Annotated in this window: 52 protein-coding genes and 1 pseudogene (1 of these 53 running past the window's edge); 23 read left to right on the top strand and 30 right to left on the bottom strand. The window is 57.7% G+C overall.

From position 1 onward, the window contains the following. Positions 1-805, top strand: partial view of a long-chain-fatty-acid--CoA ligase FadD gene (gene fadD / locus EV102420_RS09435; RefSeq protein WP_131406009.1) — the end only. Its footprint begins 881 nt before the window's first position; the window shows 805 of its 1686 coding nt (coding positions 882-1686); its start codon lies off the left edge, out of view; it ends in the stop codon at positions 803-805. 70 nt (positions 806-875) lie between these two features. Next, positions 876-2003, top strand: coding sequence for a ribonuclease D (gene rnd / locus EV102420_RS09430; RefSeq protein ID WP_106403919.1), 1128 nt, complete (start codon positions 876-878; stop codon positions 2001-2003). Positions 2004-2101: 98 nt separating this feature from the next. On the opposite strand, the gene minE is transcribed toward rnd, so the two are convergent. The 3 genes from minE to minC are packed head-to-tail and all read right to left on the bottom strand — an operon-like array spanning position 2102 to position 3938. Next, the gene (gene minE / locus EV102420_RS09425; RefSeq protein WP_042391279.1) at positions 2102-2368 is read right to left on the bottom strand and encodes a cell division topological specificity factor MinE; all 267 of its coding nucleotides are present in this window, start codon (positions 2366-2368) and stop codon (positions 2102-2104) included. 3 nt (positions 2369-2371) lie between these two features. Further along, positions 2372-3184 carry a septum site-determining protein MinD gene (gene minD, locus EV102420_RS09420; protein ID WP_042391277.1) on the bottom strand — a complete coding sequence of 271 codons (813 nt, stop codon included), beginning with the start codon at positions 3182-3184 and terminating at the stop codon, positions 2372-2374. Positions 3185-3206: 22 nt separating this feature from the next. Further along, positions 3207-3938, bottom strand: a complete 732-nt coding sequence (minC, locus tag EV102420_RS09415; RefSeq protein ID WP_042391275.1) for a septum site-determining protein MinC — start codon at positions 3936-3938, stop codon at positions 3207-3209. Between the two features lie 122 nt (positions 3939-4060). On the opposite strand from minC, the gene EV102420_RS09410 reads away from it, so the two are divergent. From EV102420_RS09410 to ycgN, 3 genes are all read left to right on the top strand, one after another. Further along, positions 4061-4345: a YcgL domain-containing protein gene (locus tag EV102420_RS09410; protein WP_042391274.1), complete on the top strand. Its 285-nt coding sequence runs from the start codon at positions 4061-4063 to the stop codon at positions 4343-4345. Between the two features lie 55 nt (positions 4346-4400). Beyond that, positions 4401-5060, top strand: coding sequence for a fumarylacetoacetate hydrolase family protein (locus tag EV102420_RS09405; protein WP_042391273.1), 660 nt, complete (start codon positions 4401-4403; stop codon positions 5058-5060). 101 nt (positions 5061-5161) lie between these two features. After that, entirely contained in the window at positions 5162-5602 is a 441-nt protein-coding gene (gene ycgN, locus EV102420_RS09400; RefSeq protein WP_042391270.1) for a cysteine cluster protein YcgN, read from the top strand. Here ycgN and dsbB read toward each other — a convergent pair. Next, a complete protein-coding gene (gene dsbB / locus EV102420_RS09395; protein WP_042391268.1) occupies positions 5599-6129 on the bottom strand; it encodes a disulfide bond formation protein DsbB in 531 nt (176 codons plus the stop codon). The two genes, ycgN and dsbB, sit on opposite strands and share 4 nt — an antisense overlap. A 287-nt stretch (positions 6130-6416) precedes the next feature. On the opposite strand from dsbB, the gene fadR reads away from it, so the two are divergent. Further along, positions 6417-7136, top strand: coding sequence for a fatty acid metabolism transcriptional regulator FadR (gene fadR / locus EV102420_RS09390; protein WP_042391266.1), 720 nt, complete (start codon positions 6417-6419; stop codon positions 7134-7136). Between the two features lie 49 nt (positions 7137-7185). On the opposite strand, the gene EV102420_RS09385 is transcribed toward fadR, so the two are convergent. Further along, the gene (locus EV102420_RS09385) at positions 7186-8718 is read right to left on the bottom strand and encodes a SpoVR family protein (RefSeq protein WP_042391264.1); all 1533 of its coding nucleotides are present in this window, start codon (positions 8716-8718) and stop codon (positions 7186-7188) included. A gap of 350 nt (positions 8719-9068) precedes the next feature. Between EV102420_RS09385 and EV102420_RS09380 the strand changes: the two genes are divergently transcribed. Beyond that, positions 9069-10370, top strand: a complete 1302-nt coding sequence (locus EV102420_RS09380) for a D-amino acid dehydrogenase (protein ID WP_042391263.1) — start codon at positions 9069-9071, stop codon at positions 10368-10370. 9 nt (positions 10371-10379) lie between these two features. Continuing rightward, positions 10380-11450, top strand: coding sequence for a catabolic alanine racemase DadX (gene dadX, locus EV102420_RS09375; RefSeq protein WP_042391262.1), 1071 nt, complete (start codon positions 10380-10382; stop codon positions 11448-11450). Positions 11451-11504: 54 nt separating this feature from the next. Here the strand turns inward: dadX and EV102420_RS09370 are convergent, their stop codons facing one another. Then, positions 11505-13238 carry a potassium/proton antiporter gene (locus tag EV102420_RS09370; protein WP_042391261.1) on the bottom strand — a complete coding sequence of 578 codons (1734 nt, stop codon included), beginning with the start codon at positions 13236-13238 and terminating at the stop codon, positions 11505-11507. A 142-nt stretch (positions 13239-13380) separates the two neighbouring features. Next, entirely contained in the window at positions 13381-14295 is a 915-nt protein-coding gene (gene ldcA / locus EV102420_RS09365) for a muramoyltetrapeptide carboxypeptidase (RefSeq protein ID WP_042391258.1), read from the bottom strand. A 92-nt stretch (positions 14296-14387) separates the two neighbouring features. On the opposite strand from ldcA, the gene emtA reads away from it, so the two are divergent. Then, positions 14388-14999: a membrane-bound lytic murein transglycosylase EmtA gene (emtA, locus tag EV102420_RS09360; RefSeq protein ID WP_042391256.1), complete on the top strand. Its 612-nt coding sequence runs from the start codon at positions 14388-14390 to the stop codon at positions 14997-14999. A 1-nt stretch (position 15000) separates the two neighbouring features. On the opposite strand, the gene ycgR is transcribed toward emtA, so the two are convergent. Beyond that, entirely contained in the window at positions 15001-15732 is a 732-nt protein-coding gene (gene ycgR / locus EV102420_RS09355) for a flagellar brake protein YcgR (RefSeq protein ID WP_042391254.1), read from the bottom strand. Positions 15733-15943: 211 nt separating this feature from the next. Between ycgR and EV102420_RS09350 the strand changes: the two genes are divergently transcribed. After that, the gene (locus EV102420_RS09350) at positions 15944-16198 is read left to right on the top strand and encodes a GlsB/YeaQ/YmgE family stress response membrane protein (protein WP_042391252.1); all 255 of its coding nucleotides are present in this window, start codon (positions 15944-15946) and stop codon (positions 16196-16198) included. Between the two features lie 54 nt (positions 16199-16252). Here EV102420_RS09350 and EV102420_RS09345 read toward each other — a convergent pair whose 3' ends face one another. The 12 genes from EV102420_RS09345 to cmoA all read right to left on the bottom strand — a co-directional run bounded on the left by EV102420_RS09345 (position 16253) and on the right by cmoA (position 30448). Then, a complete protein-coding gene (locus EV102420_RS09345) occupies positions 16253-18367 on the bottom strand; it encodes a TonB-dependent siderophore receptor (RefSeq protein WP_042391250.1) in 2115 nt (704 codons plus the stop codon). A gap of 122 nt (positions 18368-18489) precedes the next feature. Further along, positions 18490-20262 carry an alpha,alpha-trehalase gene (locus tag EV102420_RS09340; protein ID WP_072015226.1) on the bottom strand — a complete coding sequence of 591 codons (1773 nt, stop codon included), beginning with the start codon at positions 20260-20262 and terminating at the stop codon, positions 18490-18492. 159 nt (positions 20263-20421) lie between these two features. Further along, a complete protein-coding gene (locus tag EV102420_RS09335; protein ID WP_042391248.1) occupies positions 20422-21789 on the bottom strand; it encodes a protein kinase domain-containing protein in 1368 nt (455 codons plus the stop codon). 54 nt (positions 21790-21843) lie between these two features. Beyond that, positions 21844-22803, bottom strand: coding sequence for a hypothetical protein (locus tag EV102420_RS09330; RefSeq protein WP_042391246.1), 960 nt, complete (start codon positions 22801-22803; stop codon positions 21844-21846). A gap of 24 nt (positions 22804-22827) precedes the next feature. Further along, positions 22828-23322 (bottom strand): SH3 domain-containing protein, encoded by a 495-nt coding sequence (locus EV102420_RS09325; RefSeq protein ID WP_042391244.1) that lies wholly within the window; start codon positions 23320-23322, stop codon positions 22828-22830. Between the two features lie 185 nt (positions 23323-23507). Then, the gene (locus tag EV102420_RS09320) at positions 23508-24104 is read right to left on the bottom strand and encodes a nucleotidyltransferase family protein (RefSeq protein ID WP_042391243.1); all 597 of its coding nucleotides are present in this window, start codon (positions 24102-24104) and stop codon (positions 23508-23510) included. Then, entirely contained in the window at positions 24104-25027 is a 924-nt protein-coding gene (locus EV102420_RS09315) for an XdhC family protein (protein ID WP_042391459.1), read from the bottom strand. The genes EV102420_RS09320 and EV102420_RS09315 overlap by 1 nt, the downstream gene beginning before the upstream one ends. A gap of 45 nt (positions 25028-25072) precedes the next feature. Next, positions 25073-27271: an aldehyde oxidoreductase molybdenum-binding subunit PaoC gene (paoC, locus tag EV102420_RS09310; protein ID WP_042391240.1), complete on the bottom strand. Its 2199-nt coding sequence runs from the start codon at positions 27269-27271 to the stop codon at positions 25073-25075. A gap of 4 nt (positions 27272-27275) precedes the next feature. Beyond that, complete coding sequence (locus tag EV102420_RS09305; RefSeq protein ID WP_042391237.1) at positions 27276-28226, bottom strand: FAD binding domain-containing protein; 951 nt, start codon at positions 28224-28226, stop codon at positions 27276-27278. Continuing rightward, positions 28223-28894, bottom strand: a complete 672-nt coding sequence (gene paoA, locus EV102420_RS09300) for an aldehyde dehydrogenase iron-sulfur subunit PaoA (protein WP_042391235.1) — start codon at positions 28892-28894, stop codon at positions 28223-28225. Before paoA ends, EV102420_RS09305 begins: the two co-directional genes overlap by 4 nt. Before the next feature lie 130 nt (positions 28895-29024). Continuing rightward, on the bottom strand, positions 29025-29729 hold the full coding sequence (locus tag EV102420_RS09295; protein ID WP_042391232.1) for a methyltransferase family protein: 705 nt from the start codon (positions 29727-29729) through the stop codon (positions 29025-29027). After that, complete coding sequence (gene cmoA, locus EV102420_RS09290) at positions 29726-30448, bottom strand: carboxy-S-adenosyl-L-methionine synthase CmoA (protein ID WP_077776516.1); 723 nt, start codon at positions 30446-30448, stop codon at positions 29726-29728. Before cmoA ends, EV102420_RS09295 begins: the two co-directional genes overlap by 4 nt. A 262-nt stretch (positions 30449-30710) precedes the next feature. Between cmoA and EV102420_RS09285 the strand changes: the two genes are divergently transcribed. Together EV102420_RS09285 and EV102420_RS09280 are read left to right on the top strand one after the other, a co-directional pair. Further along, a complete protein-coding gene (locus EV102420_RS09285; RefSeq protein ID WP_042391229.1) occupies positions 30711-31478 on the top strand; it encodes a DUF3750 domain-containing protein in 768 nt (255 codons plus the stop codon). Between the two features lie 157 nt (positions 31479-31635). After that, a complete protein-coding gene (locus EV102420_RS09280; RefSeq protein ID WP_052512346.1) occupies positions 31636-34530 on the top strand; it encodes an RHS repeat domain-containing protein in 2895 nt (964 codons plus the stop codon). Positions 34531-34584: 54 nt separating this feature from the next. On the opposite strand, the gene proP is transcribed toward EV102420_RS09280, so the two are convergent. After that, positions 34585-36054 carry a glycine betaine/L-proline transporter ProP gene (proP, locus tag EV102420_RS09275; RefSeq protein WP_042391228.1) on the bottom strand — a complete coding sequence of 490 codons (1470 nt, stop codon included), beginning with the start codon at positions 36052-36054 and terminating at the stop codon, positions 34585-34587. A gap of 347 nt (positions 36055-36401) precedes the next feature. On the opposite strand from proP, the gene EV102420_RS09270 reads away from it, so the two are divergent. After that, positions 36402-37259: a DMT family transporter gene (locus EV102420_RS09270; protein ID WP_042391226.1), complete on the top strand. Its 858-nt coding sequence runs from the start codon at positions 36402-36404 to the stop codon at positions 37257-37259. A 217-nt stretch (positions 37260-37476) separates the two neighbouring features. On the opposite strand, the gene EV102420_RS09265 is transcribed toward EV102420_RS09270, so the two are convergent. From EV102420_RS09265 to pth, 5 genes and pseudogenes are all read right to left on the bottom strand, one after another. After that, a complete protein-coding gene (locus tag EV102420_RS09265) occupies positions 37477-37968 on the bottom strand; it encodes an Imm15 family immunity protein (RefSeq protein ID WP_042391225.1) in 492 nt (163 codons plus the stop codon). 250 nt (positions 37969-38218) lie between these two features. Beyond that, positions 38219-42053: pseudogene (locus EV102420_RS09260) on the bottom strand (RHS repeat-associated core domain-containing protein); the annotation flags it as partial. Positions 42054-42070: 17 nt separating this feature from the next. Then, positions 42071-42508 carry a DcrB-related protein gene (locus tag EV102420_RS09255; protein WP_042391222.1) on the bottom strand — a complete coding sequence of 146 codons (438 nt, stop codon included), beginning with the start codon at positions 42506-42508 and terminating at the stop codon, positions 42071-42073. Positions 42509-42780: 272 nt separating this feature from the next. Next, positions 42781-43875, bottom strand: a complete 1095-nt coding sequence (gene ychF, locus EV102420_RS09250; protein WP_042391220.1) for a redox-regulated ATPase YchF — start codon at positions 43873-43875, stop codon at positions 42781-42783. 126 nt (positions 43876-44001) lie between these two features. After that, positions 44002-44586, bottom strand: a complete 585-nt coding sequence (gene pth, locus EV102420_RS09245; protein ID WP_042391218.1) for an aminoacyl-tRNA hydrolase — start codon at positions 44584-44586, stop codon at positions 44002-44004. A 301-nt stretch (positions 44587-44887) separates the two neighbouring features. Between pth and EV102420_RS09240 the strand changes: the two genes are divergently transcribed. The 5 genes from EV102420_RS09240 to EV102420_RS09220 all read left to right on the top strand — a co-directional run bounded on the left by EV102420_RS09240 (position 44888) and on the right by EV102420_RS09220 (position 48046). Further along, entirely contained in the window at positions 44888-45439 is a 552-nt protein-coding gene (locus EV102420_RS09240) for a hypothetical protein (protein WP_042391217.1), read from the top strand. Then, positions 45436-45804, top strand: a complete 369-nt coding sequence (locus EV102420_RS09235) for a putative T6SS immunity periplasmic lipoprotein (RefSeq protein ID WP_042391216.1) — start codon at positions 45436-45438, stop codon at positions 45802-45804. The genes EV102420_RS09240 and EV102420_RS09235 overlap by 4 nt, the downstream gene beginning before the upstream one ends. Then, complete coding sequence (locus tag EV102420_RS09230) at positions 45805-46293, top strand: Hcp family type VI secretion system effector (RefSeq protein WP_042391215.1); 489 nt, start codon at positions 45805-45807, stop codon at positions 46291-46293. A 271-nt stretch (positions 46294-46564) separates the two neighbouring features. Beyond that, entirely contained in the window at positions 46565-46840 is a 276-nt protein-coding gene (gene ychH, locus EV102420_RS09225; protein WP_042391214.1) for a stress-induced protein YchH, read from the top strand. A gap of 165 nt (positions 46841-47005) precedes the next feature. Further along, complete coding sequence (locus EV102420_RS09220) at positions 47006-48046, top strand: MerR family transcriptional regulator (RefSeq protein ID WP_042391212.1); 1041 nt, start codon at positions 47006-47008, stop codon at positions 48044-48046. A gap of 3 nt (positions 48047-48049) precedes the next feature. Here EV102420_RS09220 and dauA read toward each other — a convergent pair whose 3' ends face one another. The 4 genes from dauA to lolB all read right to left on the bottom strand — a co-directional run bounded on the left by dauA (position 48050) and on the right by lolB (position 52453). Beyond that, positions 48050-49729 (bottom strand): C4-dicarboxylic acid transporter DauA, encoded by a 1680-nt coding sequence (gene dauA / locus EV102420_RS09215; protein WP_042391210.1) that lies wholly within the window; start codon positions 49727-49729, stop codon positions 48050-48052. A 125-nt stretch (positions 49730-49854) separates the two neighbouring features. Next, positions 49855-50802, bottom strand: coding sequence for a ribose-phosphate diphosphokinase (prs, locus tag EV102420_RS09210; protein WP_106403918.1), 948 nt, complete (start codon positions 50800-50802; stop codon positions 49855-49857). 167 nt (positions 50803-50969) lie between these two features. Then, a complete protein-coding gene (ispE, locus tag EV102420_RS09205; protein WP_165570659.1) occupies positions 50970-51830 on the bottom strand; it encodes a 4-(cytidine 5'-diphospho)-2-C-methyl-D-erythritol kinase in 861 nt (286 codons plus the stop codon). Continuing rightward, on the bottom strand, positions 51830-52453 hold the full coding sequence (gene lolB / locus EV102420_RS09200) for a lipoprotein insertase outer membrane protein LolB (protein WP_042391204.1): 624 nt from the start codon (positions 52451-52453) through the stop codon (positions 51830-51832). The genes ispE and lolB overlap by 1 nt, the downstream gene beginning before the upstream one ends. A gap of 201 nt (positions 52454-52654) precedes the next feature. Between lolB and hemA the strand changes: the two genes are divergently transcribed. The 5 genes from hemA to kdsA all read left to right on the top strand — a co-directional run bounded on the left by hemA (position 52655) and on the right by kdsA (position 57640). After that, positions 52655-53911 (top strand): glutamyl-tRNA reductase, encoded by a 1257-nt coding sequence (gene hemA / locus EV102420_RS09195; protein WP_042391202.1) that lies wholly within the window; start codon positions 52655-52657, stop codon positions 53909-53911. Positions 53912-53947: 36 nt separating this feature from the next. Continuing rightward, entirely contained in the window at positions 53948-55030 is a 1083-nt protein-coding gene (prfA, locus tag EV102420_RS09190) for a peptide chain release factor 1 (protein ID WP_042391201.1), read from the top strand. Continuing rightward, positions 55030-55872: a peptide chain release factor N(5)-glutamine methyltransferase gene (gene prmC, locus EV102420_RS09185; RefSeq protein WP_042391200.1), complete on the top strand. Its 843-nt coding sequence runs from the start codon at positions 55030-55032 to the stop codon at positions 55870-55872. The genes prfA and prmC overlap by 1 nt, the downstream gene beginning before the upstream one ends. A 65-nt stretch (positions 55873-55937) precedes the next feature. Then, positions 55938-56747 carry an invasion regulator SirB1 gene (sirB1, locus tag EV102420_RS09180; protein ID WP_042391197.1) on the top strand — a complete coding sequence of 270 codons (810 nt, stop codon included), beginning with the start codon at positions 55938-55940 and terminating at the stop codon, positions 56745-56747. A gap of 38 nt (positions 56748-56785) precedes the next feature. After that, positions 56786-57640 carry a 3-deoxy-8-phosphooctulonate synthase gene (gene kdsA / locus EV102420_RS09175; RefSeq protein WP_042391195.1) on the top strand — a complete coding sequence of 285 codons (855 nt, stop codon included), beginning with the start codon at positions 56786-56788 and terminating at the stop codon, positions 57638-57640. Positions 57641-57671 lie beyond the last annotated feature (31 nt).

The raw sequence follows: 57671 nt of genomic DNA, 5'->3' as shown, positions 1-57671 counted from the left end.
GCTGGCGAAGTACCCATTTACTGCCATGACCGGGGTGAATACCCTGTTTAACGCGCTGCTGAACAACAAAGAGTTTCAGCAGCTCGATTTCTCTACGCTGCACCTCTCCGCAGGCGGCGGGATGCCCGTTCAGCAGGCGGTCGCCGAACGCTGGGTGAAGCTTACCGGGCAGTATCTGCTAGAAGGCTACGGCCTGACGGAGTGCTCTCCGCTGGTGAGCGTGAACCCGCACGATATCGACTACCACAGCGGCAGCATCGGCCTGCCGGTGCCCTCTACGGAAGTGAAGCTGATTGACGACGAGGGCAGGGAAGTACCGCACGGCGAGCCGGGCGAGCTGTGCGTCAAGGGGCCGCAGGTGATGCTGGGCTACTGGCAGCGCCCTGATGCTACCGACGAGATCATTAAAGATGGCTGGCTGATGACTGGCGATATCGCGGTGATGGACGACGAAGGCTTCCTGCGCATCGTCGATCGTAAAAAAGATATGATCCTGGTCTCCGGCTTCAACGTCTACCCTAACGAAATTGAAGACGTGGTGATGCAGCACCCTGGCGTGCAGGAAGTGGCCGCCGTCGGCGTGCCGTCCACCAGCAGCGGGGAAAAGGTCAAAATTTTCGTAGTGAAAAAGGACCCCACCCTCAGCGAAGAGGCGCTCATTACCTTCTGCCGCCGTCAGCTGACCGGCTATAAGGTACCGAAGCTGGTGGAGTTTCGTGAGGAGCTGCCGAAATCCAACGTCGGCAAAATTTTACGGCGAGAATTACGTGACGAAGCGCGCGGCAAAGTAGACAATAAGGTCTAAGCTTCGAGTGAGTCGCCCAACGCCGGTTAGCCCGGCGTTTTTTATGGGCGCAAACCAAAGAGAGTATGATTTGAACTACCAGATGATCACTACCAACGACGCGCTGGCGACCATGAGCGAGGCGGCGCGCGCGTTTCCGGCTCTAGCCATCGATACCGAATTTGTCCGCACCCGCACCTACTATCCGCAGCTGGGCCTGATCCAGGTCTACGACGGCCAGCAGGTTTCGCTGATCGATCCGCTGGAGATCACCGACTGGACGCCGTTCCGCGAGCTGATGATGGATCGCGCGGTCACCAAGTTTCTCCACGCCGGCAGTGAAGATCTGGAAGTTTTCCTCAACGTGTTTGGCGAGCTGCCGCAGCCGCTGATCGATACCCAGATCCTTGCCGCCTTCAGCGGCCGTCCGCTGTCGTGGGGCTTCGCCTCCATGGTAGAGGAGTACACCGGTCTGGCGCTGGATAAAAGCGAATCCCGCACCGACTGGCTGGCGCGTCCGCTGACCGAGCGCCAGTGCGACTACGCTGCGGCCGACGTCTGGTATCTGCTGCCTATCGCCCACAAGCTGATGGCGGAGACCGAGGCGGCGGGGTGGCTGCCTGCTGCGCTGGACGAGTGCCGCTTGATGCAGGTGCGTCGTCAGGAAGTGCTGGCCCCGGAAGAGGCGTGGCGCGATATTAGCAACGCCTGGCAGCTGCGTACCCGTCAGCTGGCCTGCCTGCAGCTGCTGGCAGCGTGGCGTCTGCGTAAGGCGCGCGAGCGCGATCTGGCGGTAAACTTTGTGGTGCGGGAAGAGAACCTGTGGGCGGTCGCACGCTATATGCCGGGCAGCCTCGGCGAGCTGGATAGCATCGGGCTCTCGGGGAGCGAGATCCGCTTCCACGGTAAAACGCTGCTGGCGATGGTTGCGCAGGCCCAGGCGTTGCCGGAGGAGGCGCTCCCGGAGCCGCTGCTGAACCTGCTTGATATGCCGGGCTATCGCCGGGCCTTCAAGGCGATTAAGGCGCTGGTGCAGGAGGTGAGCGTAGCAAAAGGGGTAAGCGCCGAGCTGCTGGCCTCGCGTCGACAAATAAATCAGCTGCTTAACTGGCACTGGAATATTAAGTCGTTTGCCACTCCGCCGGAACTTATCTCCGGCTGGCGCGGTGAATTAATGGTGGCAAGTCTTCAGGCTCTGCTGCTGGAATTTCCCCGCTAGCGAACGCGGCACTGTAAATAAACACAGTGAATAAGCATAAATAAAAAAGGCAGCGCTTAACGGGCTGCCTTTTTAATGAAGGAGATAACGGTAAAACGTTATTTCGTCTCTTCAGCTTCCGGTAGGGTAACGTTGAGCTCAAGAATAGAAATATCGCCGTCTTTTTGCTCCAGCTGTACCGTCACCATTTCCGGATCGATCTGCACATACTTACAAATCACTTCCAGAATATCTTTGCGCAGCTGCGGCAAATAGTGCGGCTCGGCATCGCTGCGGCGACGCTCGGCCACGATGATCTGCAGGCGCTCTTTCGCTATGTTAGCGGTACTCTTCTTTCGTGAGAGAAAAAAGTCTAGTAATGCCATAATTTATCCTCCGAACAGGCGTTTGAGGAAACCTTTCTTCTCTTCTTCGATGAAGCGGAAAGGGCGTTCTTCTCCCAGCAGACGTTCCACGGTATCAGCATACGCTTTACCGGCATCTGATGTCGCGTCCAGGATCACAGGTTCGCCCTGGTTAGAGGCGCGCAGCACGGACTGATCTTCCGGGATAACCCCGACCAGCTTGATGCGCAGGATCTCCAGCACATCTTCCATGCTCAGCATGTCGCCTTTACTAACGCGGCCCGGGTTGTAGCGGGTCAGCAGCAGATGCTCTTTAATCGGCTCTTGACCGTTCTCGGCGCGGCGCGATTTAGAGGAGAGAATGCCCAGAATGCGGTCCGAGTCGCGTACTGAGGAGACCTCTGGGTTAGTGGTAATAACGGCTTCATCTGCGAAGTAGAGCGCCATCAGCGCGCCGGTTTCGATCCCGGCAGGGGAGTCGCAGACGATGAAATCGAAATCCATCTTCTTCAGATCGTCGAGCACTTTCTCGACGCCGTCACGGGTCAGCGCGTCTTTGTCACGCGTCTGGGAGGCAGGAAGAATATAGAGGCTTTCCGTACGCTTATCTCTGATCAACGCCTGGTTTAGCGTTGCGTCGCCCTGAATAACGTTAACGAAATCATAGACTACCCGGCGTTCACAACCCATGATCAGGTCGAGGTTACGCAGGCCGATATCGAAGTCGATAACGACGGTCTTCTTTCCCTTCTGGGCCAAACCAGTCGCGATGGCCGCGCTGGATGTCGTCTTACCGACGCCCCCTTTACCCGAAGTAACAACAATAATGCGTGCCATAGGTGTTCCTTGTTATAAGGGCTTAATTCAATGGTTGAACAGTCAAAGCGTTATCCGCGAGGAGCAGGCGTGCCGCTTTGCCATAATATTCGGCTGGGATTTGATCGCTCAGCCAGTATTCACCCGCGATGGAGACCAGCTCCGCGGTGAGATGTGTGCAAAAAATTTGTGCTTCTCTGTCGCCGTTGGCCCCCGCCAGCGCCCGTCCACGCATCATGCCATAGATATGGATATTGCCATCGGCGATCAGCTCTGCGCCCGCGCTGACGTGGCTGGTAACGATCAGATCGCAGCCCGGGGCATATATTCTCTGTCCGGAACGGACCGGAACATCAATTAAGCGTGTTTTTGTGATCGGCGCGACAACGGGCTCTTCAACCATCGGCGCTTCAACAATTGGCGCTTCAACGACCGGGGCCACAGCAGCAGGCGGCTGGCGCAGTTTTTCTTTGCCTTCCGTCAGCAGTGGGAGCCCAGCGCGGTCAATCTCCGCCTTCAGCTCGGCCTGTTTACAGCCGCTAACGCCGATAACACGCAAACCGGTGCTGGCAATCGCTTTATGCAATGCAGACCAGTTTACCGCCTCGTCCAGCGCGGAAATGTTAATAACAACGGGAGCATGCTGTAAAAAAGCGGGAGCCTGAGCGATTTTGTCTTCTAAGGCCTGACGAATAACCTCGGGTTTCGCATCATGCAAATGAACCACTGATAAGGTAAAACTACTGCCTTTAAGCTCGATGGGCGTGTTTGACATCCTGACCTTACTCATTTAGCTATTATCCCCCGCACAGCGGGTGATATTCCGAAGACTCTCAGGCATGTTATAGTCCCTGCTATATTGAGGCAAGACACCTCCCCTTAATTAAGAGTAAAAGTATGTTTTGTGTGATCTACCGAAGTGCTAAGCGTGAACAGACCTATTTGTATATCGAGAAAAAAGATGATTTTTCTCGCGTCCCTGAGCCATTAATGAAAAGTTTTGGCCAGCCGGTCATGACGATGCTGCTGCCCCTCGACGGGCGCAAAAGCTTAGCCAATGCCGATCTGGACAAGGTCAAAGCGGCGCTGAAAGAGCAGGGATACTACCTGCAAATGCCGCCCCCGCAGGAGGATCTCCTTAAGCAGCATCTGCAAAGCAGCGGGAAGATTGACAAATCCTGAGACGGCGGTGATAGTCAAATTTCACTCGCGTTCAAAGGGTTACTCAGGGGGTAACATGTATCAGCATCATAACTGGCAGGGTGCACTGTTAGATTTTCCCGTTAGTAAGGTTGTTTGCGTTGGCAGTAACTATGCGAAACATATTCAGGAGATGGGCAGCGCTACGCCGGACGAGCCGGTGCTGTTTATCAAGCCTGAAACCGCGCTCTGCGATCTCCGCCAGCCGTTGGCCTTGCCGCAGGGGCTAGGATCGGTGCACCACGAAGTTGAGCTGGCGGTGCTGATCGGCGCTACGCTGCGCCAGGCCTCGGAAGAGCACGTTCAACAGGCGATTGCCGGCTACGGCGTGGCGCTGGATCTGACGCTGCGTGATGTTCAGGGCAAAATGAAGAAGGCCGGGCAGCCGTGGGAGAAGGCCAAAGGCTTTGACAACTCTTGCCCGCTCTCCGGCTTTATTCCAGCAGCGGAGTTCGCAAGCGATCCGCAGAACACGCCGCTCGGGCTGAAGATCAACGGCGAGGTGCGTCAGCAGGGCACCACGGCGGATATGATCCACAAGATTGTGCCGCTGATTGCCTACATGAGCCGCTACTTCACCCTGCGCGCCGGGGACGTCATTCTTACCGGTACGCCGGAAGGCGTCGGTCCGCTGCACAGCGGCGACGAGCTGGAAGTGAGCTTCAACGGCCAGTCCCTCACCACCCGCGTGCTGTAAACCGTCTGTGCCATGTTTTGCCGTCGAAAGGGCGGCAAAACTTGCATCAATGTGCCAGAGTGGTTATAAGGTGCAGCTGAAATTTCACGGCGGACTTCCTTATGAGCGATACACCTTTCTGGCAGAGCAAAACCCTTGAGCAGATGACCGATGCCGAGTGGGAGTCGCTGTGCGACGGCTGCGGCCAGTGCTGCCTGCACAAGCTTCAGGATGAAGACACCGACGAGATCTACTTCACCAACGTCGCCTGCCGTCAGCTTAATATCAAAACCTGCCAGTGCCGCAACTACGAGCGGCGCTTCGAGTATGAACCGGACTGCATCAAGCTAACGCGGGAGAATCTGCCGACCTTTGAGTGGCTGCCGCCGACCTGTGCCTATCGCCTGCTGGCGGAGGGGAAAACATTGCCGCTCTGGCATCCGCTGCGTAGCGGCTCAAAAGCGGCGATGCACGCCGAGCGCATCTCGGTCCGCCACATTGCCGTGACGGAGTCCGAGGTACGGGACTGGGAGGATCACATCCTCAACAAGCCCGGCGCTTAACGACCAAAGAGGTCGCGTTTTTTCGGTTTGAACGCCTGGGCAATCAGCACGAGGATTGCCACGGCGAAGTAGGCGATAAAGATCCCTACCAGCCACTGCGGCATCTCCAGGGTCAGGAAGGACCACTGGCGTTCGGCGCAGTCGCCAGAGGCAACAAACACCTGCGGCAGCCACTTATCCAGCGGCAGCCAGCTCGGGAAACGGGCGGCGAAATCGCAGGTCATAAACGGGTTAGGGTGCAGCTGGATCATCGTATGCTCCCATGCCAGCTGAATGCCGCGCCACGCGCTGTAGAGCCAGATAGCAATCGCCACATAGCGCAGCGGCGTTTTCGGCGCGATTGCACCCACCAGCCCGGCGCCCATTACGCCAAACAGGGCGCAACGCTCATAAATACATAAAACGCACGGTTTAAGCAGCATCACATGCTGGAACCATAACGCCACCAGCTCAAGCGCCAACGCCGTCAGTGCCATAAGTAACCAGGCACCGCGCCCGTGAGAGCACTTGTTTAAAAATTGTAACATAATCATTTCCCTGGGAGATGCTAGACACCGCAGTGTAAACGAATTCACCCTGAGATGACAAAGGGTTCAGATGCGGGTGAAAGTGGGGGAAATAAGCGTTGTTTATGCTGGAAGTGCAAAAGCGTGGCAAAGGGTAAACGGTCAGCACAATACGCTAAAAATGGCCGTTTAAGAAAAGCGTAAAAACAGAACGGCGATCCCTTTTTCTTCCCGTTTCATGCTATCTGCTGCCCCCTCGCTCTGGTATGATGAGTCTCTTTGTTTCGCTGTGTAATGGAAATTTCTCTATGGTCATTAAGGCGCAGAGCCCGGCGGGTTTCGCGGAAGAGTACATCATTGAAAGTATCTGGAATAATCGCTTTCCACCCGGAACGATCCTGCCAGCTGAAAGAGAACTTTCCGAACTGATTGGCGTCACCCGCACCACGCTGCGCGAGGTGTTACAGCGTCTGGCGCGTGACGGCTGGCTGACCATCCAGCACGGGAAGCCGACCAAGGTGAATAACTTTTGGGAGACGTCAGGCCTCAATATTCTGGAGACGCTGGCCCGGCTCGATCATGAGAGCGTTCCGCAGCTGATCGACAACCTGCTGTCGGTGCGCACCAACATCGCCACCATTTTCATCCGCACCGCGTTTCGCCAGCATCCGCAGGACGCCCTGGACGTACTGGCCCGCGCGCGTGAGGTAGAAGATCACGCCGATGCCTTTGCCGAGCTGGACTACAACATTTTCCGCGGCCTCGCTTTTGCCTCCGGCAACCCTATCTATGGGCTGATCCTCAACGGCATGAAGGGGCTCTACACCCGTATCGGGCGGCACTACTTTGCCAACCCCGAGGCGCGCAGCCTGGCGCTGGGCTTCTACCACCGTCTGGGTGAGGTGTGTGAGCGCGGCGATCATGACAAGGTGTATGATATCGTGCGCCACTATGGACGCGACAGCGGAGAGATCTGGCACCGGATGCAGAAAAACCTGCCGGGCGATCTTGCTATCCAGAGTCGTTAAGTTCAGAGAGAAACAGGGAAAGCCCTCTCCGCCAGGAGAGGGACAGGCGTTACAGGCTATTCTGACGCGGCGGGCAGCGGTCCAACAGCTCTACGCTGCCATCTTCGTTCTGCTGCTCCAGCATCACATCAAATCCCCACAGGCGGTGCACGTGCTTCAGCACCTCCCGACGGCCCTTATCCAGCGGCGCACGGTTGTGCGGCACATAGCGCAGGGTCAAAGAGCGATCCCCACGCAGATCCACATTCCATACCTGGATATTTGGCTCAAGATTGCTGAGATTGTACTGTGCCGAGAGCTTAGCCCGGATCTCACGGTAGCCATCTTCGTTATGGATAGCGGCAATCTCCAGATAGTTATTGCGATCGTCATCCAGCACCGTGAAGAAGCGGAAGTCACGCATCACCTTCGGTGACAGGAACTGGCTAATAAAACTCTCGTCTTTGAAGTCGCGCATGGCGAAGTGCAGCGTCTCCAGCCAGTCCGATCCGGCAATATCCGGGAACCAGTATCTGTCCTCCTCGGTAGGGGACTGACAGATCCGTTTGATATCCTGGAACATGGCGAAGCCCAGCGCGTAGGGGTTGATCCCGCTATACCACGGGCTGTTGTAGGGCGGCTGGAACACCACGTTGGTGTGGCTATGGAGAAACTCCAGCATAAAGCGATCGGTCACTTTCCCCTCATCGTAGAGATGGTTGAGGATGGTGTAGTGCCAGAAGGTCGCCCACCCCTCGTTCATCACCTGGGTCTGTTTCTGCGGATAGAAATACTGGCTCACCTTACGCACGATGCGCAAAATCTCGCGCTGCCACGGCTCCAGCAGCGGGGCATTTTTCTCCATAAAATAGAGCAGGTTCTCCTGCGGCTCAGAGGGGTAGCGCCGCACTTCGGCGACCGTTTTCTCCTCCTCGCGCTTCGGCAGGGTGCGCCACAGGGTGTTTACCTGGCTCTGCAGATACTCTTCCCGGCTCTTCTGCCGCGCTTTCTCCTCCTGGAGAGAGATCTTCTGCGGTCGTTTGTAGCGATCGACGCCGTAGTTCATCAGGGCATGGCAGGAGTCGAGCAGCTTCTCTACCTCGACCACGCCATAGCGCTCTTCACAGTCGGTGATGTAGTTACGGGCAAAAATCAGGTAGTCAACAATGGAGCTGGCATCGGTCCAGCTACGGAACAGGTAGTTATTTTTGAAGAAGGAGTTATGCCCGTAGCAGGCATGGGCCATTACCAGCGCCTGCATGGTAATGGTGTTCTCCTCCATCAGGTAGGCGATACAGGGGTTGGAGTTGATGACGATCTCATAGGCCAATCCCTGCTGTCCGTGCTTATAGAGCCGCTCGGTCTCGATAAACTTCTTACCAAACGACCAGTGGGTATAGTTAATCGGCATCCCGACGCTGGAGTAGGCGTCCATCATCTGTTCAGAGGTGATCACTTCGATCTGGTGGGGATAGGTATCCAGCCGGTAGAGTTTGGCTACCCGATCGATCTCGGCCAGGTAGGTATCAAGCAGTTCGAATGTCCAGTCGGGTCCATCGCTGAGACGGGAGGTGTCCTTATTCATGGAGTCAATCGTAGCCATTAGCGCACCCTCATTGTTGGCGACTCTCTCTTGCAGGAGAGTCTCCTTTCAAGCATAGATCACCGCACCGGAAACCGGACTGGCGGGGAAATTTTTTCTTCGCCATTTCGCCGTGTAAAAAGGGGGGTAGGCCAGGCGTTTGCGCTATTTTATGCTGCGTTACAAGACGGCTCAGCAGGAGATACCAAATACTCCCCATCCGCGGCCATAGGCAGAGATGTGAGTTAAGTCACCATAAAAAAGCCATATGTTGAATAACATTTTCATCTGAGTTATCAATTTGTAATCAGATGATTGTTCTTAACCGATGAATGTTCGTAACTCGTCAGTTTTACTCATAGGGAGTGGCTATGCGCGTTGTGGTTCTGGGAAGTGGCGTCGTGGGCGTGACCAGCGCCTGGTATCTAAGTCAGGCGGGGCATGAGGTAACGGTAATTGAACGAGAGCCGGGATCGGCGCTGCAAACCAGCGCGGCCAACGCCGGACAGATCTCACCAGGCTATGCTTCACCCTGGGCCGCACCGGGTGTACCGCTGAAGGCGATCAAGTGGATGTTTGAACGTCATGCCCCGTTGGCTATCGGCCTTGACGGGACGGCGTTCCAGCTGAAGTGGATGTGGCAGATGCTGCGTAACTGCGACACCCGCCACTACATGGAGAATAAAGAGCGGATGGTGCGTCTGGCCGAGTACAGCCGCGACTGCCTGAAGGCCCTGCGCGACAGCACCGGCATTGAGTATGAGGGGCGGCAGGGCGGCACGCTACAGCTCTTCCGCACAGAACAGCAGTATGAGAACGCCACCCGCGACATTGCCGTGCTGGAAGAGGCCGGGGTCCCCTACCAGCTGCTGGAGTCTGCCCGGCTGGCAGAGGTTGAACCCGCCCTGGCCGAGGTGGCGCACAAGCTCACCGGTGGCCTGCGTCTGCCCAATGACGAAACCGGTGACTGCCAGCTCTTTACCCAGCGTCTGGCGCAGATGGCCGAGCAGACAGGCGTGGTGTTCCGCTACAACACCCCGGTCGATCGCCTGCTCTATGAGGGCGAGAAGATCTACGGCGTGAAGTGTGGCGATGAGGTGATCAAGGCCGATGCCTATGTGATGGCCTTTGGCTCATACTCCACCGCCATGCTGAAAGGCATCGTCGATATTCCGGTCTATCCCCTGAAAGGCTACTCGCTCACCATTCCCGTGGCGGAAGAGAGCGGTGCCCCGGTGTCGACTATCCTTGATGAGAGCTACAAGATTGCTATCACCCGCTTCGATAACCGCATCCGCGTGGGCGGGATGGCAGAGATTGTCGGCTTCAACACCGAGCTGCTGCAACCGCGTCGGGAGACACTGGAGATGGTGGTGCGCGATCTCTTCCCACGCGGAGGCCGCGTCGAAGAGGCCACCTTCTGGACCGGGCTACGTCCGATGACGCCGGACGGCACACCGGTCGTAGGACGTACGCCGTTTAAAAATCTCTGGCTCAACACTGGGCACGGCACGCTTGGCTGGACCATGGCCTGCGGCTCCGGCCAACTGCTGAGCGATCTGATCTCTGGCCGCTCCCCGGCTATTCCATACGATGATTTAGGCGTAGCCCGTTACAGCGACAATTTTACTCCTGCGCAAGCCAGCCATCTGCACGGCGTACACAATACATAAGGGGCAGTCATGACGCGTCCTGTTCAGGCCACGCTTGATTTATCGGCCTTACAGCATAATTTACAGGTGGTTCGCCGCGCCGCGCCTGGGGCGCGGGTCTGGTCGGTAGTAAAAGCCAACGCCTACGGGCACGGGATCGACCGCATCTGGCGCGCGCTGGGTACCACGGACGGTTTTGCCCTGCTGAATCTGGAGGAGGCGGTGTTGCTGCGCGAGCGCGGCTGGAAGGGGCCGATCCTGCTGCTGGAGGGCTTCTTCAATGCCGACGAGCTGCCGCTGCTGGATAGTCTGCGTCTGACTACCAGCATCCACAGCAACTGGCAGCTAAAGGCGCTGCAAAATGCCCGGCTTAGCGCCCCGCTGGATATCTACCTGAAGGTCAACACCGGTATGAACCGGCTAGGGTTTATGCCGGAGCGGGTCAGTTCGGTATGGCAGCAGCTGCGGGCGATGAAAAACGTGGATCAGATGACGCTGATGTCGCACTTTGCCTCGGGGGAGAAGCCCGACGGCATTGTTGAGGCGATGGTGCGGGTAGAGCAGGCGGCGGAAGGGCTTAACTGTCCGCGCTCCCTCGCCAACTCGGCGGCCACGCTCTGGCATCCTCAGGCCCATTTTGACTGGGTCAGACCGGGCATTATTCTCTACGGCGCGTCGCCCTCCGGGCAGTGGCACGACGTCGCGAACAGCGGCATCAAGCCGGTGATGACCCTGCAGAGCGAGATTATCGGCGTGCAGACCCTGAAGCGGGGCGAGCGGGTGGGCTACGGCGGGCGCTATCAGGCCACGGGCGAGCAGCGGATCGGCATTGTTGCGGCGGGCTATGCCGATGGCTATCCGCGCCACGCTCCGGACGGCACGCCGGTGCTGGTGGATGGCGTACGCACGGGGATTGTCGGAACGGTTTCGATGGATATGCTGGCGGTAGACCTAACCCCGTGCCCGCAGGCTGGGATCGGTACGCCGGTTGAGCTGTGGGGCAGCGAAATCAAGATTGATGACGTCGCTGCCGCAGCGGGCACGGTGGGGTATGAGCTGATGTGCGCGCTTGCGCCCCGTGTGCCTGTTGTTACGCAATGATTGTGACGTTGTCACTTTTCGCCCGGCGGCGCTATGCTTGCCGGGCCTACCATGTTATTCACTCTCTTGTTCTGCTACTCGGACACCGACCTTACGCACGGCGTTGTCCTCTTTCTCCGCCACCGTCCAGATCATGCCGGCAAACTCCACCTGGTCACCGACCACCGGCGCAGCACCGATCAGCTTCTGCACAATATCCCCCAGCGTCTGTTGTTTGTCGGGATACTCCGTTCCCTGATCGAGACCGTAGATCAGCGCCACGTCGGCAAACTTGGCGCTGGCCTCCAGAATAAAGTCCCCGAAGAAGCGCTGATCCAGCGCCACCGGCGGCGAGTGGCTAAACAGCTTGCCCAGCGCAGGCAGGTCGCGCTCGCGGCCAATTACGCACAGCACGTCGCCTTCACGCAGGTGGGTGCTGCCGGTCGGGTGCAGCAGCGCGTTGCCCCGGAACAGGGCCGCAATGCGCGTCTCCGGCGGCATATGCAGATCGCGCAGCGCCGCACCGACGCACCACTTATCGGCGCTCAGCTGGTAGATAAACTGCTCCCAGGCATTCTCCGGGCTGATGTCCAGCCCAACCCGCGACTCGGGCCAGCCCACCGGGGGAACCACCACCCTGGCTTTTTTCGCTGCCCAGCCCAGAGAGGTCCCCTGGAACAGCAGGGAGACCAGCACCACGAAGAAGGCGACGTTGAAGAACAGGCGGGCATTTTCCAGTCCAGCCATCATCGGGAATACCGCAAGGATGATAGGCACCGCGCCGCGCAGCCCCACCCAGCTAATAAAGATACGCTCGCGCAGGTTGAAGCCGCGGAACGGCAGCAGGCCTGCAAACACCGACAGCGGGCGGGCAATAAAGATCATCCACGCCGAGAGCAGCAGGGCCGGAACGGCAATCACCAGCAGATCGGAGGGGGAAACCAGCAGCCCCAGCACGAGGAACATGCCGATCTGCGCCAGCCAGGCCAGGCCGTCAAAGTTCTGCTGAATAGTATAGCGGTTACGAATGGGGCGGTTGCCGAGCACAAAACCGCACAGGTAGACTGCCAGGATGCCGCTGCCATGGATTGCCGTGGTGACCGCGAAAATAAGAATGCCGCCGCTCAGGGCCAGCAATGGGTAGAGCCCGGCGGGCAGCGCAATACGGTTGATCATCTGCAGCAGCAGGTAGCCACCCGCCAGGCCGACGATAATCCCGAGGCCAAACTCCTGAACAATATGCAGGGCAAACTTCCAGTCCAGCCCAAGCTGGTGATGCTGGATCATATCTATCAGGGTAATGGTGAGAAACACGGCCATCGGATCGTTGCTGCCGGACTCAATCTCCAGGGTCGAGCCGACACGCTCGTTAAGCCCCTTGCCGCCCAGCAGGGAGAAGACCGCCGCCGCATCCGTCGAGCCGACGATCGCGCCAATCAGCAGGCCTTCCATCATGTCTAGCTTGAACAGCCAGGCGGCCATCATTCCGGTAAGGCCGGAGGTGATCAGCACCCCGACCGTAGCCAGCGACAGGGCCGGACCGAGGGCGACGCGGAACGAACTGGCCTGGGTGCGCATGCCGCCATCCAGTAGAATGATCGCCAGCGCGAGGTTACTGATCATGTAGGCGAGCGGATAGTTATCGAAAGGGATACCGCCGACGCCGTCGACACCGGCCAGCATGCCGATGGCGAGAAAGATAACCAGGATGGGAATACCAAGGCGTGATGAAAAAGAACTTAATAAGATACTGCAGGTTACAAGCACTGAACCCAAAATGAAAAGACCGATGATTGCCTCAGCTTCCAATGTCGTTTTTCTCCTCTAAATACAATTACCACCCAAACGGGGCCGAGGGCGCTCGCGCCAGAGATGGCGCGGCACGACCCTCTAAAACCTTACCATATCCACGGCGGTAGCAGCGTTTTAATAGAGGCTAAAAACGATATTTTTATTCACGTAAAACAGGATGGCCGCTAAGGGTAAGCTGCGTATGAAAATCTTGATGCTGTAAGCGCGCCTGCGCGCCCAGCGGCAGGGTCACCGTCTGCGGCTCATGACCAAAGGCGAGGCCGCTCACCACCGGGATCGCCAGGCGCGTACGCAGGTAGGCTATCATCGCGTCAAGATCGAACCCGGCATCATAGTCGTTAGGGGCGCTGCGGCTGAAGCTGCCGAGGATCAGCGCCCTCTGCCGCGACAGGATGCCCGCATGATGAAGCTGGAGCAGCATGCGCTCCACGCGGAACGGGTGCTCATTAATATCCTCGACCACCAGAATACCGTTTTCTATGGCCGGCAGCCACGGCGTGCCGATGAGCGAGACCAGCATCGCCAGGTTCCCCCCCCAGAGCGTTCCCGCAACGTCGCACGCCGGACCATTGCCTTCCCAGGTCACGGTAAAGATCTCATTGCGCAGCGCGCGCCAGAAGTGCGCCTGCGTAAAGTCATCCAGCGCCTCTGCGCCAAAGTTACCCGCCAGCATCGGCCCGCAAAAGGTGATGACGTTATCCGTCGCCAGCAGGCCAAGCTGCACGGCGGTGAAGTCGCTGTGGCCGCAGATCAGCAGCGGCGCGTGTCGCTGGCGCTCGGCCAGCCCCTGCCAGTCGATCCCCTCCAGCAGACGGCTGGCACCGTAGCCGCCGCGTACCGGCATCACAATCGTGTTCGCCGTGTCCAGCGTCACCAGGGCATTCAGATCCGCCAGCCGCTCGACGTCATTCCCGGCAAAGCGACTATCGCGGCGGGCGATCACCTGCTGGTTCTCTACATGGTGGCCTGCGGCCTCAAGGCGCTGGATGCCCCTGAGGGCGGCGGGCTGATTAATGCAGTAGCCGGAGGGGGCGATCAGATGAATCCGGGACATGGCAAATCCTTGCTGACATAGTAAATGAAACGGTTATCATGCCGCTTAGGATTGTCATTGTCATCTAAACTCCCGGTAAAAGGATTGTTGGTGTGAAATTGAGATGGTTTGCTTTTTTGGTGGTGCTGCTGGCAGGGTGTAGTTCAAAACAGGATTATAAAAATCCGCCGTGGAACCCGGAGGTCCCGGTCAAACGGGCGATGCAGTGGATGCCGATCAGCGAGAAAGCGGGTGCGGCGTGGGGCGTCAGCCCGCGGCTGATAACGGCCATTATCGCCGTAGAGTCTGGTGGAAATCCGACGCTGGTGAGTAAATCCAACGCCGTGGGTCTGATGCAGCTTAAAGCCTCTACCGCCGGGAGAGAGGTTTACCGGCACATGGGCTGGAGCGGGCAACCCTCGACCAGCGAGCTGAAAAACCCGGAGCGCAATATCTCGATGGGGACGGCCTACCTGAGCATTCTTGAACACGGCGTACTTGCCGGGATTAAAGATCCAGAGGTGATGCAGTACGCGCTGGTGGTCTCTTACGTCAACGGCGCAGGGGCGCTGCTGCGCACCTTCTCATCGGATCGCAAGAAGGCCATTAGCGAGATCAACGACCTGGACGCGGATGAATTTGTCGAGCACGTTGCCGAAAATCATCCTGCGCCGCAGGCACCACGCTATATCTGGAAGGTGCAGAAAGCCATGGATGCGATGTAAATCATCGCACCTTATTGGCCCGCTCGCGCGCCTCACGCTCCAGCGAGAAGATGATCCGCTGGAGCTCGCGCTCCACCGCTGGGTTCGTATTTAAGAAGCGGAAGCTCAAACGCGGGGTGGTGACGGTGTCGTTCTTGCCGTCTACCACCTTACGCTCGCTGATAGAGATCAGCTGGGCATCAAAATAGAACTGCCCCCAGCCGCCCATATCCAGTTCGATTTGCGAGAAGCGCTGTCCCTCTTTCACGCCCTCTGGCGTGGCACCTTCCAGCAGCGCGCCCATGCCGCCAACCGACAGGTCATACAGGCGAAAGCGCATCGGGCGCTTGTCCGGCAGCGTAGCCTTGCCAAAGTAGGCCGGATGCAGCGGGGCGCTGATACGGAAGTATTCCCGGCGCTGGATAAACCATACGGAGGAGGGGAGCGGCGTGACAAACGCCGGCAGCGCCTGATAATCGCTCATCTGCAATCCAGAGACGATAAATTCAACCTTCGCCCCTCGGGTCTCGGCGGTAATGGTCAGACTGTCGACACGCTGCACCGCTTTGTTCTCATACTCCTGGCTGCCGAGGTCCACCACCAGCCGGTCGAGATCCGCATCGAGGATCTTGCTGATGAATTGCCCGCTGCCCCAGGAAATACAGATCGGCACCTGCTCTTTGTGCAGATCGCGCAGTATGCCCAAAACGGCCAGAGGGGTTTGTTTCAGGAACTGCTCACTGTAGTTACTCACGCCGGATGGCTCCTTGCTGACTTATCGCCCATCGTTGATTTATCGGCACGCGGGGCGGGAACTTCAGCCGTAATGTAAATTTTTTTAGCAACAAAAAAATTAATAAGTCTGTGACATTTAACCTTTTTTGGATCTATTGCCTATACTCAATTTACGGTGCAGGCGTTTGGGCCTGCAAAGTAAGCAACCATGTAAAAGGAGACAACGCAAAATGGGTATTATTGCGTGGATTATTTTTGGCCTTATTGCCGGTATTATCGCTAAGTTCATCATGCCAGGGCGCGACGGGGGTGGCTTCATCATTACCGTTATTCTGGGTATCGTCGGTGCCGTAGTCGGTGGCTGGCTGGCGACGATGTTTGGTGTTGGCGGTGACGTTACAGGCTTCAATTTACCAAGTTTCCTCGTCGCAGTAGTGGGTGCGATTGTGGTTCTGGCTATCTACCGGATGGTACGTCGGAACTAATGTTCAATGCCAGCCGGCGATCTTGCCGGCTGGCATCTCCCTTATCCTACCCTATCAAAAATCATATCCCACCGTGGCAAGTACGCTGCGCTCCGCACCAAAGTAGCAGTTATTTGTCCCATAGCAGCCAGAGATATAGTCCCGATCGCCAAGGTTGCTGGCATTGACCTGCACAAATGCGCCCTTCAGCTGCGGCGACCATGCGCCGAGATCGGCTCTAACCGAAGCATCAAACAGCGTAACCGATGGCAGACGGGCCGTATTGGCATCGTCGGCGTACTGTTTGCCGATATAGCGCACGCCTGCGCCCACGCTTAAGCCGTAATCAAACTGATAGTGCGCCCACAGGGAAGCCATCTGGTCCGGGGTGAGCTGCGGCGTATTAGACTCGTTGCCGTCCAGCGAATCCTCGAAGCGCAGATGGTTCCACGTATAGCCTGCAATCGTGCTCAGGCGTGACGTAAGCTGGTTACGCGCTTCAATCTCCACGCCCTGGGAGTGTACCTTCCCGGCGGGCAGGTAGGTGGCAGTGGCAATGTTGATATCGCGGGTTGCTACGTCTTTCTGCGTCAGGTCGTAGATGGCGATGCTGTAGATATCCGACGTGCCCGGCGGCTGGAACTTCAGGCCCGCTTCATACTGCTCGGCGGTGGTCGGCTTCAGCAGCTTACCGTCTGCACCCGGCAGCGAGGCAGGGGTGATCGCCTGGCTGTAGCTCAGATAAGGCGAGAGGCCGTTTTCGAATGCGTAGAGCAGAGAGGCGCGGCTGCTGACGTGGTCATCAGAGCGGCGGCTGTCGGTGCCAAAGGTGTCGCTGGCCTGCTCGGAGACGATGCGGTCGTAGCGTCCAGAGAGATCCAGATGCCAGCGGTCCCACACCATCTCGTCTTGCAGATAGGCACCTGCCTGATAATAGCGGCGATTGTTGTCATCGCTGTAGGTGACGGTGTAACCGTGCTGCGGCGTATAGCCGGTGAACGGGTTAAGCGGGGCGGCAGAGCCTGCGCCGGTCCAGAGATCGTTGCGGTAGCGGTGATATTCCCCGCCGAGCACCACGGTATGCATTACCTCGCCGGTGCCAAAGTCGGCCTGCAGGCGGTTATCGGTTGACCAGGCGTCAAGCGAGCCGCGCGAGCCGCTGTAGCCGCGAGCCAGCTCATCTGAGTTAGCGATCCAGCCGGTCTGGTAGACCTGATCGAGGGCAACGTTGGCATGGGTATAGCTGCCGCTGGAGTGCACCGACCAGACATCGTTAAACTGGTGGTCAAACTCTACGCTATAGAGCTGCTCGCGGCGGCGATAGCCGTCCCCGCTCTCGCCCTCGTTGGTGCTGTTCGACAGCCGCTTGCCGTTGTGATCAAAGCGCGTCCCGTCCATCGGCAGCGAGCCGTGGTAACCGCCGGAGGGATCTTTTTGCAGGTAGGCCCGCAGCAGCAGGCTGGTATCGGAGTCCGGCTGCCAGAGCAGGGACGGCGAGAGGGCGTAGCGCTCTTCGCGGGTATTGTCATACTGGGTGTCGCTGCTGCGGGTCATCCCGGTCAGACGAAACGCCCACTGGTCGTTAATGGCGTCGGTGTAATCAAACGCGCCGCCCTTGGTATTCTGCGTGCCGCCGGAGAGACGGAAGTGGCCTTCGGACTTAAACTGCGGGCGCTTCGAGGTGAGGTTGACCAGCCCGCCGGGCACGCTCTGCCCATACAGCGCTGAAGAGGGACCCTTCACCACGTCGATGCGTTCGACAAACCACGGGTCGATCTGCAATACGCTGTGGCTTCCGCCGTCGCTCATCAGGCGCATGCCGTCGAGGAAGATGTTATCCACGTCGCCGCCGTGGAAGCCGCGCAGCGAGACGGTATCAAAGCGTGTTGCGCCACCGCCAAAGTTGGAATTGACCCCAGGCGTATAGCTCAGGGCCTGGTTGACGCTCATTACACCCTGATCTTCCATCTGCTGACGCGTGACGACCGATACCGACTGGCCGGTAACAATCAGCGGCTGATCGGTTTTGGTTGCGCCGCGGGTGCTCTGCACCGTATAGCCCTCGGTCGGCGCAGTGGCCGACTGGGGAGCGGTAGCGCTAACGACGACGGTATCTTCAGCCAGAACGGCATGGGGAAGGGCAATGCCCAACGCGCAAAACCAGACAGAGCGTTTTAATGTTGTTTTCATTCGCAATCCATACTCTCTTAAGCGGAACGCGAATTATTATTGTTTATATTTGCGTATACAAGCTTTTTACGGGGGAGGAGGCGGTCCCGCTACCAGATTTAGTAGCGGGACCGGAGAGAGGCTTACTGCGCCACTTTCTGTGCTTCAGGCGTGCTCTGCGGAGCCGGTTGTTGGGCGGTTGATGATGTATTAGCGGATGATGTAGCCGTTGATGGCGTAGCGGAGGCTGCCGCAGCAGGCTGCGCTTTTGGCACGCTGTCGCACGGCTGCGCCTTCGGACAGACCAGGTCCAGCATCATCAGCGTGACGCCATTAGTCCAGCCGAAGCCATCCTGCAACGGATATTCACCGCCACCGCCGCCGGTACCGGTGCTGCTGACGTCATACTTCTCAACCAGCTTCTGTTCGCGATCGTAGGTGTGCTGGACGTTGGAGAGGAAACGCCAGGTGACGTCCATCGCCAGCTTATCCTGATCGTAGTTTTGCAGGCCGGTGGTGGCGACCCACTGCAACGGTGCCCAGCCGTTAGGCGCGTCCCACTGCTGGCCGCTGTTGACCGTGGTGGTGGCGATGCCGCCAGGCTTCAGCAGGTGAGCCTGGGTAGCGGCCGCAACCTTGGCAGCGCGATCCTTCGCTGCCGCGTTGACGTACAGCGGGAAGAGTGCCGCCGCCGTCAGCGGGCTACGTACTTTTTTGGTCTTCAGATCGTAATCCGCATACCAGCCCTCTTTGTCGTTCCACAGGTTGGCCTCCATCCCTTTCTGTCGGGCATTGGCCATAGCGTCATACTGGCTCGACTTAGCGCTGTCCCCGGCGGCCTGGCTGGCGCGGGCCAGCACTTTCTCCATCTTGAACATCAGGGCGTTGAGATCCACCGGCACGATGCTGGTGGTACGGATGGTGCCGAGCTGATTAGGATCGTCCATCCAGCGCGAGCTGAAGTCCCAGCCAGATGCGGCGGCAGAGCGCAGATCGCGATAGATCTCCGTCGCCGGGCGGTTTGGATTATTCTTCGCAGTGGTCACGTCATCCAGCCAGGATTCCGGACGCGGCGTATCGCGATCGTCCCAGTAGCGGTTGAGAACAGAGCCATCCTCCAGCTTCACCACGCGCTTGTTGGCCTGGCCCGGCTGCAAGGTGTCTGCGCCTTCCATCCAGTAGCTGTACTCTTTCTCCAGCTGTGGGCGGTAGGTTTTCAGCGCCTCATCGCCTTTATGGCTTGCCAGCAGCTCCACCATAAAGGCAAAGAACGGCGGCTGGGAGCGGCTGAGGTAGTAGGTGCGGTTACCGTTAGGGATATGGCCCCAGGCATCGATTTCGTGGGCGAAGTTCGCCACCATATCTTCCACTTTATCCCAGTGGCCGCTCTCGGCCAGACCGAGCATGGTGAAGTAGCTGTCCCAATAGTAGATCTCGCGGAAGCGGCCGCCGGGTACCACGTAGGGTTCAGGCAGCGGCAGGAGCGAATCCCACTTGTCAGTGCGATCGGTGGTGCGGGTCAGCACCGTCCACAGGCCGTCAATGTGCTGGCGCAGCGTCTGTCCAGCCGGCGGAACATACTTCTCGTTCGGGGCTGGCAGGGTAAAGTTCATCTCAACAAAGTGGCGCAGGTCGAAGCCGGACTGGTTACGCTGCATCCGGTAGTCGGCCAGAATCATGTAAGGGTCGCTTTTCGGTACGGCGTCGGCGAAGGTTTTCTGATCGGGAAAGAGTTTAGCGGTCTGCACGTCGGCAAACAGCGGGCCCAGCAGGATATCCGGGGACTGGATCGGGGTTTGGCTTTCAGTCTCGGCGGCCAGCGCCTGTGCGGAAGTCAACGCGAGAAACGCGCCCCCTAGCGCCAGCTGCATGGCAAAAAACAGCGTCTGGGGTCGGCGCGATAAATTTCTTCTCATCTATTATTCTCCATAGCAATGAACAGCGTCCCGCTGTAATCAACCTTTGAAAACAGTAGACGAATATCCGACGCCCGGAGTACCAGAAGTAAAAATTTGCGTCCTTACAAACATTTTTTGCCAAAAAAAGCCCCGCGTGAGCAGGGCATAACCGCGTCTTTAACCCTGGGGATTGATGAGCCAGGTGCCGGGTGTCACCACCGTCAGCGTTTCGCTGCGGCGCTGGCTGCCGTTCTGCAAGGTAAACTCATACTTGCCCGCTGGCAGCTGGAGATAAGCAAAACCGCTGGGCGCGGGCGCAATCTCCTGCGGCTTGCCGTTCACCTGCAACCTGTCGGCATCGCTCATGCGAATGTAGATCCGAGCGATGGGGCCGCTGGCGGGCGCGCTGGCTACCTTCGCCTCCGGGGCTGCTACAGGCTGAGCAGAGGAGACAGCGGCCGCCGTCTCCGTATCGCTCTGCGTCGAACCAAAGATCAGCGCACCTGCAACAATGCCCACCAGCACGCCTGCCGCAATCTGTGCCGGGGTTTTAACGCGCTGCCAGAGGGACGCGGCGGAGGCGGGCGTCTCCTCCACGGGAACCAGCATGGTACCGGTTTTTTTCACCGCCGGAAGCTGTCCGGTGTCGCCCACGGTGATCCCCGCCAGGGCGGCAAACTCTGCAATGCTCTGAGGACGATCCTCCGGCTTCAGCGCCAGAGCGCGATCGACCGCCTGCAGCAGCGCAGGAGAGTAGCCCGACGGCGGGTTCTCGGCCAGCGGCGCACAGCTGTCCTGAATGCTGCGCGCGACGCTGGCGGGCGGCACAGAGCCGGTAATCAGCGTGTAGAGCACCGCCCCCAGCGCATAGATGTCCGTCCACGGCCCGAGAAGGTTCTCACTGGCGTCCGCGTACTGCTCAAGAGGCGTAAAGCCAGGGTTAAGCAGCCGCTTGCTGGTGTCACCAGGCTCGCCCACGGTAGCTGGAACGGCAACGTCCAGTAGCAGCGGCTGGCCACTCTCCTCAATCTGAATACTCTTCAGGGAAATATTACGGTGCAACTCGCCCGCGTGGTGCAGGGTGGCAAGCGCGCTACATAGCATTGGCAGCCGCTGTAAAATCCAGGCTTCGTTAATGAGGTTTGGCTGCTGCTGATGCAGCTCCGCCAGGGTAGTGCCGTCATAGCGCGGCGTCAGGATATAGGCGGTATCGTTATGCTGCCAAAAGCGCAGGACCAGCATCAGGTTAGGATGGGTAAAGCGTGCCAGCTGGCGGGCCTGCTGGACAAACGCGTTCAGGCCAGCGGCAAAGGCGGCGCTGTCCTGTTTGCTCCGCAGCACCAGGCGCATATCTTCGCCGCGCAGGCTCAGCGCCCGGGGCATATACTCCCTGACCATGACCGGACGCTCAAGCTCGCGGTCAAGGGCGTGATAGAGAATATCCGTGTGGCGGGTTTGAATAACGTCCTGGATCTCTAGCTCATCGAAACGAAAACCCGGCGGCAACGCGTCGGGGGTGCTCGGATTGTTCTCGCTGTCTGTCATTATATGCAGATCTCTGTTCAATACTGACGGCTATTCAGAATAGGTATTTCAGGATCACTTTTGCGTGCGCCAGGCTCCGGCTGCCGGATCCCGCAGCTGCGGATGCAGATTGTCGATCAGCAGCAGCGTCAGGCTGGTGCCCGGCGTCAGAAAGGCGGACCACACTTTACGCACTTCGGTGAGCCGGGTTTGCAGACGGGTGTCATCCAGCGCCTGATCCCGCGATACCTCTACCGCCACCGTGCCGCTGTTTTTCCAGCCGTTGAGCTGCGGATCGTAGGGCATAATCAGCCAGCTTTGGGGAGCCTGGCTGTTGCTCACCACCATGCGTTCATTATTGACGCTGGTGATCAGCAGGCTGTCGGCGTTGGCTTTATCGCTCAGGCCGCTGACCGGGAAACCGTGCACGAAGGTCATCACCGAGCGCTTTTCACCCTTCTTACCCTGCTGGATCACCTCGCTGCGGCCGTTAAGCCAGCCGCCGCGCTCGCACTTGCCGTTGGCTTTGGCGGGGATAAACAGCGCTGAGGCATTGGCGTCACCCTGCCAGAAGGTGCGCAGATGGCAGCCATCCTGCAAGGTAAATTCAAGCCACGGCGTGCGGTCGGCCGCCGGAGAGGGCTGCTGCGCCTGGGCTGCGTTAGTCGCAGACTGGGCTGCACGCGGCGTAATAACCACGGCCCAGTCGCTCTCTTTGGTGGCGATACCTTCGGCGAGCATTTCACCTGCCGGGTCGACCATCTGCCAGTTTACCTGGCCGATGGTGCTGCACTGGTTCTCCAGCAGCGCCCCGAGGCGCGGCATAAAGCTGGTAAGAATCGAGGGCGTTTTATCACCGCTGGCAACAATGCGCAGCGGTAATTTTGCGGAACACCAGCTTTGCGGCGATTTATCGTTAACGTTGTCTATCCAGACATCCAGCTTCTGAGAGGGGGATTGGGCAATACGATAATTCCCTGCCGACACGGTTGTGGATGCTAAAAGCAACGCCAAACCCGAAAGCCAGACTTTCATAAAATTCCTTGTTAGCCAGAGTAATTAATCAATAATCCAGGTGCCGCTATCGCCTTTTTGGCATGCCTTGCTGCTGTCATCTACCGCCACGCAGGTCGCTTTTTTCGCGGCGCGTTTAGGACGGCGGCGATCGTTTTTCAGCGTCTGCTCGTAGAGGGCGCTTTTCACCAGCGCACGCGGCGGCACGTAGCCAATCAGCTGCTCGCTATCCTGCTCGGCGATCGCCAGCCAGGCGTTATCCACCTCACCTAAAACGGTATAGGTATCACCGTTTTTCAGCTGGCCGAGGACTTTACCGCCGTAGGTGGGAGTGCTGAGGATCGAGCCGGGGTAGAGCGCCCGGTAGGCCTCGTTGACAGGCGTAAAGGTAGAGGGTGGCGAGACCGCATAGCGGTGTGTAAGCGTGACGCCATTGACCTGACTGGTCACCAGCGTATCGTCCGTCATCTTCGGCGGTGGTGCTTTACAGCCGACAACGACAGTGACCATAAGAAGAAGAAACAGGCCTCGCAATTTCATTATAACTTTCCCTGAAAAAATGATTAAACCCGACCGCCGCTGACTATTAAAGATTAATACAGCTTAAGCATAGTCTGATGATTCTACATTGAGTTTATAACAATTCAATCGCCTTCTGATGGGGAGAGATTGTTAAATATGATGTTTACGTGCATATATTCTTATTAAAACGATTTTGGCTGGCGTCATCGGGTATAGGGATCTATTTGTAACCGCCGGGTACGCAGCAGGTCTTGTGCCAGATCAAGATCGGCGCGCGTATCAACATCGCGCACGATACCGTCATCTGCAACGGACAGATCCTGAACGTTACCGCTGACCCTGGCCTCTCGCACAATTGCCGCGGCGCCCACGTCGCCCTGGAGCGAAGCCAGCGTATGAAAGTAGTGGCGGCCGAACCCCACCGGATGTCCCTGCTGCTGGTGAAAGCGAGGCACAATAATGGTTTGCTCCGCCAGCGCCTGGGCAACGCGCTGGAGGGTTATCGCCTGAACAAGGGGCAGATCGCCGGGTAGGATCAGCCAGCCTGCGGCCTCAGCCGTTGCCTGCACGCCCATCGCGATGGACTCCCCCATGCCGCCGGTGCCGCCCTCGGGCCGGACAAGATGCCACGGCAGTCCGGAGGCGTGCACCGCCGCAAGGGTGTGAGAAAGCACCGCTTTGCCGTCGAGCAGCGTATCAAGCTTGTGGGCAGTGCCGCCCGACGCGAGAAACCGCTCGCCCCGTCCAGCAGCCAGTACAATTACCACGGGTAGCGTTGTCACCACGGGTAGCGCAGGCATCACGCCGGCCTCCGGCCACGGGCAGCCGCCACGTCGGCCAGTACCGATAGCGCCAGCGAGCTGGCATCCCGTGCCTGAGGAAAAATGCCGATTGGCGCTTTGATCCGCGCAATCTCGTCGGGATGAAACCCGCGATCGGTCAAGGCGCGGATGCGTTTTTCATGCGTGCGTCGACTGCCCAGCGCGCCGATGTAAAAGGGGGCGGCGGTGAGGGCGGCACTCAGCAGGGGCAGCTCCCGGTCGAGATCGTGCCAGAGAAAGATCACTGCCGTATGGGCATCGATCAGGCCAGACAGGGTCCGCAGCCGGGAGCCGTCGTCAATATGTACATCGTATCCCGCCGCTTCGGCGAGCGTCGCCGTCATGTCGGCCTCAACGGAGCGGCCAAAGATAATCACCCGCGTCGCAGGGCGGTAGTGGATAACAAATGCATCCTCTTGCCAGCCGGTCTCTTCGTCAGGCGCGCCAACGTCAAGCGTCTGGGTATCAGGGCTGTAGCGCAGCGCCGGAGCATGACGTCGCTCCAGCGCCGACAGCACCGCCAGCAGAGGACGCGCCGAGCGCAGCGGGTGAATGCTGAGGGTAATCCCGCCCCCGCAGGGCAGAACAATATCAAACCAGGGCGATCCCTCTCCGTAGATGACCGTGCGATCCGCGCCGGATTTGATCGCCTCCAGCCCCTCCCAGGCCGCAGCGGCCTCAACGCAGCCGCCAGAGACGAAGCCGCAGTAGAGGCCATCCTCACGAACAGCCATCTGCGCCCCGAGGGGACGCGCCGCGCCGCCGCGGATCTCGGTCAGGACGATCAGCGCTGCCGCCATGCCGGAGGCCAGCGCCTGCGCCGCGAAGCGCAGCACCGCCACGCTGTCGTCGGTTAAGAACGCCCGCTGCGGCGTGGCAGCGGGGTCCCTCGCGACGGGGATGTGGGCAGGTTGTGGTTGAGCGAATTGTGGCTGCACGTCCTTCTCCTATATCGCTTCCGGCAGGCCGCTCAGCAGCTTGTCGAGCGTAATAGGGTAGTCGCGTACCCGCACGCCGGTGGCGTTGTAGATCGCATTGGCAATAGCAGCGCTAACCCCGCACAGCCCCAGCTCGCCGACCCCCTTGGCCTTCATCGGGGATGAAACCGGATCGGTATCGTCAAGGAAGATCACCTCCTGCTGCGGGATATCAGCATGGACCGGCACCTCATAGGCGGCGAGATCGTGATTGACGAAGTAGCCCAGCCGGGTATCGACCGCCAGCTCCTCCATTAACGCCCCACCAAGGCCCATGGTCATCGCACCAATGACCTGGCTGCGCGCCGTTTTCGGGTTGAGGATCCGCCCGGCGGCGCAGACGGCCAGCATCCGGCGCACCCGCACCTCACCGGTGGCGATATCCACCCCAACCTCGACAAAGTGCCCGGCAAAGGTGGACTGCTGATACTTCTCCTGCAGCTCGGCAAACTCGATAGTGTCTTCGGCGCTGAGCGTCCCGGCTGCGGCGGCATCGGTGAGCGGGGCGCTGCGGCCATCCACGCTGACCTTACCATCGGCAAAGACCGCGTTTTGCGCATCGAATCCCAGCTTGTTTGCTACCGCTTCGCGCAGCTTGACGCAGGCGGCATAGACGCCCGCCGTGGAGCTGTTGGCTCCCCACTGGCCACCCGACCCGGCAGAGACCGGGAAGGTTGAATCCCCGAGCTGAACCACCACCTTCTCCAGCGGCAGGCCCAGCATTTCGGCTGCCGTCTGGGCAATAATGGTGTAGCTGCCGGTGCCGATATCGGTCATGTCAGTCTCAACGGTGAGCGTGCCCTGGGCATCAAGATGCACCCGCGCCCCGGAGGTCATCACCAGGTTATTACGGAAACCGGCAGCGACCCCCATGCCCACCAGCCAGCGGCCGTCGCGGATCTGCCCCGGCGTCGGGTGACGGCGCTGCCAGCCAAAGTGCTGAGCGCCGGTACGCAGGCACTCCACCAGCTGGCGACGGGAGAAGGGACGATCCGGATGGGTAGGGTCGACCTGGGTATCGTTCAGAATGCGGAACTCCACCGGATCGACGCCTGCCTTCTCGGCGATCTCGTCGATAGCAATCTCCAGCACCATCATGCCAGGCGCTTCACCCGGGGCGCGCATCGCGTTCCCCTCGGGCAGATCCAGCTCCGCCAGCCGCAGGCCGGTGTGGCGGTTCGCGCCGGCATAGAGAAAGTTAGTCTGCTGCACGGCGGTTTCTGGCTCGCCTTCAGGCAGGTTACCGGACCAGCTCTCATGGGAGATGGCGGTAATATGCCCGGCCTCGTCGGTGCCAATCCGCACCTGCTGGATAGTGGCTGGACGGTGAGTGGTATTGTTAGGGATCAGCGGGCGGGAGAGCATCACCTTCACCGGACGCTTCGCCGCCCGGGCACCCAGCGCGGCCAGCAGGGCATCGCTGCGCAAGAACAGCTTGCCGCCAAAGCCACCGCCGATGTAGGGCGACAGCACGCGGATGTTCTCTTTCGGCATATTCAGCGTTAGCGCGAGGTCAGAGCGGCACCAGTCAATCATCTGGTTTGAGGTCCAGACGGTGAGCTTATCCCCCTCCCAAACCGCCATTGACGCATGCGGCTCCATCGCCATATGGCTCTGATCCGGCGTCGTGTAGGTCGCGTCGAGCTTGACCGGGGACGAGGCAAAGGCGGTAGCAAAATCACCGGTGACGCTGTCAGGCTGATCCTCCATTGGCGCAGTGATGCTGGGTTTAACCTCGGCTAAGTCGTATTCGCCCCGATCCCGCTGGTAATCCACCTCGATCAGCGACGCGGCCGCACGCGCCTGCTCGAAGGTTTCCGCGACGACCACGGCGATGGCCTGGTGATAGTGCTGGATCTCCGGGCCGCCGAGCAGGATGGCGGTATTCTTCTCCCCTTTGCCCAGTTTTCCCGCGTTGTCAGCGGTCACCACGGCCAGCACGCCAGGTGCGCTGCGGGCGGCCTGAATATCGATGCGGTTAATTCGCCCTTTGGCGATCCCCGCCCCGAGCACGTAGCCGTAGGCGGCATTGGGCACCTTGTCATGCCACTCGTAGGCGTAGTGGGCGGTGCCAGTGGTTTTTAGCGGGCCATCGATACGATCGTGGGGGCGGCCGACCACCTTCATTTGATCGATAGGGTTTTCCGTGGCTGGTTTATCAAATTTCATCGCTTTATGCCCTCGCTTCTGCCAGCACCGAGGCGAGGGTACGCTTCGCCAGGGTTAATTTAAATGCGTTCTCATGGGTCGGCTGAGCCTCAGCAAACAGTCGGTCATAGACCGCCTGCGCACCCTGAGCCATCGCCGCATCGGCATCCTCCCGACGCCAGGGCTGGTGAGCCACACCACCCAGCGCGACCCGGCCACTGCCGTCCTGCTGCACGATGGCAGCGACGGAGACCAGCGCGAAGGCGTAGGAGGCCCGGTCCCGCACTTTGCGGTAGATATGGCTGCCGCCCAGCGGCGCTGGCAGGGTGACGGCGGTGATCAGCTCCCCAGGTGCGAGGTCTGTCTCAATGTGCGGCGTTGTGCCCGGCGCACGGTAAAATTGGGCGATGGGGATCGCTCGCTTCTGTCCATCCGGGCGCACCGTCTCGACCACCGCATCAAGCAGGCGCATGGCGACGGCCATGTCGCTGGGATGAGTAGCGATGCAGGCTTTGCTGGTGCCCACCACCGCATGCTGACGGCTGAACCCCTCTAGCGCCGCGCAGCCGCTGCCGGGAAGACGCTTGTTGCAGGGCTGGTTCGTGTCGTAGAAGTAGGGGCAGCGGGTGCGCTGAAGCAGGTTACCCGCCGTGGTGGCCTGGTTACGCAGCTGTCCGGAAGCACCGGCCAACAGCGCCCGGGAGAGCACGGCGTAGTCGCGACGCACTCGCTCGTCGGCTGCCAGATCGGTATTACGCACCAGCGCGCCGATGCGCAAACCGCCTTCGGGCGTCTGTTCAATCTTATCCAGCGCCAGAGTGTTAATATCGATCAGGTGCAGCGGAGCCTCGATCTCCAGCTTCATCAGATCGAGCAGGTTGGTGCCGCCCGCGATAAATTTAGCATGGGGGGTGCGCCCGGCGCTGGCTGCCGCTTCCGCCGGGGTATTGACGCGCTCATAGGTAAACGCCTTCATGATTTCAGCCCTCCGGCAACGTCATCAATAGCAGCAAGGATATTGCTGTAGGCCCCGCAGCGGCAGATATTGCCGCTCATCCGCTCGCGGATCTCATCCGGCGTGGCCTGCGGAGGGGAGACCAGATCCAGGGTCACGTGGCTGGGAATACCTGCCTCAATCTCTTTCAGCACTGCCACCGAGGAGCAGATTTGCCCCGGCGTACAGTAGCCGCACTGAAAGCCATCGTGTTTCACAAAGGCGGCCTGCATCGGGTGCAGGTTATCCGGCGTGCCCAGTCCTTCAATGGTGGTGATCTCGGCATCCTGGTGCATCACGGCAAGGGTCAGGCAGGAATTGATTCGGCGACCGTCAACGATAACGGTGCAGGCCCCGCACTGGCCGTGATCGCACCCTTTTTTGCTGCCGGTGAGGTGCAGGTGTTCGCGCAGGGCGTCGAGCAGGGTGGTGCGCGTATCCAGCTCTAGCTGGTGGACTTCACCGTTGACCTTGAACGAGACCGGCATCGTTTCAGGCGGTGGCGTTACCGGAGGCTCCCCCGCGCCGATCGCGACGGAGGGGGAAATGGCCGCCGCCGCCGCAGACGCCGCGCTGGCCTTGATCAGCACCCGACGGGTTACGCTGAAATCGTACGGCCCTCTGTCCGCTTCGTTGCTCTGATTGCTCATAATTGCCTCCACATCTATAGCGTTGTTTTTATACGTGCGATAAATAATAGTAGGCGGTGAAACAGGGATTACCCCCGCTTTTTGCATACGCTATTGAGCAGGGGGCATGAATCAGGCAGCGAGGAAGAGATTATTGACGTGGCGAGCCAGCGTGAAGCCGCCCCGATTTTTTCAGGATCCGTACCGCGCAGCAGGCCAGCAAAATCAGGATAATGAGGCCAGCGGAGATTATCCAGCCATGAGCATCGGCGTGAAGAGCTCGGGCGGCCAGCAGCACCAGCATTAGCAGGGTCATACAGAGCGTGGTGTACTCCTTCACCACCACCCGCCGCCAGTTAAAGGCAAAGGTGCGCAGCGTCTCGCTCATCCCTGCCAGACGCGGCAGCAGGCGCGGCGTACGGGCACAGTAGTGCCGGTAGTCGTCGCCAAAACGCTCCAGCAGATAGCATTCTTCCGCAGCAATGATGCAGGCGTAGCCGAGAAAAAAGAGCGGCATCGCAATTGCCAGATACCAAGGATTATTGGCGGCAATGCCGAAGCCGATAATCATCAACAGATTGCCAAGGTAGAGGGGATTGCGGCAGTGGGCAAACAGTCCGGTCTGTACCAGGCTGTCGGCATAGACTTTACGCTGGCGTCCGCCGCGTACGATGTAGTCTAGCCCGACGGTTAAGACACGGATCCCCTGTCCGAGCAGGGCAACGGCGGCACCTGCGAGCAACATGGCAACGGCGTTCTGGCTGACCTGCTGCTGACTAACAAACAGCGTCAGATAGAGCAGCGGAAAGAGCGCGTTGCGGGTACGAAAGAGAAAATTGCCGATGGTGACCCTCATTTTATTGCCACCATTGCGCAGAAGTTATACCAGCGGAAGAAGACCTCTACGCTGCGAAAGCCGGTGTCGGTGAGCATCTGCCGATTTTCGCCTTCGCTATAGGGGATCAACACGTTCTCCAGCGCCTCGCGTTTCTGGCTAATTTCTAGCTCGCTGTAGCCGTGGCGGCGCTTCATATCATAGTAGTAGTTGATAAAGCGCCTATTGAGATCCGGTGAGTCACAGACCACCTTCTCCACCAGAATCAACGCCCCGCCGGGGTTAAGCCCTTGGTAGATAGAGGAGAGCAGCTCCCGACGGTGCAGAGGGCGGACAAACATTAGCGTCAGGATCATCGCCACCACCGAGGCGTTATCTAACGTCAGCCTCTCTTTGAGATCCTGACAAAGGAAACGCGTCTCACGCGCAGAGTGTAGCTGGGCGAATTTGCTCCGGCACTTCTCCAGCATATCCGGCGAGTTGTCGATGCCGGTAAAAGCGATATTCTGCGGCAGCGCGCCGTCCAGCAGGGCGAGGGTGGTGCCAGTGGCGCACCCCAGATCGTAAAGCTGGCTCCCTTCGGTAGCGTACTCAGCTGCTAGCTCGCCCACCATGCGCTGGATCTCCTGGTAGAAAGGCACCGAGCGGTCGACCATATCGTCAAAAACGCCCGCCACCTGGCTATCAAAGCGAAAATCTTCTGCGCTCTTCTCCACAGCAAAAACGTTATCCTGACCCATAACGACTCCAGTAAAATATATTGGGAATGAATACATAAAGCCTAATGTATTTGCTTATTAAATAACTGATATTACTGAGTTATTTTGCTCGGAGGTTATAGGCTTTACGTAGATTGTTCTAGCTGAGATGTATTGCAAAGTGTTGTTATTGATACAACGCTGCGTAAAGTTTGGTGATTATTTAAGCACAGCGCTTGCTGGGCAAAAAAACGACGCTAGAATAGGTCAACTCCCGCCGTTGTTTACTTCCCCTACAGGTGCCATGATCGCTCTCAAAACAGTTTGTCTGAGTTTGCTGTGTATTATTCTGCTCTCCCTCGTTGCCAGCATCGCCCAGGCGGTAAGCCAGCGCGACGCCAAAGCCAATGAGGGGTGGTGGTCCGCCCGGCGTGATTCGTCCGGCATCGCGCCCGATCCGGCTAAGTTTGCCCGACTGGCAATTGTCCAGGTCTATGCCGCCCCTACCTACGGCTGGAAAGGGGCGGTGGCCGTGCATCCGTGGATCATCTTCAAGCGTGCCGGGGAGACCCACTACAGTCGTTACGAGGTGATCAGCTGGGGCAGCGGCGACAAGGTGCGCCGTAACAGCAACCTCGCGGATGGCTACTGGTACGGATCCAGGCCGCGCCTGCTGGTGGATCGTCGTGGGCCTGAAGCCGAAGCGCTGATCCCGCAGATTGAAGCGGCCATCGCCTCTTATCCGTGGCCGACTACCTATCACGCATGGCCGGGCCCCAACAGCAACACCTTTATTGCCCATATTGGGCGAGAGGTGCCTGACCTGAGGCTCGATCTACCAGCCAACGCGGTGGGGAAAGACTATCGTCCGATCTACCGGCCCATCGGCTTACCACCCTCGGGGCGTGGACTGCAAATCTCGCTGCTGGGCGTGGCGGGAGTCACTCTGGGGGCAGAGGAGGGGTTTGAGCTTAACGTGCTTGGATTGAACGTCGGCCTCGACTTTACGCCCCTGCGCCTGCGCCTGCCGTTTATCGGCGGCGTAGGGTCGGATAATTTGCAGGAGCAGTAACGCTTCGGGCATGGGGAAAATGTCAATCGGCTTGATTGCGTTATTCTTATGCCTTCTTGGTTTATTAATGCACAGCTGAGTAACACTCCCTTTTTATATGCTGTTTGAATATATCTCTTTTTATGAGTAATTCTGCTAGTTCTTCTGGGAGTGAACTATGGCTAATACAACTGCCTCCACCGGAACACCGATCGTCAGCGTACATGATAACCGGGGGCTGACCTTGCGCGCCCTCAACTGGAACCGGGAGCAGGACAGCGATTCGCTGCGCCTGCTGATCACTCATTCGCAGACCAATGACGCCAGCCGGGTCATGTCGCACCGTGATGCACGCCTGTTTGCCACCTGGACCGGTGACAGCACGGCTCCGGCGAACCTGCGCACCACGCCCTCGCTGGCAGGACAGGTGTTGCGGCGCCAGAGTACCGACAGCGGCGAACAGGTGATGCTGTTTGATGCCGCAGGCCGTCCGGTATGGAGCCGGGACGGACGCGGTACGGTAAAGACAGTGGCCTATGATGAACTGGGCCGTCCGGCAAAAGGCAGTGAGCAGCTGAACGGGAGTGAAATCCGGGTCAGCTGGCGCAGCGAGTATGGCGATGCCGGTCCGGCGGATGAGGGTTCGCAGGGGAATAATCTGCGTGGAGCGGGTGTGGCGCAGTACGACGATGGCGGCCTGGTTCAGGTGAACTCAGTGGCGCTGAGCGGGGCGGTGCTTAGTCAGACGCAGCGCTTTCTGTCTTCGGCAGAGGGGTTACCCGACTGGCCGGAAGATGAGGCTGAGCGGGAGGCGTTGCTGGAGGCGGACCGTTATGACACGCTTATTGCCAGTGATGCCCGCGGCGCTACTCTGAAGCAGACGGATGCAAAGGGCCATGTGCAGACCTGGCGTTATAACGTCAGCGGCAACGTCTGTTATCAGGACGTAACCCCGGCAGGTGGGGAGAAAATGACGTTGTTGGCAGGCATGGCCTGGAGTGCTGCAGGTCAGGTGCTGACGGAGTCCGCCGGGAACGGCGTCACCACCGCATACAGCTACGACCCGCAGAACCAGTGGCTCGCCACCATTACGGCACAACGGGCAGATAACACCACGCTGCAGGCCCTGATCTACGGGTACGACTTCACCGGCAACGTCACTTCGATAAGTGACGGCACGGTGGCGGCAGGTTACTGGCGCAACCAGGCCACAAACGGCACCCGGCAGTTTACCTATGATGCGCTCTACCAGTTGCTGAGCGCCACCGGACGCGAGAGTGCAGGCAGCACGGGGATGCAATACAGCGATCTTCCGGGTGTGGAGCCGGACAGCAGCCAGTATGTGAACTACACCCGCAGCTACCGTTATGACGACAGCGGCAACCTCGCCACGCTGAAGCATGCCGGGGCGGGGAATTTTACCCGCATCATGACCACGGACACGACTTCTAACCGCAGCGTACAGCAGAATGATGGCGGGCCGCAGACGCCGGATGCGGTGGGGAGCTGGTTCGACGGTAGCGGTAACCTGCTGACGCTCCAGGCCCGGGTTCCGGTTACGGATGATAACGGTCTGGATCCACTGGTCTGGGATGGCAGTAATAACCTGCACTCGGTGACGCTGATGAGCCGCAGCAGTGGCGACAGTGACCGGGAGATGTACCAGTACAGCGGCAGCCAGCGGGTGCGTAAGCAGACCCGGACGCTGGTGAACGGTGAAACGCAGCTGTGGAGCGTTGACGAGGTGCGCTACCTGCCGGGGCTGGAACTGCGGCGGAGCTGGCAGGAGACGGCGGGCAGCAGCGCTTCACCTTCTCTGTCAGAGGAGTTGCATGTCATTACCAGCCAGGCGGGCCGGGCGGGTATCCGGGTGCTGCACTGGGAAGCGGGTAAACCGGACGGTATTGATAACAACCAGGGGCGCTGGAGCGTGGACGACAACATCGGCTCGCTGTCGCTGGAGCTGGACGGTGAGGGCCAGCTTATCAGCCGGGAGGAGTACTACCCGTTCGGCGGCACGGCGGTGTGGGCAGCGAGCAGCGAGGTGGACGCGAGTTACAAAACCGTGCGCTACTCCGGCAAGGAGCGGGACAGTACCGGCCTGTACTACTACGGCTACCGCTACTATGCGCCGTGGCTCTGCCGCTGGGCCAGTGCTGACCCGGCAGGCGAGGTGGATGGTCTGAACCTGTTCCGGATGGTGCGCAATAATCCTGTGACGCTTAAGGATAATGATGGGCGAGAGCCTACGGCATCTTCATCAAGTGAAAGTACTCCACAAAAATATATGTTTTCACCATTCATAACTGCTATTGATTCATTACTGTATGATCTTTTTTATAAATTTTATTATTCTCATATCGAGAAAAAAGAAACAGAGATAATTAAACCGATTTTTGTTAATAAAGATCAACAAAGATCTTTTAATGCACAAATAGAGAAGGATGAGGGTTTGTTAATCTCAATGCTTGAAAGGATTTTACCCGAGAACGATCCCAATCTTAAACATGCTCAGGCAACAGATATCTTTAATAAGTTTAAACAGGCTTACTCTCAAGAGGGGTTATTTAAATTTCCACCTGAAAGTAGCGGGGGAACTCTTTATATCTCAGGGCATGGTGCAGCGGGAAGTGATTTTATCTTTTCAAATTCAACTAAAGGCTCTGTAAAAGAGAAGTCCAGTGATGAAATTGTGGAACGGCTGAAGATAAAAGGTTTACCTAATAATTTTAATATCAAAATAGATTTTTGCTGGAGCGGTGCATCCTCACAACCTGAGGGTATTACAGTTGAAGAGTATCAGCAAGCGTTTGCAGAAGGGAAGATATTCGATTTAGTTGCTGGAGAAGATATTGCTTTTCTTGATCAGTTTGCAGAAGATCTCAAAGAGGAAATTCCTGAATTCAGTGGAAAGCTATCTGGATATGTAGGTATAATAGATATTACTAAAAAAGTGGACATTAATAGTCATTCTGATGATGGAAAGCCACATTATGTGGTTTCTCTGCCTGTAAGTGGTGGTGGCGAATTTTTTATGCGAAAAAGTGACGTCAGAAGAACTATTACGATGTGAAAAGTCAAAATATAAATAGGCTGCAATGTTGTTTGTTGCAGCCTTTACACTACCTTATTTGCTCGCCACTTGCACCTGCAGATGCTTGCTGCGTTTCTGCTTGCGCAGCTTATCGATCAGGCGGTGCGCCTCGGCATGCGTCGCCACCGCCGGAGATGAACCGCTGAGCGGCTTCTGGGCCGTCTCGCGCAGTGTCAGGACCGTAATCAGACCGATAATCCCCGCACCCATCATATAGTAAGCCGGCATCATCACGTTGTGCGTGGTATCCACCAGCCAGGCGGTCACCAGCGGCGTGGTACCACCGAACAGAGAGACCGAGAGGTTAAAGCCAATCGCCAGCGCGCTATAGCGGATATCGGTCACGAACAGGGCCGGGAGCGTCGCAGGCATGGTGCCGCTAAAGCAGGTGTGCAGCACGCCAAGAATAACCAGCCCGCCAAATACCGCCAGCATATTGCCAGATCCGATCAGCATAAAGCTCGGGATCGCCAGCAGGACTAGCCCGGCAGCGCCGAGGGCGATGACCGGACGGCGGCCGATGCGATCGGTCCAGTAACCCCAGGCCAGGGTCAACGGCATCATCACAAACATGATCACCATCACCAGCAGCAGGCCGGTCAGCTCGCTCATGCCCAGCACGCTGGTCAGGTAGCTTGGCATGTAAGAGGTGAGCATATAGTTCGAGACGTTGAACACCAGCACCAGGCCGATGCACTTCAGGATCTGCTTGCGATGTTTGTTCAGCATCTGGATCAGGCTAAGCTGCGGCTTGCTGTGCTCCAGTGCCTCCTGCTTATCCATGTGATCTTTAAACGCGGGCGTCTCCTCAAGCTTAAGACGAATGTAGAGGCCAAACAGCCCCAGCGGCGCGGCCAGGAAGAACGGAATACGCCAGCCCCAGGCGTGCATCGCCTCGGTAGGCAGAACCGCGATCATAATTGTTACCAGGCTGGCACCCAGCAGATAGCCGCCGAGGGTACCGAACTCCAGGAAGCTGCCCATAAATCCGCGGCGTTTGTCCGTAGAGTACTCCGCGATAAAGGTTGCGGCGCCGCCATACTCGCCCCCGGTGGAGAAACCCTGTACCAGACGCGCTACCAGCAGCAGGATCGGCGCGGCGATACCAATGCTGTCATAGTCGGGGATCAGGCCGATGCTGAACGTACCGATCGACATCATGATCATCGTCAGGGCGAGGATCTTCTGCCGACCGAAGCGATCGCCGAGCGGACCGAATACCATTCCGCCGATTGGGCGCACGAGGAAGGCGGCGGCAAAGGTCCCGAAGGAGGCGATCAGCTGTGCGGTGCTGCTGGCACCCGGGAAGAAGACCTGACCGATGATCACGGCCAGATAGCTGTAGACCCCGAAGTCGAACCACTCCATGGTGTTACCAAGTGCGGCTGCGCCGACGGCCTTTTTAAGCAGGCTGCTATCGATAACGGTGATGTCGTCTACGGTTAATTCGTTGCTTGTTGAAGCGTTATTCTGGTGCTGGTTTAACGTCGTTCCGTTGCTCATAAACTCCCCATGAGTGTGGATGGCGCAACCTTATAGCTTTCGCAGCCGTAAAACCCAAATAAAAGGAAATGAAAGCTATAAGATGCAAAGAATGATGGTTCGCCACGTTTAGCGGCGGGGGTACACCATAAATAAAATAGTCGACGGGTGCAACTTTTTGGCGGGAATAGCTGCTTTTCTCTGAAATAGTGGTGGTATCAGCTTAATCTGAAGGGCGTTACAGCAATAAATAAACCTCGTAAATTACGCGGGATATTATTTCGCCTGCTAACGATCTATTTAATTGCGGCCATTAGCACTATGATGGCACAACCTTTTTATATTTTTCTGTAGTGATGACTATTTCAATGAATCCCCAGCGGCAAGCCGATCTCTTCCTCATTATGGTCACCCTTATTGCCGCCTGCGGCTGGATTTTTTCCCGCGAGGGCATCTCTGGGATGCCGGTTTTCGCTTTCCTGGGTTTACGTTTTGGCTGTGCCGCCCTGGTGTTGCTGCCGTTCTGCCGGGGACAGCGTATTCAGCGTGAGCAGATCATCAGGGTGCTTATCAGCGGGGCCTGGATGGCGCTGACCATGTGTCTGTGGATCTACTCCGTTTCAACGACTCCCTCGCTCGGCGAAGGCGCATTTATCATGAGCCTGTCGATGCTGTTCGTGCCGCTGGTGGCCTGGGGGATGATGAAGGTGCGGCCCGCCCGTGCCTACTGGGAGTGTCTGCCGCTGGCCTTTGTCGGTCTGGGACTGCTGAGCTTACAGTTCCCGGTGTCGTTTCACGCCAGCCAGGGTTGGTTTTTGCTGACCGCTGTGGTGCAGTCGATCTCGTTTTGCTACACCAGCCGCTGTGCCAGAGACGTGCCGCTGCTGCCGCTGACGGCGGTGCAGTTGGGGATGACCGGCGTGGTGGGACTGGTACTGTCAGGGCTGACGGAGACGTGGACTCAGCCGTTTACCGCTACCACTGCGATGTGGCTGCTCGCCAGCATTCTGATCGCCACCAGCCTGCGCTTCGGCCTTCAGCTCCAGGGGCAAAAGCATGCCGCGGTCGCCAATGCGGCAATTATTATGGTGCTGGAGCCGCTACTGACGGTGATTGCGGCGGCAATCTGGTATGGGGAAAAGCTGCCGATGCAGAAAATTACCGGTGGGATACTGATCCTGGTGGCCCAGCTGTGGTTTAGATGGCGGATGGTGGTGCGGGCGTAATAGGGCAGGGGTGAGTAAAAGCTGGTGTAGGGTGGTAGTCTGCAACAGCCATGAGAAGCCGTCACTGTGATACCGTACCTCACCGAAGCTGCTGTACTGGCCGCTCCTGCGGACGTGGCCTTGTTGTTGAGTGACTTCTAGCTGCAAGGTTATTCTTTATGCCTAGTGGCTTAAAATTTTACTGGAAGAATAGTTTGTAGTATTAGTAATAATATTTTTAATTAGCTACTATATAAACTCTTTTATTTTTTTCAAAACCATTTGAAATGAAAGCGCTATAATTCAAAGCCGAAATAGAGGACAGGTAATCTTTTATCAGGTTTGCCTCAGGGACATCTGATTGCTTAAGATTGAGATTGGATAACAGCCATTTTTTTCTTTGGGTGAGTAAAATGTTAGGTCTTAAACTACCCATTTCTATTGCATCGTCCCATCCTGTTATGGTTACACAAGAAAAAAAGTCAGCTAACTCAACATCCTTGGCAATGCTCTTAGCAGGCTTTAAATTTTTTTTAAGCAAATCTATTGCGGCTTTAAGTAAAACTTTGTTTCTCTCATCAAAAGATAATTGTGATAGAAATGATATGTCATTCCATCTTGAGAATAATGGTATTTCCTCAAAGGTGTCATACTCGGCAAAATAAACTCGAGGATTATCTAGCCCTCCTTTTTTTATAAGGCTCTGTATTTTTTTATCAATGTAATTCATATCCAATCCTCAATATTCCAACCGTAATTATGTAACCATTTTAAGGTTTTCTTTGAAAAAGATGGAGCGCCGTCATGTGTTGACCCATCCTGATTCAAGGCTGGATTTTTCCCTTTTTCCGGTTTTATTTGGTGTGCATGCCATTGGCTATCCGGAACGCTTTGTTCTGGTTCATCAATGCGTTTTATGTCACGGGGACCCTGACCCCTATCTACTTTTTTCTGAGCGTCTCTAGGCGTGCCTACACAAGTATCTTTGGAAAGCCCCCACGGATCAATCCATCCCAGCGGATTCGGTGCGTACTGATATAGATTTATCCCGCCCAGTACCCCAATCGGGTCCTGCGTCGTAAACCGCCCCACCTGCGGATCGTAATACCTGAACAGATTATAATGCAGTCCCGTCTCGCTGTCGGCGTACTGCCCGTCATAGCGCAGGGGCTGATGATACAGGGTTCCGCTCCGCAACAGCCGCGAGAAGCCGTCGCTCTGATACCGCACCTCACCGAAGCTGCCGTACTGGCCGCTCCAGCAGATGTTGCCCTGCTCATCCGTCACGTCCAGCGGTGCGCCGTTGAGATCGGTACCGAACCAGAAGATATCACCCTGGCTGTCGTCCCTGAGATGATCGACACGCGCCAGCGGGCTGTAAGTCTCGTTCGGGTCATAAACATAGGTCTGGCACCGATCTTTTTGCTGCTCCTGCAACAGGCGACAGCCCTGCCACAGGAAGCGGGTCTCTGACGTGCCGCGCTGCGTGGTGACGGTTTTACGGGTCCGTCTGCCCAGTGCATCATAGTGGTACTGTGCCGCAAACCGGCCTTCCGGGCCGGTGCCTTCTGCCTTTATCAACCTGTTTTCTGCGTCATAGACGTAATGCTGCTCGCCCGTGCTGCTGCGGCGGCTGGCAAGATTGCCCCAGGTGTCATAGTTCATTACCCGGTGCTGCCAGTGCGTCAGGCGGTTATCAGTAACCGGCAGGGCGGGCAGGTCATCATCCGGCAGCAGGTTACCGGCAGCGTCGTAGCGAAAATGCAGGGTGCTGTGACCCCGACGGGCTTCATAGTGTTTGAGCAGGCGGCCTTCGGCGTCGTAACCTTACTGTATCTCACCGCGCAGGGTGTCGCTGACACCTGCCAGCTCGCCGCGTCCGGTGTAACGATAAAGACGCGCCAGAATCGCCTGTTCCGGCAGCGTGACGTCTGCGCTCAGCCCGCTGCGCTGCAGGCTGCGTCTGCCCAGATTGTCATATTCGCGGTGCTGCGTGCGTACTCCCTGGCTGCGTCCGGTTTCCCGGTGCAGACGGTCGCGGGTGAATTCAGAGACTGTCTGCTGGTTAAAACGGACGGCGCTGACGTGGCCGGAACCGTAATGCAGCCAGGCCAGCCGCTGACCGCCGGGCAGGGTGAGGGCGGTCAGGTTGCCCGGAGCGTCACAGACATAATGCAGCTCACCGTTTACACCCCGTTCACAGAGCAGCTTTCCTGCAGCGTCATACGTAAACTGAACGGCATCCTCATCGATACCCCGAACCATACCTTCGGCTGTTGGCGTGCGCAACACGCCGGTAAGCTGTCCCCTGTGGTTACGCCGGTAATGGTATCCGGCATCGCGGGTCGTTCGTGCGGTGAGCAGGCCGCTGTCGTCATAGCCGAACTGCTGCCACCGGAGACCAGAACCGCCGTCGGCGGCAGGGCTGCCGCGCTCTTCAAGCGCAGTGAGAAAACCCCGCTCGTCCCACTGCATATGTCGTGACGTCCCGTCCGGACGAATCTCGCTCAGCAGGTGCCCCGTGGCGTCATAATTAAAGCGATATTCAGCGCCGTTGCCGTTCTCAAGGCATAACAGGTTGCCACGCGGATCGTAATGCCAGCGGCGGGTGTGCCCGGTACGGTCGGTGAGGCTGACGGGCAGGCCCAGGACGTTATAGGCCTGGCGCACCTCGCTTTCCAGCGGATCGCGCCAGCCTGTCAACTGTCCGCGTGTGTTCCACAGCAGCGACTCGCGGCTGCCGTCAGGGTGAATGACGCTGCTGAGCTGCCCGGCCGCGTTCCATTCCCGGCGGGTGATGTGACCTTCGGCATCCTCGCTGCGGACAAGCTGCCCGAAACGATCGTACTCAAATCGCGTGACGCTGCCGGTGCAGTCGGTGCGTTGCGTCAGCAGCCCCTGATGGTTCCACTGCAGCTGTACCACGCCGCCCAGGGCATTGGTGACGCTGTCAGCAAGAGGATCGTCATCGTCCGGATAATGGTATGTGGTGCGGTACCCGCAGGGATCGGTTTCGCACTCCAGCCGTCCCCTCAGGTCATATGCCGCCTGCGAGGTGGTCTGGTCAGGGTAAACGATGCGGGTCAGGCCGTCGGTCTGGCGGTACCAGTGGTAGGTTGTGGTTCGTCCTTCCGGATCGGTTTCCTGCGTCAGGCGTCCGTACCTGTCCCATACGCTGCGGCGAATGGCACCACCGGGAAGAATAACATCAGTGAGCTCTCCGTCGCGGTACACAAAGGCGGTCCGGCGTCCGTCAAAATCCGTATGGCTGGCGACGTTGTCATCATCATCTGTCAGCCAGTGCGCCTGCGCATCATCGTCCCGCGTCGCCTGGCGTGTGCCTCTGTCAAAATCATATTTTAACGTCAGCTGTTCGCCGCCGCTGTGCCGGAATGCCACCACGCGGGGCAGACCCGCGATGGTCTGCCAGCGGTACTCGCTCAGCAGGCCGTTTGCATCCTCATGGGCGCTCATCAGGCCATCCTGCCAGCTGAACCGCCTGCGCACGCTACCGCCCCGGCCCGTCACGGTGACGAGCTGGCCCTCTGTATCATAAGCATAACTGACCAGGCAGATCTCATCATCCAGCCAGGCGCTCTCAAGACGCCCGTCCTGGTAACGGCACATCACGCGCTTTCCGGCACTGTCGGTCAGGGCATGCAGGGTGCGGTCAGGGTTCCATTCAAACAGGATTGCGTTGCCGCAGGGGCCGGTGAGCCGCAGCGGCAGGGAAGGGGAACACGCCTGCAACGGCTGATAGTGCCAGCGCTCGCCGCTGATATCATACACCGACCAGGTGTCGTCCTGATGATGCTCCAGCCAGCGTTTCTCCGCTTCACAGAAGGTCCGCCGGCCCTCCGGCACCATCGGGAAGGAGATGTAATCCCCCGACGGCGCGCGCCACACCAGCCCGTCGCCGTAGTGCTCCAGGGACGTTTCCCAGAACAGACTCCAGCCACGGCCTAAAACGCTGTCGCCGGGATTGCCGCTGCGCCAGCAGCGCTGCCAGCGTACCGGCAGGCGGGAGGGGAGGGTGAAATCCAGCTCGTCATCACCGCAAAGGAATTTTTGCCCGCTGATGATATCCACCGGGCGGGCAATGATGCCCACCGCCGCGACGCTGGTCAGCAGTTGTCCGGCACGACAGGCGATACGGGCCAGTTTGTTAATACCGGGCAGTTTACTCAGCAGGCTGCCCAGGGCACCGGCTTCCCCGCCAGCACCTCCGCCCCCGCCGAGCAGCCCGGCGAAGAGCAGCGTCAGATCTGAGGCCTTGTATAATTCGTCCGGGACCTCAGCCTGAACGGGCAGGGTCTGCTCTGATGCACCCCCAATCAGGACGTTGGGCGAACCGGTCATGACGGTCGCCCCGCAGGTTGTCCGGTCACCCCGGCGCCCGGCAGGCAGGCCGTTGATGAGGACCCGTGACGCCCCTTCGGTCAGGTGCTGAGCGCCATCCTCCTGACAGGAGACCAGACTGGCGGAGGCCACTGCGGCGGGCCTGCCGTTGATGAAGACATTGGGCGAGCCGGTAGTGATGACGCCCTGCTGCGTCATGCTGTCGGCACCGCCTTCAGCCAGCGTGTCCCGTGCCGTGGTTGCCAGTTCGCCGGTAAGCCAGCCCACGGCAACGCTGAGTCCGACAAGCAGCACACCCACGCCCAGGCAGGACGCGCCCAGACCGGTGAAGAGCAGTGCCCCTGCGGCGAGGCCTCCCGCAGCGGCAATGAAACCACCCACGAGCGTACCGGCCACCATTCCGGCCAGGGCAGCGGAGTGACCGATATCATCCCCGACGCGTGCGGCTGCAAACATAACACCTCTCCCTGTGGTCAGGCGTGAAGACGAAAGCGCTTAAGCAGGGAATCGAACAGGACATTATCCGCTTCGGTCAGCATCACCGTTGCGGTCATGGTGAACACAAGGATGTGCGCTCCCTGCAGATTAAACACCGCCTGCTGCTGCCAGACCTGTCTCCCGTTGCGCTGGTAGCTGCCATGAACAATCTCACCGTGCGACAGGTTCTCGCCCAGCGTGGCAGGGCAGCGCTCGCTCTGCTGCCACTGTTTTAGGTGCTGCTGCATCTGAGCGAGCTGGCGGTCAATGTAGGCGGCCAGGGCTTCGTTTGGCTCCAGGCTATCGCGGGAGACGGTGAATGACGGGGCGTCCTTAGCAAAGGACGTAAAGATATTGACGGTGCGATCCTGATAGCCGTCAGGAAGTATTATCTGACCTTCATTGAGCAGAGTGAATGAGCTGAGTTCCGACATATAGCGCGTCCCTGACGTATGTTGCAGATAAATAGAGGGTCTCTAATGCTCTGGCATTAAATACTTCCGACGGAACATGTCAATTGACGAGGCGGGATAACATGCCTTGAATTTGATTTAGGGCAGGGTTGTTGTTGAAATTTGAAAATTCAGACAGCTATTGCTCGGCTAAAAATGAGGTGAGGGTATGCGGCTGATTATTAGAGGGATCGTTAATAACGACGAAAAAAATCCACGCCGAAGCGTGGATGTTCATTTGCAGCGGAAGCGAATTAAACGTTGAACAGGAAGTTCATCACATCGCCATCTTTTACGATGTAGTCTTTCCCTTCGGCACGCATTTTACCGGCCTCTTTCGCACCCTGTTCGCCCTTATAGGTAATAAAGTCTTCAAAGGCGATGGTCTGAGCGCGGATAAAGCCCTTCTCGAAATCGGTGTGGATCTTGCCTGCGGCCTGCGGAGCGGTTGCGCCCACAGGAATAGTCCAGGCGCGAACCTCTTTCACACCGGCGGTGAAGTAGGTTTGCAGGTTCAGCAGCTCGTAACCTGCGCGAATAACGCGGTTCAGGCCCGGCTCTTCGATGCCCAGCTCGGCCATAAACTCTTCGCGGTCGGCATCATCCAGCTCGGCAATGTCGGACTCAACGGCGGCGCAGACAGCAACCACGACTGAGCCTTCAGCGGCAGCGATTTCACGCACTTTGTCCAGGTAAGGATTGTTCTCGAAACCGTCTTCGTTGACGTTAGCGATATACATGGTCGGTTTCAGAGTCAGGAAGCTCAGGTACTTGATGGCAGCCTTGTCTTCTTCCGTCAGGTTTTTCAGCGCGCGCAGCATGCCCGCGTTTTCCAGCTGCGGCAGGCATTTTTCCAGGGCTGCCTGTTCCGCTTTCGCGTCTTTATCGCCGCCTTTGGCTTTCTTCTGCACGCGCTGCAGGGCGCGCTCGCAGGTGTCGAGGTCGGAAAGCGCCAGCTCGGTGTTGATCACCTCGATATCGTCAGCGGGATCCACTTTGTTATTCACGTGGATGATATTGTCGTTCTCAAAGCAGCGCACCACGTGACCGATGGCTTCGGTTTCACGGATGTTGGTCAGGAACTGGTTGCCCAGGCCTTCACCTTTGGAGGCGCCTTTTACCAGACCCGCGATGTCAACGAACTCCATCGTGGTCGGCAGAATGCGCTGCGGCTTAACGATCTCCGCCAGCTGATCGAGGCGCGGATCCGGCATCGGCACGACGCCGGTGTTCGGTTCAATAGTACAGAACGGGAAGTTGGCAGCTTCGATGCCCGCCTTAGTCAGCGCATTGAACAGGGTAGATTTACCGACGTTCGGCAAGCCGACGATACCGCATTTGAATCCCATGGTTTACATCACCTTAATATCTTGATAAACAACCTGTTAGATGAAACAGATTGCTGAAAAGTTAATAACTTAGCCTATTATACACGTTACAGACGCGCTGCGCGGCAAAAATGGCATCGCCCAGGGCTACTGGGCCTTAAAGGCGTGCAGGCGATTGGTCGCCTTGACCAAATCCTCTTTCAGCCACAGCTCGGTGCAGCGCACCGCTTCGTCAACGGCGTCATCAATGAGCTTCTGTTCAGAGGCAGGCGGTTTGCCCAGCACAAAGCCCACAACTTTGTTTTTATCCCCTGGATGGCCAATTCCTATCCGTAAGCGATGAAAGTTGGGGTTATTGCCAAATTTGCTAATGATATCTTTTAAGCCGTTATGACCGCCGTGGCCGCCGCCCAGCTTAAACTTTGCTACGCCGGGAGGAAGATCCAACTCGTCGTGGGCCACCAGCACCTCGTCCGGGTTGATACGGTAGAAGGTTGCCATCGCCGCAACGGCTTTACCGCTGAGGTTCATAAAGGTTGTCGGCACCAACAGACGCACATCTTCGCCTGCCAGGTTAATGCGTGAAGTAAAGCCAAAGAATTTAGGCTCTTCCCGCAGCGGGGCGCGATAGCGTTCGGCCAGCAGGTCGACATACCAGGCTCCGGCGTTATGCCGGGTAGCAGCATACTCCGCGCCCGGGTTGGCAAGGCCGACAATCAGTTTAATCGTCACGTCTCTTTTCCTGAAAAGTTCACTCTTTGGCGCGTAGTTTACGTGGTAGCGCGAGCGTTGACAAAATTCTGCGCAAAAAAATTGAGAAAGATAAAGCTTCTAACTTGTCACCGTTATATAGAAACGTTAAAAGCTTTGCCTGCTATTCTAACGAATAGATGTCTAATAAGGGGCGTGATTTGGAAAAGGTGGGGTTTTCTATTTAGGTAATTAATGGTTTACAACAATGCATTCATAAATTAAATAATTGTACTCGTCGCCTACGGTGTTATATTGGAGTTTTAGCACGGAGGGCGTGTAAATGTTTTATGCTGACTCTATCAGATGGCCTAAAACAGCTGAGGGCGGACTAAGGCGGTTAAGATTAGGGGAAATTAACTTGGCTTCTTCGCTCTACGGCTTCAGTATTCATTATAATCAAGTTTGGATCCATAAAGAAAGTTATTTGCCGTTTAATTTACAAAGTAACCTCCAGGCTATGAGCCCAGACGGTGAAATGTGGTTTCGGGAAGGGCGCTATCAAGAAGATTTTTCAACTACTACGGGTGTATATTTCAAATACCTTTTTCTTCATGAAATGATGCACGTTTGGCAACATCAGCACGGAATGTGGGTCAGAACTCGTGGTGCTTTCTCCTGGGCTGTTGATTATAGTTATAGCCTTGATAAGGCAAGCTTGCTTGATTATGGTCTGGAACAGCAGGCCAGTATAGTCAGCGATTATTGGGTGTTAGTTCACTATGGTTTCTATCATACGAAGGCAGCTATACAGCTTAGAGATTATGATGCTTCAATTCCTGAGCGTAAGTACATTGAAATGTATAAAAAGGTGCTCGGGAGTTTTCCGGCATGAAGGCTCTTATTTTTATGATTCCTATGCTTTTTTTACTTACCGGTTGTCCTGGAGGCAAAGGCGAAGGAGCAGAGATAGGTGAATCAAGATGGATCTCTGTTGATAACGAAAGGGTATGTTACAGCGTTGATAGCAAAGATAGGTTGAGTCGTTATTACCTGGAGTCGAATGAGAATAATAAACTTAATGTTATTCTTAATTCTCCTCCGGTCCCTGTGAAGCTTTCATATCCTGATACATGCTTCAATATCAAACTTAAGCCGGGCTACCAGTATGGCACAATGTATACTCTAAACGATATTAATTATCACTATGAGTTCTTTATAGATAATAACTGGAATGTTGTTGGTTCAGGAGGTAATTAAATGTCTTTGCCAGCCTATATGTATTTATATGACGAAAACGGCGTTATGATCAATGGTGGTTGTGTGGCATTAGGCCGCGAAGGTGCTATCGAAGTGATGAGCAGCGGATATGGAGTAAGTCAGGTTGTCTGCTCTAATACCGGTTCGCTAATGGGCACGCGGCAACATAATGCTTATACTATTCATAAGCAAATAGATAAAGCATCGCCTTTTCTCGCCAACGCCGTTTGTCAAAGTAAAAGACTACAAAAGGCGATTATACACTATTATGATGTTAACGAAGCGGGCGTGGAGTATGAGATCTATAGGGTAACGTTAGACAGCATTGTCATCATTTCTGTAAATGCCAATCACAGTTATTTCCCTGGTTCGCAACACCATAATATGATTGAAAATGTCGCCATCAGATACAGAGGGATTGAGTGGTATTATCTGGAGGGTATGATCAAATACGAAGATGCGTGGAATAAAAACCCTCAAGGACGCTAATCCGCCGTTATGCCGCCTCTTGAGGAGGCGGTGGTGATGCTCAAGGTCCAAAGCTGGAGAAACCCGGCATTCTTTAAAGATAAACTTTGAAATAATTAGTCTTAACAACTATTAGAAATTGATTGAGTTCAGCGGTTTATATGTAAAGTTCTGTGAATAAGATATTTATAAATGTGATCCCGCCCGCACCCTGTCAAAGACGCCCTGCCTATACTTTATCCATAAGGATTGGGGATGTTTCCCGTTCAGACCACAACGCCGGAGGTGACATATGAAACGCAAAAACGCATCGAGACTTGGTAATGCGCTCATGGGTTTAGGGTTAGTGGTGATGGTCGTTGGCGTCGGTTACTCCATCTTAAATCAGCTTCCGCAGCTTAACCTGCCGCAGTATTTCGCTCACGGGGCCATACTGAGCATCTTCCTGGGGGCCATTCTCTGGCTGGCAGGGGCACGCGTCGGCGGCCACGAGCAGGTGTGCGATAAGTACTGGTGGGTACGCCACTACGACAAACGCTGCCGCCGGGATCAACATAAGCATAGCTGATGGTCACTATCTATTTTGCCGGGTGGCGCTGCGCTTACCCGGCCTGGAAAACACTAAGCGACTCATGGGAGTCGTTTTTTTTCGCTTTTATTTTTGCATTGCGCCTTGACCCTCACGTAACGTAAGGCCCCAGAGTAGCGTGACTGGTTAGGACAAGGGGCAGCAATGTTAATTCAGGTAGGCGAGCTGGCGAAACGCGCCGGCATCACCGTTCGCACGTTACACCACTACGAACAAACCGGGCTGCTGCTGCCCTCCGCCAGAAGCGAGGCAGGCTACCGGCTCTATAACCTTGCGGATGTACAGCGCCTGCATATGATCCAGGCGCTGGCAAAAGCGGGGCTGGAGCTTGCCGAAATCAAGGACTTTCTGGAGCAGGATACGCTCTCACTTCCCGATCTGCTCGATGCGCAAATCGCACTGCTGGCCAGGCAGCTGCGCAGCATTCATACGCTGCGCGACCAGCTTTGCACGCTGCGTAGCGGGTTGGAAGAGGAGAGCGAACCGGATCTGGAGTCCTGGCTACAGACTCTGGAGTTAATGAATATGTACGATCGCTGGTTTACCAAAGAAGAGCTACAGCAGCTGCCGTTTGCCGCCGAAGGCGAACGGCTGGCTTCCCTCTGGGCGGCGCTGGTCACGGAAGCACAGACCCTGATGGCGCAAAAGGTTGCCGAGACCGATGCCAACGCAATGGATCTGGCGATCCGCTGGATGGATCGTCTGGAGCAGGATACGGCAGGCAAGCCGGAGTTTCTGACCCGTCTTAATGAGATGCATAGCGTGGAGCCGCAGATGCGCGAGCGGACGGGCATTACGCCGCAGATTATCGCCTACATCACCCGCGCCTTTGCAGAGAGCAAGCTGGCTATCTGGCAGCGTTATCTTACCCCGCAGGAGATGGCCTTTACCCGCGCGCACTATTTTGACCGACTGGCGGAGTGGCCGCCGCTGGTGGCGAAGCTGCACCAGGCGACGCGGGAGGCGTGCGATCCTGCGTCTGAACAGGGTCAGCAGCTGGCGCAGAACTGGCTTGAGCTTTTCCAGTCCTACGCCGGGGACAGTCCCGCTACCCAGCAGAAATTCCGCGTTGCGATGCAGCAGGAGCCGCTGCTGATGAAGGGAACCTGGATGACCCCCGAGGTGCTGGCCTGGCTACAGCAGGCGATTGGGGTAATGATGCAGCGCCGGTACGCTGCACCCTAATCATTACAGATCCGCCAGCGCCGCTTCCCGGTTGGGATAGAACGCCAGCCGCCCGGCAATCGGCTTCACGCCTGCGCGCGCCATCGTGCGCAGGGGCTGAAACTCCAGGTTGCTAACCCGCAGCTCACAGCCTTCCGGCAGCCGTTTGACAAAGCGCTGGAAGGCATCCAGTCCACCCGCGTCCAGCACCGGTACGGCATCGCACTTCAGCACCACGATACGCTTGCCGGCAATCCGTGACTCCAGATCGTTAAATAGCCCGTCGGCCGCAGCGAAGAAGAGCGGCCCAATGACCCGCAGCACGGTGACGTCATCGGGCACCTCGACGTTAACCGGGGCGAGTCGGGTCAAACGGGCGATGCGGCGCATAAACAGCAGCGACGCCAGCACGATGCCGACGCTGATGGCGATAACCATATCGAACAGCACCGTCAGTGACATGCACATCAGCATCACCATGATGTCGTCCGTCGGGGCGCGTCGCAGCAGGTTAACCACCTTATGCGCTTCGCTCATGTTCCAGGCCACCATCAGCAGCAGGGCGGCCATGGCTGACAGCGGCAGCCATGAGAGCAGGGGGGCGAGTACCAGCAGGGCGAGGATCACCAGCAGGGCATGGATAATAGCCGCCACCGGCGAGGTTGCGCCCGCCCGCACGTTTGCCGCCGAGCGGGCAATCGCCGCGGTCGCGGTAATACCGCCGAAGAAGGGAGCGATCAGGTTGCCCAGCCCCTGACCGATCAGCTCGTTATTGGCCTTGTGCCGCGTGCCGGTCATGCCGTCGAGCACCACCGCGCAAAGCAGCGACTCAATTGCCCCAAGCATCGCCATGGAAAAAGCGGCGGGCAACAGCGCCTGCACCGAGGCCCAGTTCAGGGTAAACGAGGAGCCGGGCATCTGCCACGGCAGCACCAGCTGGGGCAGAAGCTGCGGAATGCCGCTGCCTTGAGTGCCGTCGGCCAGCAGATAGTGAAAGCGCGAGCCGATGGTCGCCACGTCAACGCCAGCCAGCTTGACCAGCGCCATCACTGCGCATCCGGCCAGCAGGGCGGGAAGATGGCCCGGAAGGCGGATCCCGAGGCGCGGCCAGAGGATGAGCACCCCAAGCGTGACCACGCCGATGGCGGCATCCCCCAGGTTAAGGGTGGGCAGCGCCATCGCCAGCGCGCCGACCTTCTGCAAATAGTGCTCCGGCACCTGGGCCATCTCCAGACCGAGAAAATCTTTTATCTGCATGGTGCCGATGGTGATCCCAATCCCGGCGGTAAAGCCCAGCGTGACGGGTAGCGGAATGTACTCGATCAGACGGCCAAAGCGGGCGAGGCCGAACAGGATCAGAAACAGTCCAGAGAGAAGCGTGGCCACCAGCAGTCCCGCCAGACCAAACTGCTGGGAGACCGGATAGAGGATCACCACAAATGCCGCCGTGGGACCAGAGACGCTAAAGCGCGAGCCGCCGCAGAGGGCAATAACAATCCCGGCCACCGCCGAGGTGTAGAGGCCATACTGCGGCGCAACGCCGCTGCCGATAGCCAACGCCATCGCCAGCGGAATGGCAATAATGCCGACGGTGATGCCCGCCACAAGGTCGCGGGTGAAACGTGGGAAGCTGTATCGCTCTTTCCAGCAGGCATCGATTAGCGCGCGGAAGGGTAAAATTTCTGAAAGGTTCATCATCTTCATAAAGGCTAGTCATTCATACACGCATTATCCGCCATATGAATGGTAGATAATGCGTGAATACATCATACAAATGTTTTTCAGGCACAAAAAAACCCGCCGAAGCGGGTTTCTATTATACAGCGCGATTAATGCTCAAACATCGCGGAGATAGATTCTTCGTTGCTGATACGACGAATCGCTTCGGCCAACATGCCGGAGAGCGTCAGGGTACGCACGTTCGGCAGGGCTTTGATCTCAGGGGAGAGCGGGATAGTGTCGCAGACGACCACTTCATCGATCACGGAATGACGCAGGTTGTTTACCGCGTTGCCGGAGAAGATCGGGTGGGTAGCGTAGGCAAAGACACGCTTCGCGCCGCGCTCTTTCAGCGCTTCTGCCGCTTTACACAGCGTACCGCCAGTATCGATCATGTCGTCAACCAGCACGCAGTCGCGGCCAGCAACGTCACCAATGATATGCATAACCTGAGAAACGTTCGCACGGGGGCGGCGTTTGTCGATGATAGCCATATCGGTATCGTTCAGCAGCTTAGCGATAGCACGCGCACGCACCACGCCGCCGATGTCCGGAGAGACAACGATTGGATTATCGAGGTTCAGCTGCAGCATATCTTCCAGCAGGATTGGGCTGCCGAATACGTTATCAACCGGAACGTCGAAGAAGCCCTGGATCTGCTCGGCGTGCAGGTCAACGGTCAGGACACGGTCAACGCCTACGCTGGAGAGGAAGTCGGCAACTACTTTCGCGGTGATAGGTACACGCGCGGAGCGCACGCGGCGATCCTGACGGGCATAGCCGAAGTAGGGGATAACGGCAGTGATACGGCCTGCGGAAGCACGACGCAGCGCATCAACCATGACAACTAACTCCATCAGGTTGTCATTCGTTGGAGCACAAGTGGACTGGATGATGAAAATATCACCACCGCGTACATTTTCGTTGATTTGTACGCTGACTTCGCCGTCGCTAAAGCGACCTACGGCGGCGTCGCCGAGAGAAGTGTACAGGCGGTTGGCAATACGTTGTGCTAGTTCCGGGGTGGCGTTACCAGCAAAAAGCTTCATATCAGGCACGAGAAGAACCTCAGGCATGCGTCCAGTGGTGGATAGCGTCGCCGAAAACTGTGCGGGCCAGGCTACGCTATCCAGGCGATGTATTTAAAGAGCGCGATGCAACGTCTGGATCAGAGGTGACGTTGTCACCGAGTCTCATTAAGCCCCAAATGCTCGTTAGAGCATTATTAGAAATCTTTAGGGTGTAGCGCTTGCATAAGCGGCGAAACGTTTACGCCTCGCGCGACAAAACCCTGCAGCCATTCCGGGGCTTGCTCAAGCACCTGACGAGCGGAGGACTCTGAGTCAAATTCAGCAAAGACGCAGGCTCCTGTGCCAGTCAGGCGCGACGGCGCGTATTCTAACAGCCAGGAAAGCGCCGCATCAACCTCGCGAAAACGTTTTCTTGCGATAACCTCGCAATCGTTGCCGAATTCACAGTTTAGTAACGTATTAATTGGCCGCTTTGGCGTATTGCGAGGCAAATCAGGATCGTTGAAGATGGCCGGGGTCGAAATATGTATGCCAGGGTGGGCCACCAGATACCATTTTTCCGGTGGATCCACCGGGGTCAGCTCTTCGCCAACGCCCTCGGCAAAGGCCGCGTGACCGTGGACAAATACCGGCACGTCCGCACCAAGGGTTAACCCCAGCGTCGCCAGCGCATCTGCCGACAGCCCGCAGCCCCAGAGATGGTTAAGCGCGACCAGCACCGTCGCCGCGTTAGAGGAGCCTCCTCCCAGCCCGCCGCCCATTGGCAGGCGTTTATCGATGCGGATATCTGCGCCGCTGCCCGCAGGCAGGGAGTCGCGCTCCGTGGCCGCCTGCTGAAGCAGTTTGGCAGCGCGCACGATCAGGTTATCGCTCTCCGCCACGCCCTCTACCGGCGTCAGCAGACGGATCTTACCGTCGGTGCGCGGTTCAATGCTGAGGGTATCGCCGTAGTCGAGAAACTGAAACAGCGTCTGCAGGTCGTGATAACCATCATGCCGCTGGCCGGTGATATATAAAAAAAGATTAAGTTTTGCCGGCGAAGGCCACTGGGTCATCATTTTACAATCCAGTTATCCATCTTCAGTTTGATCCGCTGGCCGTCCTGGTTGAGCTCCATATTTGACGGCATTGCCGGGCTAGATTTCGCATCGTAGCCGCCGTAGGTGACCTTCCAGGTCTTGCCGTTCTGGGTGTAGTTGAGCTCGCTCAGACGGTACTGGCTATCCAGCTTATAGTCGGTGGCGTCGCCAGGCAGGCCGAGGATCCACTGGCGCAGGCTGTTAAGCGGGATAGGCATGCCGGTCAGCTTGCCAATCATCTCTTCGGCGTCGGTAGCGGTGTAGTGCTGACCTTTGTTATCTACCAGCTCCACGCTGCCCGGCTTGGCGTTCAGCTCCAGCTCGGTGCTGCCAAGGGGATTGGTCAGCAGCAGGCGGTAGTTATCTTGGCCGGTCTGCTGCCAGAAGAAACGGGCGTATACTTTTTGGCTATCAGAGAGGTAGGCAAAGGCCCCGCGCGTCTGGTACTGGCTCAGGTTACGCACCTCCTGCTGATGCTGACGCCACTGCGGCGAGTCCGGACTTTTACCCGGGCCTTTCGGAGCATGAATAGAACAGGCGGTAAGTACCAGGCTAGCAAGCGGTAACAGGCGAAGCAGTCGACGGTCCGGTAAAGTCATAATGAGGACAAATCCTTGTGGTGCGTTACGGTTATAATCTTTAATGCTAGCGCTGAGCAGGAATACCGTCTACGTTCAAGTTGTCTTAAATCATGAAATTACCAATTACTCCAAAAGGGGGCTGTCTCTTTTATTGACCCGACGCATCCTGTATGATGCGCACAGACTAACCTTATCAACACTGGTACTACTCCCGCTGACATGACTCTTTTAGCGCTCGGCATCAACCACAAAACAGCACCTGTCTCACTGCGGGAACGCGTTACGTTCACGCCGGACACGCTCGACCAGGCTTTAGAGAGCCTGCTGGCGCAGCCTATGGTGCAGGGTGGGGTAGTCCTGTCGACGTGTAACCGCACCGAGCTTTACCTGAGCGTGGAAGAGCAGGATAACCTGCAGGAAGCGCTTATCCGCTGGCTGTGTGACTATCATCATCTGGACGAAGCCGAGCTGCGTAAAAGCCTCTACTGGCACGAAGACAACGATGCCGTGAGCCACCTGATGCGTGTTGCCAGCGGCCTTGATTCATTGGTGCTGGGCGAGCCACAGATCCTGGGCCAGGTGAAAAAAGCCTTCGCCGATTCCAGCCGTGGACACCTGAACGCCAGCGCGCTGGAGCGCATGTTCCAGAAATCCTTCTCCGTGGCCAAGCGGGTACGTACCGAAACGGATATCGGGGCCAGCGCCGTATCGGTGGCCTTTGCCGCCTGTACGCTGGCGCGGCAGATCTTTGAGTCGCTCTCCAGCGTGACGGTGCTGCTGGTGGGCGCGGGTGAAACCATTGAGCTGGTGGCTCGTCATCTGCGCGAACATAAGGTGCAGAAGATGATCATCGCCAACCGCACCCGCGAACGTGCCGAGCTGCTGGCCGATGAGGTGGGCGCAGAGGTGATCTCCCTCAGCGACATCGACGCCCGCCTGCAGGACGCGGATATCATCATCAGCTCCACCGCCAGCCCGCTGCCGATTATCGGTAAAGGGATGGTTGAGCGCGCGCTGAAATCCCGCCGTAACCAGCCCATGCTGCTGGTGGATATCGCCGTTCCCCGCGACGTCGAGCCGGACGTTGGCAAGCTGGCGAACGCCTATCTCTACAGCGTTGATGACCTACAAAGCATTATTTCGCACAACCTGGCGCAGCGGAAAGCCGCCGCCGTGGAAGCGGAGACCATCGTTGCTCAGGAGAGCAGCGAGTTCATGGCCTGGCTGCGCGCCCAGAGCGCCAGCGAGACGATCCGTGAATATCGCGGCCAGGCAGAGCAGGTTCGCGACGAGCTCACCGCAAAAGCCCTTGCCGCGCTTGAGCAGGGCGGCGATGCCCAGGCCATTATGCAGGATCTGGCCCGCAAGCTGACCAACCGCCTGATCCACTCTCCAACCAAATCACTTCAGCAGGCTGCCCGTAACGGGGACGATGAACGCCTGCATATTCTGCGCAACAGCCTCGGGCTGGAGTAGCACAACAACCTCTTATTACAGGGTGCATTTACGCCTATGAAGCCTTCTATTGTTGCCAAACTGGAAGCCCTGCACGAACGCCATGAAGAAGTTCAGGCGCTGCTCGGTGATGCAGGAACCATCGCAGATCAAGACCGCTTTCGTGCGCTGTCGCGTGAATATGCGCAATTAAGCGATGTCTCGCGCTGCTTTACTGACTGGCGACAGATTCAGGAAGATATAGAAACCGCGCAGATGATGCTCGACGATCCCGAGATGCGCGAGATGGCGCAGGAAGAGCTGCGCGAGCTGAAAGAGAAGGGTGAAGCCCTTGAGGCGCACCTGCAGGTTCTGCTTCTGCCGAAGGATCCGGACGACGAACGCAACGCCTTCCTTGAAGTCCGCGCCGGAACCGGCGGTGACGAAGCCGCGCTCTTTGCCGGCGATCTGTTCCGCATGTACAGTCGCTACGCGGAGTCCCGCCGCTGGCGCGTAGAGATCATGAGCGCCAACGAAGGCGAGCATGGCGGCTTTAAAGAGGTGATCGCTAAGGTGAGCGGCGAAGGCGTTTACGGACGCCTGAAGTTTGAATCCGGCGGCCACCGCGTACAGCGCGTCCCGGCCACCGAATCACAGGGACGGATCCACACCTCGGCCTGTACCGTGGCGTTGATGCCGGAGCTGCCGGAAGCCGAACTGCCGGATATCAACCCGGCGGATCTGCGTATCGATACCTTCCGCTCCTCCGGTGCGGGCGGTCAGCACGTTAACACCACCGACTCGGCGATCCGTATTACCCACCTGCCCACCGGGATCGTGGTGGAGTGCCAGGACGAACGTTCCCAGCACAAGAACAAAGCCAAAGCGCTGGCGGTGCTCGGCTCACGTATCCGCGCCGCCGAGATCGCTAAACGCCAGCAGGCAGAAGCCTCAACCCGCCGCAACCTGCTGGGCAGCGGCGATCGCAGCGACCGTAACCGGACCTATAACTTCCCGCAGGGGCGCGTTACCGATCACCGAATCAACCTGACGCTCTACCGTCTGGACGAGGTGATGGAAGGCAAGCTCGATATGCTGATTGAGCCTATCGTGCAGGAGTACCAGGCCGATCAGCTGGCGGCGCTGGCCGAGCAGGAATAATGGATTATCAGCACTGGCTACGCCAGGCGGTAAGTCAGCTTGCGGCAAGCGAAAGCCCCCGCCGCGATGCGGAGATCCTGCTCGGTTTTGTTACCGGCAGGGCGCGCACCTATATTCTGGCCTTCGGCGAAACCGAACTGCTGCCCGCCGAGCAGGCGCAGCTTGAGGCGCTGCTGGCCCGTCGCCAGCGCGGCGAGCCGGTGGCCCACCTGGTGGGTACGCGCGAGTTCTGGTCGCTGCCGCTATTTGTCTCTCCGGCCACGCTGATCCCCCGTCCGGATACCGAGTGCCTGGTTGAACAGGCGCTTGCCCGTCTGCCGGCCACGCCGTGCGATATCCTCGATTTAGGCACCGGCACCGGCGCGATTGCGCTGGCGCTGGCCAGCGAGCGTCCCGACTGCCACATCACCGCCGTGGATCTTATGCCCGACGCGGTGGCCCTTGCCCAGCGTAACGCCGAGCACTTAGGCATAGCTAACGTGACCCTGCGGCAGAGCCACTGGTTCAGCGCGCTTAGCGGGCAGCACTTCGCCACTATCGTTAGCAATCCGCCCTATATTGACGAGCAGGATCCGCATCTTGCCGAGGGCGACGTGCGCTTTGAGCCGCGCAGTGCGCTGGTGGCGGCGGATCGCGGCCTGGCAGATCTGGCGTGGATTATCGAGCAGGGGCGCGCGTTTCTGCTGCCTGACGGCTGGCTGCTGCTGGAGCATGGCTGGCAGCAGGGAGAGGCCGTGCGGGCACTTTTTGCTAAAAATGACTATCAGGACGTTGAAACCACGCGGGATTACGGCGGCAACGAGCGGCTGACTGCGGGTAGGTTAGGTCCATCGCAACCATAAGCAAGGCTGACTGAAGCGCCGTTTGGCGTTATCATCAACGTCGAATACCGTGACTGGGGTAAGTAATGAGGTCGTTAGCCGATTTCGAATTTAATAAAGCACCGTTATGCGACGGGATGATCCTCGTTTCACAACTTATCCGCGACGACTTTCCGTCGCAGTATGTCTGTGAGGAGCTGGAGAAGCTGGTTGCGCTGGCTCGCGAAGAGATAAGCGAGGCGCAGCCGCAGGAGGGGCAGCTAGAGAAGCTGCTGGCACTCTTTTATGGCGACTGGGGTTTTCAGGATTCGCAGGGCGTCTATCGCCTGTCCGATGCGCTGTGGCTTGATAGCGTGCTGAAAGACCGCCAGGGCAGCGCCGTCTCCCTTGGGGCGATCCTGCTGTGGGTAGCCGAGCAGCTGGATATTCCGCTGTCGCCGGTGATCTTCCCGACGCAGCTGATCCTGCGCGCCGAGTGGATGGACGGTGAGATGTGGCTGATTAACCCGTTCAACGGCGATACGCTGGATGAGCACACGCTGGAAGTGTGGCTGAAGGGCAATATCAGCCCGATGGCGGAGCTGTTTAACGAGGATCTCGACGAGGCGGATAACGCCGAGGTGATCCGCAAGCTGCTCGACACGCTGAAATCGGCGCTGATGGAAGAGCAGCAGATGGAGCTGGCGCTGCGGGCCAGCGAAGCGCTGTTACAGTTTAACCCGGAAGATCCCTATGAGATCCGCGATCGCGGGCTGATTTACGCCCAGCTCGATTGCGATCACGTCGCGCTGCATGATTTAAGCTATTTTGTGGAGCAGTGTCCGGAAGATCCGATCAGCGAAATGATCCGCGCGCAGATTAATACTATTTCGCATCGGCAGATTACGCTGCATTAATCCGATGAGTTCCGATTCAAACCTGATAAGGCGATTCTATGAAACAAAAAGTGGTTAGCATTGGCGATATTAACGTGGCAAACGATCTGCCGTTCGTGCTGTTTGGCGGCATGAACGTGCTGGAGTCACGCGACCTTGCGATGCGTATTTGCGAGCACTACGTGACCGTGACCCAGAAGCTGGGCATTCCGTACGTGTTCAAGGCCTCTTTTGATAAAGCCAACCGCTCCTCTATTCACTCCTATCGTGGCCCGGGCCTCGAAGAGGGGATGAAAATCTTCCAGGAGCTGAAGCAGACCTTCGGCGTAAAAGTGATCACCGACGTCCACGAAGCTCACCAGGCGCAGCCGGTATCTGAGGTGGTTGATGTGATCCAGCTTCCGGCGTTCCTTGCTCGCCAGACCGATCTGGTAGAAGCGATGGCGAAAACCGGCGCGGTGATCAACGTGAAGAAGCCGCAGTTCGTTAGCCCTGGGCAGATGGGCAACATCGTCGACAAGTTCCGCGAAGGCGGCAATGAGAAGGTGATCCTCTGTGACCGTGGCGCAAACTTTGGTTACGATAACCTGGTTGTGGACATGCTGGGCTTCAGCGTGATGAAAAAGGTCTCTGGCAACTCGCCGGTGATCTTCGACGTAACCCACGCTCTGCAGTGCCGCGACCCGTTTGGCGAAGCTTCCAGCGGCCGTCGTGGTCAGGTGACCGAGCTGGCGCGTGCCGGTATGGCTACCGGTTTGGCGGGCCTGTTCATTGAGGCGCATCCGGATCCAGCCCATGCTAAATGCGACGGCCCGTCCGCGCTACCGCTGGACAAGCTGGAGCCGTTCCTCAAGCAGATCAAAGCCATTGACGATCTGGTGAAGAGCTTCGACGAGCTCGACACCGAGAACTAATAAAAAAACCCGCCTCGGCGGGTTTTTTTAT

The organism is Pseudescherichia vulneris NBRC 102420 (assembly GCF_000759795.1).
GTDB classification, from domain to species: Bacteria; Pseudomonadota; Gammaproteobacteria; order Enterobacterales; family Enterobacteriaceae; genus Pseudescherichia; species Pseudescherichia vulneris.
This window is presented reverse-complemented; position numbering and strand designations above follow the sequence as displayed.

What these genes read in the sequence shown, in the direction of transcription:
- EV102420_RS09255 (WP_042391222.1), bottom strand. Translation starts at nt 42,508, where the DNA reads ATGTCGGAACTCAGCTCATTCACTCTGCTCAATGAAGGTCAGATAATA.
- EV102420_RS09220 (WP_042391212.1), top strand. Translation starts at nt 47,006, where the DNA reads ATGTTAATTCAGGTAGGCGAGCTGGCGAAACGCGCCGGCATCACCGTT.
- ychH (WP_042391214.1), top strand. Translation starts at nt 46,565, where the DNA reads ATGAAACGCAAAAACGCATCGAGACTTGGTAATGCGCTCATGGGTTTA.
- EV102420_RS09230 (WP_042391215.1), top strand. Translation starts at nt 45,805, where the DNA reads ATGTCTTTGCCAGCCTATATGTATTTATATGACGAAAACGGCGTTATG.
- sirB1 (WP_042391197.1), top strand. Translation starts at nt 55,938, where the DNA reads ATGAGGTCGTTAGCCGATTTCGAATTTAATAAAGCACCGTTATGCGAC.
- EV102420_RS09285 (WP_042391229.1), top strand. Translation starts at nt 30,711, where the DNA reads ATGATCGCTCTCAAAACAGTTTGTCTGAGTTTGCTGTGTATTATTCTG.
- EV102420_RS09380 (WP_042391263.1), top strand. Translation starts at nt 9,069, where the DNA reads ATGCGCGTTGTGGTTCTGGGAAGTGGCGTCGTGGGCGTGACCAGCGCC.
- EV102420_RS09280 (WP_052512346.1), top strand. Translation starts at nt 31,636, where the DNA reads ATGGCTAATACAACTGCCTCCACCGGAACACCGATCGTCAGCGTACAT.
- EV102420_RS09405 (WP_042391273.1), top strand. Translation starts at nt 4,401, where the DNA reads ATGTATCAGCATCATAACTGGCAGGGTGCACTGTTAGATTTTCCCGTT.
- EV102420_RS09240 (WP_042391217.1), top strand. Translation starts at nt 44,888, where the DNA reads ATGTTTTATGCTGACTCTATCAGATGGCCTAAAACAGCTGAGGGCGGA.
- proP (WP_042391228.1), bottom strand. Translation starts at nt 36,054, where the DNA reads ATGAGCAACGGAACGACGTTAAACCAGCACCAGAATAACGCTTCAACA.
- minC (WP_042391275.1), bottom strand. Translation starts at nt 3,938, where the DNA reads ATGTCAAACACGCCCATCGAGCTTAAAGGCAGTAGTTTTACCTTATCA.
- EV102420_RS09350 (WP_042391252.1), top strand. Translation starts at nt 15,944, where the DNA reads ATGGGTATTATTGCGTGGATTATTTTTGGCCTTATTGCCGGTATTATC.
- EV102420_RS09305 (WP_042391237.1), bottom strand. Translation starts at nt 28,226, where the DNA reads ATGAAGGCGTTTACCTATGAGCGCGTCAATACCCCGGCGGAAGCGGCA.
- paoA (WP_042391235.1), bottom strand. Translation starts at nt 28,894, where the DNA reads ATGAGCAATCAGAGCAACGAAGCGGACAGAGGGCCGTACGATTTCAGC.
- dadX (WP_042391262.1), top strand. Translation starts at nt 10,380, where the DNA reads ATGACGCGTCCTGTTCAGGCCACGCTTGATTTATCGGCCTTACAGCAT.
- minE (WP_042391279.1), bottom strand. Translation starts at nt 2,368, where the DNA reads ATGGCATTACTAGACTTTTTTCTCTCACGAAAGAAGAGTACCGCTAAC.
- minD (WP_042391277.1), bottom strand. Translation starts at nt 3,184, where the DNA reads ATGGCACGCATTATTGTTGTTACTTCGGGTAAAGGGGGCGTCGGTAAG.
- ispE (WP_165570659.1), bottom strand. Translation starts at nt 51,830, where the DNA reads ATGACCCAGTGGCCTTCGCCGGCAAAACTTAATCTTTTTTTATATATC.
- EV102420_RS09410 (WP_042391274.1), top strand. Translation starts at nt 4,061, where the DNA reads ATGTTTTGTGTGATCTACCGAAGTGCTAAGCGTGAACAGACCTATTTG.
- EV102420_RS09385 (WP_042391264.1), bottom strand. Translation starts at nt 8,718, where the DNA reads ATGGCTACGATTGACTCCATGAATAAGGACACCTCCCGTCTCAGCGAT.
- dsbB (WP_042391268.1), bottom strand. Translation starts at nt 6,129, where the DNA reads ATGTTACAATTTTTAAACAAGTGCTCTCACGGGCGCGGTGCCTGGTTA.
- EV102420_RS09340 (WP_072015226.1), bottom strand. Translation starts at nt 20,262, where the DNA reads ATGAGAAGAAATTTATCGCGCCGACCCCAGACGCTGTTTTTTGCCATG.
- fadR (WP_042391266.1), top strand. Translation starts at nt 6,417, where the DNA reads ATGGTCATTAAGGCGCAGAGCCCGGCGGGTTTCGCGGAAGAGTACATC.
- ycgN (WP_042391270.1), top strand. Translation starts at nt 5,162, where the DNA reads ATGAGCGATACACCTTTCTGGCAGAGCAAAACCCTTGAGCAGATGACC.
- EV102420_RS09330 (WP_042391246.1), bottom strand. Translation starts at nt 22,803, where the DNA reads ATGAAAGTCTGGCTTTCGGGTTTGGCGTTGCTTTTAGCATCCACAACC.
- EV102420_RS09235 (WP_042391216.1), top strand. Translation starts at nt 45,436, where the DNA reads ATGAAGGCTCTTATTTTTATGATTCCTATGCTTTTTTTACTTACCGGT.
- EV102420_RS09320 (WP_042391243.1), bottom strand. Translation starts at nt 24,104, where the DNA reads ATGCCTGCGCTACCCGTGGTGACAACGCTACCCGTGGTAATTGTACTG.
- EV102420_RS09265 (WP_042391225.1), bottom strand. Translation starts at nt 37,968, where the DNA reads ATGAATTACATTGATAAAAAAATACAGAGCCTTATAAAAAAAGGAGGG.
- EV102420_RS09325 (WP_042391244.1), bottom strand. Translation starts at nt 23,322, where the DNA reads ATGAAATTGCGAGGCCTGTTTCTTCTTCTTATGGTCACTGTCGTTGTC.
- dauA (WP_042391210.1), bottom strand. Translation starts at nt 49,729, where the DNA reads ATGAAGATGATGAACCTTTCAGAAATTTTACCCTTCCGCGCGCTAATC.
- prmC (WP_042391200.1), top strand. Translation starts at nt 55,030, where the DNA reads ATGGATTATCAGCACTGGCTACGCCAGGCGGTAAGTCAGCTTGCGGCA.
- ychF (WP_042391220.1), bottom strand. Translation starts at nt 43,875, where the DNA reads ATGGGATTCAAATGCGGTATCGTCGGCTTGCCGAACGTCGGTAAATCT.
- EV102420_RS09295 (WP_042391232.1), bottom strand. Translation starts at nt 29,729, where the DNA reads ATGAGGGTCACCATCGGCAATTTTCTCTTTCGTACCCGCAACGCGCTC.
- ldcA (WP_042391258.1), bottom strand. Translation starts at nt 14,295, where the DNA reads ATGTCCCGGATTCATCTGATCGCCCCCTCCGGCTACTGCATTAATCAG.
- prfA (WP_042391201.1), top strand. Translation starts at nt 53,948, where the DNA reads ATGAAGCCTTCTATTGTTGCCAAACTGGAAGCCCTGCACGAACGCCAT.
- lolB (WP_042391204.1), bottom strand. Translation starts at nt 52,453, where the DNA reads ATGACTTTACCGGACCGTCGACTGCTTCGCCTGTTACCGCTTGCTAGC.
- cmoA (WP_077776516.1), bottom strand. Translation starts at nt 30,448, where the DNA reads ATGGGTCAGGATAACGTTTTTGCTGTGGAGAAGAGCGCAGAAGATTTT.
- hemA (WP_042391202.1), top strand. Translation starts at nt 52,655, where the DNA reads ATGACTCTTTTAGCGCTCGGCATCAACCACAAAACAGCACCTGTCTCA.
- EV102420_RS09345 (WP_042391250.1), bottom strand. Translation starts at nt 18,367, where the DNA reads ATGAAAACAACATTAAAACGCTCTGTCTGGTTTTGCGCGTTGGGCATT.
- EV102420_RS09335 (WP_042391248.1), bottom strand. Translation starts at nt 21,789, where the DNA reads ATGACAGACAGCGAGAACAATCCGAGCACCCCCGACGCGTTGCCGCCG.
- paoC (WP_042391240.1), bottom strand. Translation starts at nt 27,271, where the DNA reads ATGAAATTTGATAAACCAGCCACGGAAAACCCTATCGATCAAATGAAG.
- EV102420_RS09270 (WP_042391226.1), top strand. Translation starts at nt 36,402, where the DNA reads ATGAATCCCCAGCGGCAAGCCGATCTCTTCCTCATTATGGTCACCCTT.
- kdsA (WP_042391195.1), top strand. Translation starts at nt 56,786, where the DNA reads ATGAAACAAAAAGTGGTTAGCATTGGCGATATTAACGTGGCAAACGAT.